The organism is Curtobacterium sp. 320, from assembly GCF_031455235.1.
Taxonomy (GTDB): Bacteria; Actinomycetota; Actinomycetes; order Actinomycetales; family Microbacteriaceae; genus Curtobacterium.
The window spans coordinates 57275-113315 of the sequence record NZ_JAVDSI010000005.1 but is presented as its reverse complement, the minus strand read 5'-3'; the positions used below and the strand labels follow the sequence as shown (position 1 = coordinate 113315).

The window sequence follows — 56041 nt, the reverse complement described above, 5'->3', positions numbered from 1 at the left end:
TGCCATCGGCGCGAACCCCGTGCACGGCTACTGGACCGGCGACCAGCGGTTCGTCTCCGCCGTGCGCGTCAGCGTCGAGCACTCCGCGGTGGAACCGATCGCCGTCGTGCCCGCCGGTGCCCGCGAGGTCGTCTTCACCGGACTCCTGCGCGGCCTCGACGGTACCGGGGCCGATCCGGACGTCCGCCTCGACCGTCGTCGGACGGTGCGCATCGACGGGGTGGCGGAACGCCTGCGCGTCACGGATCGGCTCGAGGGGCCCGGCGCGACCACCGCGGAGCTCGTCGTGACCGTCAGGGTGACCCCGGACGCCGCCGGGATGGACGCGGTGAAGGCCGGTCACGGCCCCCAGCCGGTCCCCGCCGACGCCTCGGAGCAGACCGCATCGTGGACCTCGGGCTCCGTACGGGTCCGGCTCGACGCCCCCGGAGCATCCGTCCGCGTCGAGGACGGTGACGTCGTGCTGCGCTGGCGGACGGAGCGCGCGCACGAGGTCGACCTCGCGTGGGACTGCGCCGTGGAGACGCCCGACGCCGTCGTCACCGGCGTGACGACCCCGCGCCCGTTCGACGTCCCGGCCGGCGTGCAGGACGACCGGCTCCGGCGCTGGCTGGAGCGTGCCACCGACGATCTCGACGCACTCCGGCTGGCGCGGCCCGAGGGCGAGTTCATCGCGGCCGGCGCCCCTTGGTTCTTCACCCTGTTCGGCCGCGACGCGATCTGGGCCGCCCGCTTCCTGCTGCCTGTCGACACCAGCACCGCCGGGGGCACCCTCCGGGTCCTCGCCGCGCTGCAGGGCACCGCGGACGACCCCGCGACCGCCGAGCAGCCCGGCAAGATCATGCACGAGCTGCGCCAGGCGTCCCTGCCGGTCGACAACGACGAGATCTCCCTGCCACCGCTCTACTACGGGACCGTCGACGCGACGGCGCTCTGGGTGTGCCTGCTCCACGACGCCTGGCGTGCGGGGCTCCCCGACGCCGAGGTCGAGGCGCTCCTGCCGACGCTCGAACGCGCCCTGGCGTGGATGCGCGACGACGGCGACGCCGACGGCGACGGGCTGCTCGAGTACGTCGACGAGTCCGGCCGGGGGCTGGCGAACCAGGGCTGGAAGGACTCCGGGGACAGCGTGCAGTGGCGGGACGGCACCCTCGCCGACGGCCCGATCGCGCTGTGCGAAGTGCAGGGCTACGCGCACGAGGCCGCGGTGCACGGTGCCGACCTGCTGGATGCGTTCGGCCGTCCCGGCGGCGACGCGTGGCGTGCCTGGGCCGCGCGCCTGGCAGATCGCTTCCGCGACGCCTTCTGGGTGGCCGACGACATCGGTCGGTACCCGGCGATCGCCCTCGACGCCCGCAAGCGCCCCGTCGACTCCGCCACGAGCAACATCGGCCACCTGCTCGGCACCGGCCTGCTCACCCCGGACGAGGAAGCCGTCGTCGCAGCACGCGTCGTGAGCCCGGACCTGGCGAGCGGCTTCGGCCTCCGGACCCTCTCCACGACCGCCGCCGGGTACTGGCCGCTCAGTTACCACGGGGGCACCGTCTGGGCGCACGACACCGCCGTGGTGATCACGGGCCTCACCCGGTCCGGACACCACGACGAGGCCCGGGTCCTGTCCGAGCAGCTGCTCGCCGCGGCGGTGGCGTTCGACTTCCGGATGCCCGAGCTGCACGCCGGCGACGACGCGTCCGCCGTCACGCGTCCGGCCCCGTACCCGGCCGCCTGCCGCCCGCAGGCCTGGAGTGCCGCCGCCGCCTTCCCCGTCTGGGTGGCGCTCCGGTAGGCCGCCGTCGCAGGGATCCGGCGGTACGGTCGAGGGCATGACGACGACCCCGGACGACCTCGCCGAGGAGCTCCGCGAGTCGATCGGCCGGATCGTGCGGGCCACCCGGGCACTCACCGACGAGCTGCCGCAGGCGCAGAGCGCGAGCCTGGGCCTGCTCGACCGGCAGGGGCCGCAGACCATCGCCGAGCTCGCGCGGGCCCGCGGCGTGAAGCACCAGGGACAGTCGCGGACCGTCGCGGAACTCGAGGAGCGCGGCTTCGTGGAGCGAGGCGTCTCCGACGGGGACCGGCGGGTCTCGGTGATCCGGCTGACGGACTCGGGCCGCACGGTCATGCTCCGGGAACGGAGCGCCCGAGCCGGGGCGTTCGCGTCGGTGATCGGTTCCGAGCTGTCCGAGGCTGAGCGTGCGGCACTCGCCAGGGTGCCGGAACTGTTCGACCGCATCGCGGCGAGACTCGAACGGTGAACGCCCTCTCATCCGGATCGACCACGTCGATGTACAACACTGTTGTAGACTCGTCGACATGGAGCTGACGAAGTACAACCACGCCACCGTCGTCCTCGAGCAGGACGGCGCCACCCTCGTCATCGACCCGGGCACGTTCACGCCGGAGGGCGCCGACCTCGCGACGGCCGCCGTCGCCGTCCTCGTCACCCACGAGCACTTCGACCACTTCGACGTCGACGCCGTCCGTGCCGCCCTCGCCGCGAACGACGCCCTCGTGGTCCGTGGGCCCGCCGCGATCGTCGACCAGCTCGGCGCGCACGACGGCCGCGTCGCCGCGGTCTCGGCCGGTGACGCGTTCGAGGTCGGCCCGTTCTCGGTGCAGGTCTTCGGCGAGGAGCACGCCGTCATCCACGGCGACATCCCGACGATCGCGAACGTCGGCTACCTCGTGGACGGCGCCGTGTTCCACCCCGGCGACGCCTACCTCGTGCCCGGCGTCCCGGTGCAGACCCTGCTGCTGCCGACCAGCGGCCCGTGGACGAGCACCGCCGAGGCCGTCGACTACGTCCGCGCGGTCTCACCGGAGCACGCCGTGCAGATCCACGAGGCGATGCTCAGCGAACTCGGGCAGCAGTCCGCCGCGCGGTTCCTCGGCCCGGACGGTCTCGGACCGGTGCCGGTGCAGATCCTGCCCGCCGGCGAGTCGATCACCGTCTGACGGACGTGACGCGCCCCTGAGAGGTGATCCGCGCCTCCAGGGCAAGGTGGAGGGATGCCCGACGCACCCTCCACCGCCGTCCTCTTCGACATCGACGGGACCCTCGTCGACTCGAACTACCCGCACATCGACGCCTGGTGGCGGGCGTGCACGGCAGCGGGCGAGTCCGTCGACGCCTGGCGGATCCACCGCGCGATCGGCATGGACTCGGCGAAGCTGCTCGAGGAGCTGCTGCCGGACGCCACCGATGAGCAGCGCGACACCGTCAAGCAGTTCCACACCGCGTACTACGCCGAGCAGATGCCGCGGTTGCGGCTCCTCCCGGGTGCCCGTGAGTTGCTCCGGTCCGTCGCCGACGCCGGTCACGCCGTCGTGCTGGCCACGAGCGCGCCCGAGGACGAACTCGTGCGACTGCGCGAACTGCTCGACGCCGAGGCGTGGATCACCGCCGTCACGAGCTCGGAGGACGTCGAACAGGCCAAGCCGAACCCGGGGATCATCGAGGTCGCACTCCGGAAGGTCGGCGTGTCCGCCGATGCTGCGGTGATGGTCGGCGACGCGATGTGGGACGTCGAGTCCGCCGGACGGGTCGGTGTGCCCTGCGTTGCCGTGATGACGGGCGGGATCGGCGGCGACGAGCTGCGCCGGGCCGGGGCGGCGGAGGTGTACGACGACGCGGCAGCGGTCCTCGCCGACCTGCGGGCCGGCCGGGGCCCCATCGCGGACCTGGCGAGCCGCGCCGGGGGAGCCGCCGGCAGCGGGGCGGGCGCGTGAGCGTCCGCGGCGTCGACCACATCGGACTGACCGTCCCCGACGTCGACGCGGCCAGCGCGTTCCTGGTCGACGCGTTCGGTGCCGAGGTGCTCTACGACACGCTCCCGGCCGACCAGCCTCCGAAGGGCGGTGCGGCGACGACGTCGCGCCTCGGTGTCCCCGGAGACGCCCGTGAGGTGCGGATCCGGATGCTCGCGCTGCCCGACGGCCCCGGCATCGAGCTGTTCGCCTTCGACCACGTCGCGCAGGACACCTCGGCGGTGCCGTCCGACCTCGGGTGGCAGCACCTCGCGCTGTACGTCGACGATCTCGACGCCACGCTCGACCGGGTCGTCGCCGCCGGGGCGACTGCGCTCGGCGCACCCCGCCCGCTGCCCGGGCCCGAAGCCGGCGACCGGAACCGGTTCGTGTACGTCCGGACGCCGTGGGGCAGCACCGTCGAGCTCCTGACCTACCCCGATCCCCAGCCCTACGAGGACCACACGTCGCGCCGACGCTGGCATCCGTGACAGGATCGTCGGTCGTGATCACGATCGAACGCGTTCGGTGGGACGACCCCCGTGGTGTGGTGCTCCGCGCCCGCATGGACGAGGAGATGCACGAGCGCTACGGCGCCGCGAACGGCGACGAGGACCCGGCGGTGACGGCCGAGCGTGACCGGGCGCTCGCCGTGGACCCGGCGACGATCATCACCTCGATCCTCGCGATCGACGAGGGCGGCGAGGCCCTCGGGCACATCGCCGTCCGGCGCCTCGGTGACGAGGTCGAACTGAAGCGCCTCATCGTCCTCGCCGCCGCCCGCGGGAAGGGTGCGGCCACCGCGCTGCTCACCGAGGGGGAGCACGTCGGGCGTGATGAGGGCGCCGCGCGGCTCATCCTGCAGACCGGCGACAAGCAGCCCGAGGCCGTGGCGCTCTACGAGAAGACCGGTTGGAGCCCGATCCCGGTGTACGAGCCGTACGCCGCGACGATGCCGTGGTCGTTCTGCTTCGAGAAGGCGCTCTAGCGGTACCCCACTTCTACATTGCACTCTCAGTCCGATAGTGCAATTCTTGTCCGGTGAGCACCACCGAACGCACCCGCGCGCTGCGCCGACGCATGATCGTCGAGGCACGTCGGGCGACCATCGAGCACGGGCTGCACGGCTTCACGATCGAGCAGCTCTGCGAGACGGTCGGGGTGTCCCGGCGGACGTTCTTCAACCACTTCGCGTCGAAGGACGACGCCGTGCTCGGCATCGAGATCAACGCGGACGTCGAAGCCATCGACGCGTACGCCGCCGGCGGTGTCGTCGCGGCCGACCTCGAGCCGCTGGACTCCATCGTCGCGCTGGCGATCGACCAGTTCCACCGGGCCGGCATCGACCGCGCCGACGAGGTCCTCGTCCGCGGGGTCTTCGAACGGGAGCCGGCGCTCGTCGCCCGGTTCCTCTCGGCCACCGACGTGCAGCTCGGCCGCATCACCGACGCCGTACGAGCGCGGTTCGGTTGGGGCGACGCCACCGACCGCCGTGCGCGGCTCGTCACCGAGGCCGCCGCAGGGCTGCTCAAGGTGACGGCGGAGACCTACTTCGACGACGCGTTCGACGAAGCCACGGGCCCCGCGTTCGACGAGCTGCTCACCCAGAACCTCCGCCTGATGAGGGCGGCCATCACGACCGGACAGGACACCACTGAATGAGCGCCACCGCGCCGGGCACGACCAAGCGTGCCCGCCCAGGCTCCGACGGACCGCTGCTCCTCACGCAGCGTCGGATCTGGATCATCTTCTCCGCGCTCATCGCGGGGATGCTGCTCTCCAGCCTCGACCAGACCATCGTCTCAACGGCGATGCCCACCATCGTCGGCGAGCTCGGCGGCGTCGCGCACCAGGCGTGGCTGACGACCGGGTACCTGCTCGCCTCGACCATCGTGATGCCCGTCTACGGCAAGTTCGGTGACGTCCTCGGTCGCCGCAACCTGTTCCTCATCGCGATCGCACTGTTCACCATCGCGTCGGCCGGTTGTGCCTTCGCCGGCGACTTCACCCAGCTCGTGGTCTTCCGTGCCATGCAGGGCCTCGGCGGCGGCGGCCTGATGATCCTGTCGCAGGCGATCATCGCGGACATCGTGCCGGCCTCCCAGCGCGGCAAGTACCTCGGCCCGCTCGGTGCGATCTTCGGCCTCTCGGCGATCGGAGGCCCGCTGCTCGGCGGGTTCTTCGTCGACCACCTCACCTGGAACTGGGCGTTCTACATCAACATCCCGGTCGGCATCGCCGCGTTCTTCGTGGCCTGGTTCGCGCTGACCCTGCCGAGCAAGAAGGCGACGAAGCGCATCGACGTCCTCGGCGTGCTCTTCATGTCCGCGGCGACGACGTGCCTGGTGTTCTTCTCGGAGTTCGGCGGCAGCAAGGACCACGGTTGGGACGCCCCGGAGACGTGGGCCTGGTTCGCCGGGCTCGCCGTGTCGGCAGCGCTCCTCGTGCTCGTCGAGTCGCGTGCGCAGGACCCGGTCCTCCCGCTGTCGTTCTTCAAGAACCGCACCTTCCTGCTCGCGACCGGCATCGGCCTCGTGCTCGGCATCGGCATGTTCGCGGCGATCGGCTTCGTCCCGACGTTCCTGCAGATGGCGTCCGGCACCTCGGCGGCGGTCTCGGGTCTCCTGATGCTGCCGATGATGGTCGGCCTGATCGGGACCTCGATCGCGTCCGGCAACCTGATCACCAAGACCGGTCGCTACCGGATGTTCCCGATCATCGGGACGATCCTGGTCGCCCTGGCGATGCTCGCGATGACCCAGCTCGCGGCGGACACCCCGATCTGGCTCATCTGCGCGTACCTGTTCGTCTTCGGCGCGGGCCTCGGCCTCATCATGCAGGTGGTCGTCCTCGTGGCCCAGAACGCGGTGCCCGCCGAGCAGGTCGGTACCGCCACGTCGACGAACAACTACTTCCGTGAGGTCGGCGCCTCCCTCGGCACCGCCGTCTTCGGTGCGCTCTTCACGGCGCGGCTCACGACGTCGCTCACCGACGTGTTCCGTGGCGCCGGCGGATCGGCGACCGACGCTGCGTCGTCGGCGGGCAGCATCGACCCAGCGACCGTGGCGAAGCTGCCGGAGGCGGTGCAGGACGGCATCGTGAACGCGTACGCCGACTCCCTGGCGCCCGTGTTCTGGTACCTGCTGCCGTTCATCGCGGTGGCGTTCCTGCTCGCGCTGTTCCTCCCGCAGATCAAGCTCTCCGACACGGCCGGCATGGTCGCCCGCGGCGAGGCGGTCGGCGGAGCCGAGGCCGACGAGCTCGAGCGCGCGCAGCGCGCGGGGCACACGGCCGGCGCCGCCGAGCCGGAGCCGGCCGATGCCGGTCCGGACCGTTCGGAGCGCTGACCGCCAGCACACGAGGACGGGAGGCGCGGTGCCAGCTCGCACCGCGCCTCCCGTCCGCTCTGTGGTGACGACTTCACGCGCGCACCGACACCTCACGCCACGAGCGGCGCGTGAGGTGTCGGTGAGCGCGTGAGATCGTTTCCGCGCGCGGCGCCCGCGCGCAGCCGCGGCGCGCGCTACGCGCCCGTGCTCGCGCGGCGCACCAGGCGCGTGGGGAGCGCCGCGGCCTCCGGCGCGGTGCCGTCGAGCGTCGCGAGCAACCGCAGCGCCGCGGCCCGGCCGAGGTCCGCGCCGGGCAGTGCGACGCTCGTCAGGGCCGGCGCCGTGACCGAGGACGACGGCAGGTCGTCGAACCCCGCGACGGCGAGTTCGCCGGGGACCGCGATGCCGAGCTGCCCGGCGACCCGGAGCACCCCGTACGCGAGGGTGTCGGCAGCCGCGACGACCGCCGTGACGTCGTCGTCCTGCCAGGCCTCGAGGACGTGCTCGGTCGCCGAAGCCGCTGCGTCCACCGTGAGGTCGGCGCGGGCGGTGACCTCGGAGACCTCGATGCCGGCGGCCGCGCACTCCCGTTCGAAGAGCTCCCGACGGACGCCGAACGTCGCAGCCCGCGAGGTCCCGTCGAGGTACCCCACCCGCCGGTGCCCGCGCTCGTGCAGGTGGGCGACGAGCTCGTGGACACCGGGGGAGAGGTCGTAGTTCACGGCCTCGGGTCCGCCGGGAGCGTCGAGCAGCACCACGGGGACGGTGGCGGTCATCGTCTCGTCGGCGGCGGGCGCATCCACCAGGATCCCGGCCGGGCGGAGCCGCTCGAACCGTCGGACGTCGGCGGCCACGGGCTGGGCCCCGCGCTCCGTGACGGAGAGCACGAGCTGGAAGCGGTCGCCGACAGTGTCGCGCACGCCGCGTATCACCTCGGCGAAGAAGGGGTTCGACAGGTCGGGGGCGATCAGGACGACGAGGTCGCCACTGCCCCGCGCGAGGGAACTGGCAGCGTGGTCGACGACGTAGCCGAGTTCGTCGACGGCGTCGCGCACCCTCGTGGCGATCGGCACGGAGACCCGGCCGCGGTCCTTGCCGTTCACGACGAGCGACACCGTGGCGATGCTCGTCCCCGCGCGCTCGGCCACCATCGCAGCGGTCACACGACGGCCGGGGGCGGCGGAGGATGGCACGCGTCGATGCTACCGAGCGCGGACCGCGCAGTTCGGGTCCGCCGCCGATGACTTGACGTCAAACGCTTGACGTGTTTCCATGTCAAACGCTTGACGTGCCGCGGGAGCTGATCCTCGCCGCGGATCCCCACCTCGTCGAGCCTCGACCTCCTGATCCCCGAAGAAGTGGAGCGCCCCGCGTGCCCGAGAAGATCATCCTCGACTGCGACCCCGGCCACGACGACGCCGTCGCGATCCTGCTGGCCCACGGCAACCCGGACATCGAGCTCCTCGCCGTGACGACCGTCGTCGGCAACCAGACGCTCCCGAAGGTCACCCGCAACGCCCTCGCCGTCGCCCGCATCGCCGGGATCACCGGGGTCCCGTTCGCCGCCGGTGCCGACCGTCCGCTGCTCCGCGAGATCGAGGTCGCCGGCGACATCCACGGCGAGAGCGGTCTCGACGGGCCGATGCTCCCCTCGCCGTCGTTCGAGCTGGACGAGCGGCACGCGGTCGACCTCATCATCGAGACCGTCATGGCGCACGAGCCCGGCACGGTCACCCTGGTGCCGACCGGCGGCCTGACGAACATCGCCCTCGCGGCCCGCAAGGAGCCCCGCATCGTCGAGCGTGTCAAGCAGGTCGTCCTGATGGGCGGCGGGGTGCACGTCGGCAACTGGAGCCCGGTCGCCGAGTTCAACATCGTCATCGACCCCGAGGCCGCCTCGATCGTCTTCGACGCGGGCTGGGACGTCGTCATGGTCGGCCTCGACCTGACGCACCAGGCGCTCGCGACGCCCGAGGTCGCCGAGCGCATCGCCGCCGTCGGCACCGCCCCCGCCGCGTTCGTCGGCGAGCTGCTCGACTTCTTCGGCCAGACGTACAAGGACGCCCAGGGCTTCGACGCGCCGCCCGTGCACGACCCCTGCGCCGTCGCGTACGTCATCGACCCGACCGTCGTCCGTGCGGTGAAGGTCCCGATCCACGTCGAGACGCAGGGCACCCTGACCCTCGGCATGACCGTCGCCGACTTCCGCGCGCCCGCGCCGGAGGACTGCCGCACGAGCGCCGCGATGGAGCTCGACCACGGACGGTTCTGGGACCTCGTCGTCGATGCCCTCGAGCGCATCGGCGAGACCCCGGACACCGGCTGGACGCCCCGGACCGCAGCCACCACGACCACCACGGAGCACTGACCCCCATGACCACCACATCGACGAAGAAGTCGATCGGCGCCCTCACCGCCGCGCTCCTCGCAGCCTGCATCGCGTTCCAGCTGAACGCGAGCATGCTCAGCCCCGCCCTGGTCACGATGGCCCGCGAGCTGCACACCGACGACGCCACGATCGGCCTGTCGCAGACGCTGTTCTTCACCCTGGCGGCGCTGTTCTCGCTGTTCCTGCCGCGCCTGTCCGACATCGTCGGCCGCAAGCGCGTCCTGCTCGGCATGCTCGCGGTGATGCTCGTCGGCAGCATCGTGGCGGCGCTCGCGGTCAACGTCCCGATGCTGTTCGTCGGTCGCATGATCCAGGGCGTCACCGGCCCGGTCGTCCCGATCGGCCTGCTCATCCTCCGCAACGAGATCGCCGACCCGAAGCGCTACGGCGCCGCCCTCGGCCTGCTCACCGCTGTGAACGGCGGCATCGCGGGCGTCGACGCGCTCGCCGGTGGGTGGATCGCGACGCACTTCGGGTTCCGCGGGATCTTCTGGGTCATCGCGATCGTCACCGTCGTCGCGGCGCTGATGGTCGCTGCGTGGGGCGTCGAGTCGAAGCCGTCGGCCGGCACCCGCATGGACTGGTGGGGTGTCCTGCCGCTCGTCGTCAGCGTCGGCGCACTGCTCACCGCGTTCAACGAGGCGGGCAAGCTCGCAGCCGCCGACTGGGGGCTCGTGGTCGGTGGCATCGTCCTCGCCCTCGTGGCCTTCGGCGTCTTCTGGGCGGTCGAGTCGCGGGTGCGCGAGCCCCTCGTCGAGACACGGTTCCTCAAGCGCCGTGCGACCTGGGCGCTGCTCGTCACGACCCTGCTCACCATGACGGGCGTGTTCGCGGTCGTGAACGGCCTCGTCACGAGCCTCGCGCAGAACCCGGACGCGGGCTTCGGCATGGAGGCCGACCTCGCCTCGCTCGCGTTCCTCACCCCGTACGCGCTGGTCGGCTGGATCGTCGGACCCTTCGCCGGCCGGCTCGCGCCGACCCTCGGCTACCGCGCCGTGCTGCGCGTCGGCCTGGTCGGGAGCATCGTCGCGACGCTCGTCATGGCGTTCGTCGGCGTGCACTCGCTGCCGGTGCTCATCGCCGCGACCGTGCTGATCGGCATCACGTACGCCGGCATCGCGAACATCATCCTGAACGGGCTCGGCATCGTGCTCTCGCCGGAGTCCAACCCCGGCTTCCTGCCCGGCCTCAACGCCGGTGCGTTCAACCTCGGTGCCGGCATCAGCTTCGCCGTCCTGCCCGCCCTGCAGATCGCGCTCGGGACCGGCGGGTCCGCGGGTACCGCCGGGTACTCCGGTGGCATGCTGCTCGGTGCCGTGATCACCTGCGCGGCACTCGCCACGTCCTTCCTCATCCCGCGCCCGGCCTCGGCCGAGACAGGAGCCGCCGCATGACCGGCATCGTCGTCGTGGGGAGCCTCAACGCGGACCTGGTGGTCCGCACGGAGCGCTTCCCGAAGCCCGGTGAGACCCTCCAGGGGTCCGACCTCGCGATCCTGCCGGGCGGCAAGTCCGCCAACCAGGCGGTGGCTGCCGGGAGGCTCGGGGGCACCGTGCGCATGATCGGCGCGGTCGGCGACGACGGGAACGGTCGACTGCTGCGCGACTCCGTCGCGGCGGCGGGTGTCGACACGACGCCCGTCGCCGTCCGGGAGGGCGTGGCCACCGGCACCGCCGTCATCACCGTCGACCGCGCGGGGGAGAACACCATCGTGATCTCCGCCGGCGCCAACGGCACGCTGACCCCGGACGACGTCCCCGCTGATGCCCTCGACGGTGCCGGCGTGCTCGGTCTCTGCCTCGAGGTCTCGATCGACGTCGTCCTGGCCGCCGCCCGCGCAGCGCACGCCGCGGGCGTCACGGTGCTCACGAACCTGTCCCCGTTCGGTGCTGTCCCGGCGGAGCTGCTCGAGCTGACCGACGTCCTGCTCGTCAACGAGCACGAGGCCGCCGAGCTCGGGGAGCACGGTGTCCGACGGTCGATCGTGACCCGGGGCGGTTCGGGCTGCGTCGTGCACGACGGGGACGCCGAGCCGGTGTCGATCGACGCCGTCCGGGTCGACCCGGTGGACACCACGGGCTGCGGCGACGCGTTCATGGGTGCGGTGGCGCTGCGCCTCGCCGCCGGGGACCCGCTGGTCGAGGCCGCGCGGTTCGCGGTCGGTGTCGGGGCGTACGCCGCGACGAAGGCGGGCGCGCAGGCGTCGTACCCGACCACCGCGGAACTGGAGTCGTTCCTGCGGGGCTGAACCGCGCCTCCTGGGCCGTGCCCGTCCGACGGGGCCACTAGCGTTGTGGCATGCGCGTGGGAGTCCTCGACATCGGGTCCAACACCGGCCACCTGCTCGTGGTGGACGCCCACGGCGGTGCCGCCCCGCTGCCGGCGTCGTCGTTCAAGCAACCGCTGCGCCTCGCCGAGCACCTCGACGACGCCGGCGCGGTGACGGAGGCGGGCGTCGACGCCCTGACCTCGTTCGTCGCCGACGCCGTCCGCGTCGCCGAGGACCGCGGGTGCGAGGACATGCTCGCGTTCGCGACCTCGGCCGTCCGCGACGCCGTGAACTCCGACGCGGTGCTCGCCCACGTCGAACGGGCGACCGGGGTCGAGCTCGCCGTGCTGTCCGGCGGGGACGAGGCGCGCTTGACGTTCCTCGCCGTGCGGCGGTGGTTCGGGTGGTCCGCTGGTCGCCTGGCCGTGTTCGACATCGGCGGTGGGTCGCTCGAGATCGCCGGCGGAGCGGACGAAGCGCCGGACGTCGCGTGGTCGATGCCGATCGGCGCCGCCCGGCTCGCCCGGTCGTACTTCGCGGCTGGGACCCCGACCGAGGACGACGTGCGCCGGATCCGCCACGAGATCCGAGTGGAGATCGCCCGCGACGCCGGGCTGCTGCTGCGCGCCGGGCGGCCGGACCGTGCCGTGGCGACCTCGAAGACGTTCCGGTCGATCGCACGGATCTGCGGCGCAGCGCCCTCGGGTGCGGGGCCGCTCGTGCCGCGCGCGCTCGACGGCGACGTGCTCCGCGCGAAGCTGCCGGCGCTCCTGACGATGTCGGTCGCCGAGCTGGCCGAGCTCCCCGGGGTGTCGCCGAGCCGGGCGCACCAGGTGGTGCCGGGAGCACTGGTCGCCGAGGCCTGCCTGGACATCTTCGACCTGCCGGCGCTCGAGATCTGCCCGTGGGCGCTCCGCGAGGGCGTGATCCTCGAGCGGCTCGACCAGCTGTCGGTGCTCGGCTAGCCGTTCCTCGGCGGCGCGAGGAGCCACGGGCGGATCATCCGGGTGACGAACGGCAGCACCCAGAACGTCATGATCGGCGTGAGCACGAGCGTTGTGACGAGCACGCGCGGCAGCACGGGGAGTGCGCCGAACGCGGGGACCAGCCAGCCGACGAGGTACGTGAACGCCAGGTTGACCGGGAAGAACCCGAGCCAGATGCTCACGGCCTGCTTCCACCGCGGCGGTGCGCTCGACGCCGGGGCATCGGCCGGTGCGTCGAACCACCCCTCGATCCCGGTGCGCTTCTCGACGCGGGACTCCACCACGAGGTCACGGCCGAGGTCGAGCCACCGCAGCCGGTCGTCGGAGTTCTCCCACGTGGCGAGGGAGTCGTGGTCGGCGAACCGGTAGAGCATGTGCCACTCACGGCTCGTCGCGTGCGAGCGGACCCAGCCCGAGCCGAGGAATCCCGGGTAGCGGTTGGCGAGGTTCACGCCGGATTGCACCCAGCGGGTGACGTCGGGGATCCGCTCGGGTTCGACGAGGCGGGTGATGGAGACGGTGACGGGCGGGCCATCGGTCGCGGGTGGCGACGACAAGGCCCCAGGCTCTTCTGGAGTCATGCGACAAGTCTGGCCGACGTGTGTTTCCTGCTCGTGTCGCGGACCGTTGCCCCCCCCCGCCACTCCGGCGTGGGCGAGGCTAGGTTCGTGGTGTGAGCGAGACCGAGCGTGGTCGGCACGAGACGTCGACGGAACGGTGGGACCGGAACTGGAACGACATCGAGCAGGAGCTGCGCATCGTGCAGACCGGCACTCAGATCCTCGCCGGGTTCCTGCTCACCCTGCCCTTCCAACAACGGTTCACGGCGTTGAGCGATGGCCAGGAGACGATCTACCTCGTCCTCGTCGTGCTGGCCGTGCTGGTCACGGTGGTCGCCCTCTCGGCGGTGGCGTCGCACCGGCTCGTCTTCCGGCAGCGTCAGAAGCACGACCTCGTCCGGGTCGGGAACGTCGTCCTCATCGCGGCGCTGGCAGCCAGCGCCCTGCTCTTCTCGGGCACGGTGCTGTTCGTGTTCGACGTGGTGGTCGGTGACGTCGGCGGGCTCGTCGGCGGGATCGTCGTGTTCCTCGGGACCGCCCTGCTCTGGGTCTCGATCCCGCTCGGGCTCCGGCGGACCCGCAAGGACGGCTAGCTGGCCTGCTTCTTGGCGGCCGGCTTCTTGGCGGGTGCCTTCTTCGCCGGGGCCTTCTTCGCGGGTGCCTTCTTCGCGGGTGTCTTCTCGGCCGGGGCCTTCTTCGGCGACTCGTCTGCCGTGGAGTCCTGCTTCGTGGAACCGGACCCGCTCCGCGAACGCGACCCCGTGCCTCCCGACCCGGACCGCTTCTTGTCCACCGACGCGCGCAGGGCGGCCATCAGGTCGATGACGTCGCCACCCTCGTCATCGTCGTCGTCCTCAGAGCGCTCACCGAAGGTCTTCTCGGTGTCGATGTCGTCGCCGGACTCCAGCTTCGCGTCGATGAGCTGCTGCAGCTCCACCTGGTAGGCGTCGGTGTAGCGGTCGGGGTCGAAGTCCGTGGACATGCTGTCGACGAGCGACGACGACATCTTCAGCTCGTTCGCGCTGACCTTCACCGCTGCGTCGAGCCCCTTGAAGTCGGCGGCACGGACCTCGTCGCCCCAGAGCAGCCCCTGCAGCAGGATCACGTCGTCGTTCACCCGCAGGACGCCGAGCCGGGTCTTCTGCCGGAGCGTGAACTGCACGATCGCCAGTCGGTCGGTCTTCGCGAGGGTCTCGCGCAGGAGCACGTAGGCCTTGGGGGAGCGGGAGTCGGGCTCGAGGTAGTAGGACTTCTCGAACATCATCGGGTCGACCTGATCGACGGGGACGAACTCGAGGACCTCGATCTCGTGCGACTGCTCCTCGGGGAGCTGCTTGAAGTCGTCGGCGGTGAGCACCACCGTCTTGTCGCCGTCGTCGTAGGCGCGCTGGATGTCGGCGTACTCGACCTCGTGGCCGAACTCGCAGACGCGCTTGTACCGGATGCGGCCCTTGTCCTCGTCGTGGACCTGGTGCAGCGACACGTCGTGCGTCTCGGTCGCCGCGTAGACCTTGATCGGCACGTTGACGAGCCCGAACGCGATGGAGCCCTTCCAGATCGACCTCATGGGCACATGATGCCCGTCTCTCCACGGGAGCGCCCGCAGCGGACGGGTTCTCCACGGATCCCGCTTCGCTGAACCGCCGTGGCCGCGGCGCGAGCACCATGGGCCCATGAGCCAGCTCGACAAGCAGGACCCGCGCGACCAGTTCCCCCGTCCGCCCTTCCCGGCCCAGACGCAGCAGGGATCCGGACTGGCGAGCGCGATGGACCCGGCACCGGACCACGGCGAGACGAGCTACCTCGGCACGGGCCGCATGCCCGGCTACCGCGTGCTCGTCACCGGGGCCGACTCGGGCATCGGGCGGGCAGCGGCGATCGCGATGGCGAAGGAGGGCGCGGACGTCGCCCTGAACGCCCTGCCCGAGGAACGCGACGACCTCGAAGCCGTGCGGGACATCGTGGGCGACCTCGGGCGGAAGGCCGTGCTGCTCCCCGGTGACCTGACCGACGAGGGGTTCTGCGACACACTCGTGCGGGACGCGGTCAGCGAGCTCGGCGGACTCGACGCCCTGGTCCTCGTCGCCGGCCACCAGAAGGTGCACGACGACGTGACGGCGCAGTCGACCGAGGACTTCGACCGCACGATGAAGGTCAACCTGTACTCGCTGTTCTGGCTGGTGCGTGCGGCCGTTCCGCACATGGCGCCCGGCAGTGCGATCGTCACGACGAGCTCGGTGTCCGCGTACCAACCGCAGGACCGGATGATCGACTACGCGGCGACGAAGGCCGCCATCATCACGTACACGAACGGGCTGGCGCGACAGCTCGCGGCGAAGGGGATCCGGGCGAACACCGTCGTCCCGGGCCCGGTGTGGACGCCGCTGCAGCCGATCAGCTACCCGGGCGACGAGATCGCCGCCTACGGGCAGGACACGCCCTTCGGTCGACCTGCACAGCCGGTCGAGCTCGGCAGCGCGTACGTGTACCTGGCCGGCCCCGAGTCGTCGTACACGTCGGGGACGACCCTCACGGTGGCGGGGGCGACCGGGGTGGCGCTGTGAGTCCGACCGCGCGCAAGACCGTGGTCCTGGTGGGGGACCGCCGCATCGCCCTGACGAACACCGACAAGGTGCTCTACCCGGAGACCGGCACCACCAAGGGGCGCGTGATCGAGTACTACGAGCGGGTCGCGCCGTGGATGATCCCGCACGTGAAGGACCGCCCCGTGACCCGGAAGCGGTGGGCGAACGGCGTCGACGGCAAGGTGTTCTTCGAGAAGAACCTGCCGGACTCCGCGCCCGACTGGGTCCGGCACCACACCATCCACCACGCCGAGCACGACAACGAGTACCCGATCGTCGACGACCTGCCGACCCTCGTGTGGATGGCGCAGCAGGCCGCGCTGGAGCTGCACGTGCCGCAGTGGCGGTTCGGCCCCCGCGGCGGGCAGCAGAACCCGGACCGGCTCGTCCTCGACCTCGACCCCGGCGACGGCGTCGGGCTGCCCGAGTGCGTCGAGGTCGCCCTCGCAGCGCGCGAGATCCTGCACGGCATGGGGCTCGACCCGTACCCGGTCACGTCCGGGTCGAAGGGCATCCACCTCTACGCCGCGCTCGACGGCACGGCCTCCACCTCACACGTCTCCGAGGTGGCGCACGAACTCGCGAAGGCGCTCGAGCAGGATCTGCCGGACCTCGTGCTCTCGTCGATGAGCCGGGCGGAGCGGACGGGCAAGGTGTTCGTCGACTGGTCGCAGAACAACGGCAACAAGACGACGATCGCGCCGTACTCTCTTCGCGGCCGTGACCGGCCGACGGTCGCCGCGCCCCGCACCTGGAAGGAACTCACCGAACGCGGGCTCGCGCAGCTCACCCTGGACGAGGTCCTCGAACGCCTGGAGGAACGGGGCGACCACCTGCACCCGGTCGCCTCCGCCTCGTTGGCGGTCGGACGGGACGACCACGGTCACTGGGACAGCGACCGGACCCAGCAGACGAACGACGCGGAGCAGCCCGCGCGCGACCGGCTCGCCGCGTACCGCGCCAAGCGCGACGCGTCGAAGACCCCTGAACCCGTGCCCGAGGACGCGCCGACGGTGCGGAAGGACGGCACCCCGACGTTCGTCATCCAGGAACACCACGCCACACGCGACCACTACGACTTCCGGCTCGAGCACGACGGGGTCCTGGTCAGCTGGGCGCTGCCGAAGGGTGAACCCACTGACCCGGGGAAGAACCACCTGGCAGTGCAGACCGAGGACCACCCGCTCGAGTACGGCGCGTTCGAGGGCACGATCCCGAAGGACGAGTACGGCGGCGGGACGGTCACGATCTGGGACGACGGCACGTACGAGCTCGAGAAGTGGCGCGAGGGCGAAGAGGTCATCGTCACCCTGCACGGCCGGACCGGGGGCGCTCGCCGACTGGCGCTGCTGCACACCCGCGGGCGGGGTCGTGGGCGCGACGGCGACGAGAAGAACTGGCTCATCCACCGCACGAAGGACCAGCCGGACCGCCTGGCGGACGGCGGGGACGGGGCGGGGACGGGCCGCGCCTCCCGACCCGCACCCGCCGGCGGCGACCCGACCGCGCGCATCGACCGGACGGCCGCGTCGGACACCGCTCCGGCTGATCGCCGCACGATGCAGGCGACCCTCGCGAAGGGCGAGCCGACGCTGGACGCGTCCGACTGGGCGTTCGAGATGAAGTGGGACGGCATCCGCGCGCTCGCGACCGTCAGCAACGGTTCGGTGACGCTCCGCAGCCGCAACGACAACGACCTGACGGTGCAGTACCCCGAGCTCCAGGAGCTCGGCGACCGCGCCGGGGTGGACGGCGTGTTCGACGGCGAGATCGTGGCCCTCGACGATCGGGGGCGGCCCTCGTTCCAGCTGCTGCAGAACCGGATGGGACTGACGAAGTCGCGCGAGGTCGAGGCGGCGCGACGTGAGACGCCGGTCCGGCTGCTGCTCTTCGACGTCCTCGAGGCGGACGGGCACGAGCTCACCCGCCTCGGGTACGACGCGCGTCGCCAGGCGCTCGAGACGGTGGTCGAACCGGGCGGCGCGATCGACGTCCCGCCCGCGTACCAGGGCGACCTCGCCCGAGCGATGGCGGACTCGGCGGAGCAGGGACTCGAAGGGGTCGTCGCGAAGAAGCGGACGTCGAAGTACGCCGAGGGTCGGCGATCCGAGGCGTGGCTCAAGCTGAAGCACCACGCCACGCAGGAGGTCGTGGTCGGCGGGTGGAAACCGGGGAGTGGTCGGCGTGCGGGTGGGGTCGGCTCGCTGCTCCTCGGCGTCCCCGGGCCGGACGGGCTCGAGTACATCGGGAAGGTCGGCACCGGCTTCCGCGATCGCGACCTCGACGAGATCGGTGCGACACTCGGCGCTCTCGAGCGGAAGACCTCGCCGTTCGTCGACGTCCCTCGGCCCGATGCCCGCGACGCGCACTGGGTGACGCCGAAGCGCGTTGGGGAGGTCGAGTTCGCCGAGTGGACGTCGGACGGCCGGTTGCGACAGCCCTCGTGGCGCGGGTGGCGGGTGGACAAGGACCCCGCGGACGTCGTCCGGGAATCGTGAGCATGCATCCGCATGGGGTCAGCCCGGGGCGAACTTCCGTCCCCCGTTCCACCCTCGACCGGGGGACGAATCGGGGGCGATCCCCCGGGATTCCGGTACGGGCTGTTACGTTCGCCGGGACGAAAGGGCGCGAGCATGAGCGCGAGCAAGTACCTGCCCCCGTTCACCGCGGAGGAACGAGTCACGATCGCAGGGGACCGATCGGCGCGCACACCCGTGGACCCGGGGGTCGCGGTGACGGAGTCCGAGGTGACCTACGCGGACTTCCTCGGTGACGAGGTCGACGAGTAGCACCCGGAGAACGACGACACCCCGGGGCATCGACGGGTGAAGACGGCCCGTGCGCCGGATCAGGGGACGCACGGGCCGCCGTCGGGGCGCCGTGACCGGTCGTTCAGGGATGACCGGTCACGACGCGCTTCGCACCAGGCACGCACCGCGCTCCTGGTAGACCCGTACGTAAGACGTGACGACGACCGCGATCGTCACGCGAGAACCGAAGAAAATCGACGAGGAGCCGACCCTGAGCGACGCTGACGCCCTGGCGTCCCTGTCGGACGCCTCCCTCGTCGCGCGCAGCGCCGACGGCGACACGGTCGCGTTCGGGGTGCTGATCCGCCGCTACGGCCCGCACATGCGCGCCTACGCCGCTCGGATCCTCGGACACGGCGACGGCGAGGCCGAGGACGCCGTGCAGGAGGCGGCGCTCCAGGCCTGGCAGCGCATCGACCGGGTGGACGACCCCGACCGTGTGCGGAACTGGCTGTTCCGGATCGCGGCGAACAAGGCGCTCGACCGCCTCCGTCGTCGGCATCCACACCTGGACCTCGAAGCGGTGGTCGACTCGGCCGACGACCGCCCCGTCGACGAGGTCGTCAGCACGCGGCTGCAGGTCCAGGAACTCGCGCGTATCGTGCAGGCACTCCCGGACGCGCACCGTGCCGTCTGGGTGATGCGGGAGATCGGTGAGGCGTCGTACGCCGAGATCGCCGAGGCGACGGGGATGCCGCAGGCGACGGTGCGCGGGGTGCTGGCGCGGGCACGACGTCGTGTCCTCGAGCAGATGGAGGGGTGGCGATGACCGACGACGAACGGTTCGGCGCGTTCACCCTCGAGGAGCTCTCCGACTACCTGGACACCGACCGCACCCCGGCGCGGCCGGAGATCGACGGCGACCCCGAGGCGGCCGCTGCGTTGGTGCGGCTCGAGTCGCTGCGCACGGCCTCGCGGGACCTGCTCGACGCCGAGGCCGCGGAGGCCGCCGGGGCCGACGTCGGCTGGATCGCCAGCGTGCTCGCGTCGGTGCGGACGACGGCACACGCGGGGCGGGACATTCCCGTCCCGGACGACGACCCCGCGTCGACGCTCGTCGTGACCGAAGGCGCACTCCGCGGACTCGTGCGGGCGCTCGGCGACGAGGTACCCGGCGTGGTCGTCCGACGGACCCGGTTCACGGGCGACGTCGGCACGGCCGGCGGATCGGTCGACGTCGAGGTGTCGATCGCCGCGAGCGCCGACGGGCCGGTGCACCTCCGCGCCGAGGCACTCCGGTCGATCATCGAGGACGCGCTCGCGGCGCACGCACCCTTCGTGGTGCGGTCGCTCGTGGTGCGGGTGGCGGACCTCATCGAGGGAGGACGACCGTGACCGACGACGTGCGCAGTGTCTCGCGCGGACTGACCGCGGTCGTGCTCGGGGTCCCCGGGGTCCGCTCGGTGCTGCCGCCGGGGCCGAACCTCGCCACGCTCGTCCGCGACGTCCGTTCGGTGCTCGACCTGCCCCGAGACGGTGGCGCGGTCCTCGTGCAGGATCGACGCGAGGGCGCCCGGATCCGCGTGGTCGTGACGACCGACCGGCGGGTCCCGACGCTCGGGCTCGTCCGGAGCGTCCGCGACGCGGTGGTCGCCGAGGGGACGGCGTTGCTGGGACGTCGACCGTCGGACGTCACCGTGCGGGTCGTCGAGATCGACTGAGCGCCAGAGACCACCGGCCGGGGGAACTCAGGGAGCGGGCGCGGGACCGTCGGCGGGCTCGGCGTCGTCGGCGACCGGGAGGTCCTCGTCGATGAGGTCGTCCTCCTCCGGTTCGACCACCTCGGCCGCAGCCGCCTTCGCCTCGTCGATGGACTCCTGGGAGCGGCGGAGCAGGTCGTCGTCGTGTGCGGGCTGGTCGGTCATGCCGATGACGCTACGCCGGAGCTCCTGAGTCGGCATCGCGGCGACGGTCGCTCGACGGGGGAGCAGCCGGCGGCTCGAAGTCCACCGCCGAGGTCGGCGCCGGGGTCGTCGGCATCGCGGGGACGGCGGGCGTCCCGAAGGCGTCGGCGGCGTCGAGCACCGCCCGTGTCGCCGCGGCAGCGGTCCGGAGGGCGTCTCCGATCGGCATCGCCCGGTGTGCTGCCGTCCGGACCTCGACACCCCACGGCTCGTCGAACCCGAGGTCGCGCACGGTGCGGACGAACCCCGGGACGTCCCAGGCACCGGCTCCGGGCAGGTGGCGAGCTTCGCGGGCCTCCTCGGCGAGCGTCATGCCCGCCGGCGTGTGGAGCAGACCGTCGCTCAGCTCGACCGCGGCGAGCGACGCCGGCGCGACGCCCTCGCGGATGGAGGCGAGCGTGGACCCGCCGCGCAGTGCGTGCATCACGTCGACCAGGAGCCCGCCGTTCGGGTGACCGGCGGCGGTGACGAACCGGGACGCGCGCTCCACCGTCGGCAGGTTCGACCACGGCTCGGGCTCGAGGACGAGCTGCGCACCGACCTTCGCGGCCTGCCCGGCCAGTTCGTTCCAGTCGTCGACCATGGCGGACGGCGAGACGCCGGGCAGCGTGACGTCCGCACGCGCGACGACCTGCCAGGCGCTCAGGGTCGCGGCGGCCTCGAGCACCACACCGCGGTCGGCGTCCTGGTCGGTGGTGTGGCTCGAGCAGGTCCACCAGTGTTCGAGCGGCCCCAGCTGGACCCAGACGATCCCCGCACCGTCGAGCATGCGGCGGAGGGCGGCGAACCCGATCGTCGCCCGCACCTCGTGCAGGTCACCGAGCGACAGCGAGAGTCCGGCGAAGCCGGCAGCACCGACGGCGTCGATGCGCTCGCCGATCGGTTCGGTCCCGGCCCATGTCCAGGACGTCGCGAGCAGGTCGTGTTCCTGCACGGCGGCACCTCCGTTCTCCGAACACGCCGCCCCGCCCCGTCGCGGTCGGGTGTCCCCAGTGTGGCGACACCGCGCACCCCGCAGCGGCATCGAGATATTGCTACTCGGTGGTGCTGCGAGCCCTCCCAGGCCGCCGACACACGGGAGAAACGCGTGGGATCACACGATCACGGTCCGGACCGAGCCCACGCCGGCGATCGTGCCCTCGACGAGGTCCCCCCGGGCGAGGACTCCGACACCGTCCGGGGTGCCGGTGAACAGGAGGTCGCCCGGCGCGAGGGACACGAACCGCGAGAGCTCCGCGATGGTCTCGGCGACGGACCAGATCTGGTCGGCGAGGTCCCCGGACTGTCGGAGCTCGCCACCCACCCGCAGTTCGATCGTGCCCGAGGTCGGGTCGACGTCGGCTGCGGGGACGATCGCGCCGACCGGGGCCGAGGCGTCGAAGCCCTTGGCGGTGTCCCAGGGGCGGCCGAGCCGCTTCGCCTCGGCCTGCAGGTCGCGCCGCGTGAGGTCGATCCCGACGGCGTAGCCCCAGACGTGGTCGAGGGCCGTGTCGACCGGGATGTCCGTTCCGCCGCGACCGATCGCCACGACGAGCTCGACCTCGTGCTCGAGGCGCTCGGTGACGGACGGGTACGGGGTGTCCGCGTCGTCGGTCACCACCGCGCCCGCCGGCTTCGTGAAGAAGAACGGCGGCTCGCGGTCCGGGTCGTGGCCCATCTCGCGTGCGTGCGCGGCGTAATTGCGGCCCACGCAGAACACCCGCCGGACGGGGAAGCGTCCGCCGGTCGTGGTGGGGACGGTCGGGAGGGTCGGGGCCGGGATGACGAGGTCGCTCACCCGTCCAGCGTGCCACCGGCGGCGCGGTGCACGGTCAGCCCTCGCTGATCGAGGCCTCCCACCGGAGCTTCCGTGCTCGTGCCCGTTCTTGCCGTTCGCGCCACTCGACCCGCATCTCCTCGAGTCGTTCGAGGTCACCGGCCGCACGGACGAGCGGCCCGTAGTGCGGGTGCGCGAGCAGGCTGGGGGTCCGGCGTTCCATCCGGTCGAGTCGGGCCTTGAAGGACGCGTCGTCCTCATCCGAGATCATCGTCGGGTCGTTCCTCTCTGCCGCGGAGCCGTCGCGCGGCGGTCGTCTCGTGGTCGTCGAGCGCGCGCTCGACCCACTTGTCGTCGTCGGTGACCCAGGTCCGGGTCATCAGGGCATCGGTCATCAGAGCGGCCGCGTCACGGCGCCGCTCGTCGGCCGACAACGCCCGCTCGACCACCCACGACCAACGCTGCCACCAGTGGTCCCGATGCCCCAAGAACTCTGTATTCCGCACCCTGACGCGAGAGGACCGGCCACGCGCCGAGCGTGACCGGTCCTGTGGAACGTGATCCGCGCCTCCTGGATGTGGAGGAGCCCGCGGACGCGCGTCAGTTGCCGGGCGCGGCCCCCTCGGTCTCTCCCTCGCCCGGGTCGCCACCCGTGCCCTCCGATGCCGCCTCGTCCTGCGGCCACCCCGAGAACCGCCACGCACCGACGCTCGGGTGGTCCTCGCCCTTCGTGTACGCGTACTCGCGGGCCGCCGTACGGGCCTCGGACAGCCGCGTGCGCAACGCGTCGTGCGCCGCCGCGTCCACCCGGGTCAGGGCGTCGTGCGCGAGCGCGAACCGGTCCATCTCGTTGCGCATGAGCATGTCGAACGGGGTCGTCGTCGTGCCCCGCTCGAGGAACCCGTGCACGTGCAGGTCGTCGTGCCCGTTCCGGCGGTAGGTGAGCTGGTGCACGAGGGACGGGTACCCGTGGAACGCGAAGACGGTCGGGGTACCGGGGAGGAAGAGTTCGTCGTAGCGCTCGTCGGAGACCGGGTGCTCGTGCTTCCGGGGGTCGCCGATGGACAGCAGGTCGACGACGTTCACGACACGGACGCCGACCTCGGGAGCGTGCTGGCGGATGATGTCCGCGGCGGCCACGGCCTCGACGGTGGGGACGTCCCCGGCGCAGGCGAGCACGACGTCGACGCGGCCGACGGACTCCTCGGTGCCGGCCCAGTTCCAGACGCCGAGTCCAGCGGCGACGTGCTCGACCGCGTCGGGCAGCGACAGGAAGACCGGCTCGGGGTGCTTGCCGGCGACGATCACCTCGATGCGGTCGGTCGTCTCCAGTGCGTGCGCGGCGACGGCCAGCAGGGTGTTCGCGTCGGCCGGCAGCTTGATGCGGACGAGGTCCTGCTGCTTCGACGCGACGACGTCGAGGAAGCCCGGGTCCTGGTGCGAGAAGCCGTTGTGGTCCTGGCGCCAGACGTGCGACGACAGCAGGATCGACAGGTTCGAGACGGGTGCCCGCCAGTCGATGTCCGTCGAGGACTCGAGCCACTTCGCGTACTGGCCGACCATCGAGTCGATGATGTGCGCGAACGCCTCGTAGGTGTTGAGGACGCCGTGGCGGCCGCTCAGCACGTAGCCCTCGAGCATCCCCTCGAGCAGGTGCTCGGACAGCACTTCGGTGACCCGACCGTGTGCGCCGAGGTGCTCGTCCCCGACGCCACGCTGGGCACGCCAGACGCGCGACGTCACGTCGAAGACCGCGTCGAGCTTGTTCGACACCGTCTCGTCCGGGCCGAAGAGCCGGAAGGACGAGGGGTTCCGCTGGATGAGTGCGGCGAGCCAGGGGCCGAGCGTGCCGGTGGCGCTCGCGTCCTCGCCGACGGGGACGCCGAACTCCTCGAGCCCGGGGCGGTCGAGGGCGGTGCGGAGCCGACCGCCGTTCGCGTGCGGGGTCGCACTCATCCGCAGGTCGCCGGTGGGCCGGATGGTGGTGAGGATCCCGATCGGCTGGCCGTCGTCGTCGAACAGCTCCTCGGGGCGGTAGGACCGCATCCACTCCTCGAGCTGCCGGCGGTGGTCGTCGTCCTCGCGGACGGCGGGCAGGGGGACCTGGTGGGCGCGGAAGGTCCCCTCGACCTGCTGGCCGTCGACGACCTTCGGGCCGGTCCAGCCCTTGGGCGTGCGGAGGATGATCATCGGCCAGCGTGGTCGGAGGTCCGCAGCACCGGCCGGCTGCCCGGCGGCCGCTCGCTGCGCCTGGGCGCGGGCCGCGGCCTGGATGTCGTCGATCGTCGCGAGTGCACGCCGGAGCGCACCGTCGAACAGGGCGTGCACGGCGAACGGGTCGTCGTCGACGCGGGCGGAGTCGACGACGATCGGCTCGTACCCGAGCCCGCGGAAGTAGGCGTGCAGGTCGTCGTGCGGGATACGTGCGAGGACCGTCGGGTTCGCGATCTTCCACCCGTTCAGGTTGAGGATCGGCAGCACGGCGCCGTCCGACACCGGGTCGAGGAACGTGTGCGCCTGCCAGGACCCGGCGAGCGGCCCGGTCTCGGCCTCGCCGTCGCCGACGACGCACGCGACGACGAGGTCCGGGTTGTCGAGTGCCGCTCCGTACGCGTGGGCGAGGGAGTAGCCGAGCTCGCCGCCCTCGTTGATCGACCCCGGGGTCTCGGGCGCCGCGTGCGAGGGGATCCCACCGGGGAAGGAGAACTGCCGGAAGAACTGTCGCAGCCCGTCCGGGTCCGGCGTGATGTCCGGGTAGAGCTCGCCCCACGTGCCGTCGAGCAGCGCGTTCGCGTTCATCGCGGGACCGCCGTGACCGGGCCCGCAGATGTACAGGAGCTGCCGGTCCGTCTCGGCGATGAGCGCGTTGCAGTGTGCGTAGACGAGGTTGAGCGCCGGCGAGGTGCCCCAGTGTCCGAGCAGCCGGGGCTTCACGTCGTCCGGCGTGATCGAGCGGTCGAGCAGCGGGTTGTCGAGCAGGTAGATCTGCCCGACGGTGAGGTAGTTCGCGGCGCGCCACCAGGCGTCGATCGCGCGGATCCGGTCGGTGCTCGAGGGGGATGCGGGGGCCATGCCCCCACGGTACGGAGGTGGTCGCGGGGGAATCCCAGAAAAACTTCCAAACCGTTCGGCAGGGGGTGCCGAATGCATGTCACAAGGGCAAACGCCCAGGGCGCTCTCCGGTCACGAACGGCCGGGCCACAGCAAGCACACAGCACGGCGCGTGCACAGGAGCACGTCGCCACCGGCCGGAGCCCCCGAGACAGCAAAGGACCCAACCCATGCGCAAGTCCCTGAAGACCTCCATCACGCTCGCCACGACGGGTGCGCTCGTGCTGGGTGGTGCCGCGTTCGGCATCACCTCGGCGCAGGCCTCGACCCCGTCGGTGCACACCGTGTCGTCGTCCTCGTCGAAGATCCCCGGCCCCGTCGCATCGGTGCCCGAGGTCCTCGGTGGCGACACCGCCGTGAAGCTCGACTCCGGCTTCACCGACGCCCTCACCGCGCTGAAGCTGACCCCGGGTGTCTCCGGTGACGCCAAGCTCGCCGACGGGTCCGTGTCGTTCCCGATCACGTCCGGTTCGGTGACGTACTGGTCGCCGGACGGTGACTACCGTCCGTACGTGCAGGGTCTGCTGAACCACGACGACTCGGGCCTGACCCTCACCGCCGGTTCGACGACGGTCACGCTGGAGAACTTCGTCGTGAACCCGGGCTCGTCCAAGCTCTACGGTGACGTGCTGGTCAACGGCAAGGTCGCGGTGAACAACGCGTACCTGTTCTCGCTGCACGGTGGCACGCTCAAGCCCCTCCAGCTCGAGGGTGACAACGCGATCCTGACCGGCACCACGGTGCACGTCTCGGGTGACGCCGCGAAGCTGCTCAACAGCACCTTCAAGACCGACGCCGTGAAGTCCGGCCTCCTCGTCGGCACCGCCACCATCACCGCCAAGATCAAGTAACACCCCCCCGCCAGGGACGACCGCAGCACCGCGCCACGAGCGCGGTGCTGCGGTCGTTCCCGTGTCCGGGCGGCGGTCCAGGAGGCGCGGGTCACCTCACCGACGTCGGCGCCACCACCGCCGGGGTCGGTCCGCCTCGGCAGCGGCCCGGTCCGCGGCCGCCTGCGCCTCGGTCGCCAGTCGCTCCTGCCGACGCGCTCGCCAGCCGGCGACCTCGGTCTCGACGTCTCGGAGCGGGGTCACCACCGGCGGCCCACCGAGGAGCTGCCGGCGGGCCTCCTTCACGCGGGCGTTGAAGTCGTCGAGCACGTCACGGACGTCGGCCTCGGCGGAGAGGGCGTCGAGGTGCTCGTCGAGCTCGGCGTCCTCCTTCCGCAGCGCCAGGGCGGGCGGGGCGATGCCGGTGATCTCCTCGCGCTCGATCTTCGCCTTGATCCACCAGTCGGGGTCGTGGCGTCCGTCGTTCCCCGGGAGCCGCTTGCCGTGGTACGGGTTGCCCTCGAAGACACCCCGCCGCTCGGCCTCCTCGATCTGGGCCCGAGCGTGCGCCGCGACGTCGGCGGCCTTCAGGAGCCGACGCTCCTCACGCACCTCGTCGGGGTCGAGGGAGCCGCGTTCGATCTCGCTGTCCACGAGCTGCTGGTACCGGTAGCGGGCGGCCCGTCGCAACCGGTCCATGCGTGCATCGACGTCGTTCATGACCCCTCCATGATCACTCCCCGGAGCGCTCCTCGCCAGCGACCTCCTCGATCGTGAGCGCTGCCTGGATGAGCGCCAGGTGCGACAGCCCCTGCGGGATGTTGCCCATGAACGTGCCGTCCTCGCTGATCATCTCGCTGAACATGCCGACGTCGTTCGCCTGCTCCACCATCTCGTCCATGAGGTCGCGGGCGTCGTCGACCCGTCCGACGCAGGCCATCGCGGCCGCGAGCCAGAACGAGCACGCCACGAACGGCGACTCCTCGGACTCCATGCCCGAGTACCGGTACACGAGCGGGCCGTGCTGCAGCTGTTCCTCGATCGCCCGGATGGTCGACTCCATGCGGGGACCCCGGTCGAAGGCGCTCATCGCGTGCAGCAGGATCGACGTGTCGAGCTTGTCGGAGCCCGGGTACATCACGTAGTACCCGCGTTCCTCGTCCCACCCGTGCTCGGCGACCCACTGCTCGATGAGCTCGCGGTTCTCGATCCACTTGTCGCGCGGCCCGTCGATCATCCCGGCTTCGTGCAGCTCGGCCGCGGCGTCGAGCGCCTGCCAGCAGCCGATCTTGCTCGAGACGTAGTGCTGCGTGTCCTGGAGCTCCCACATGCCCGAGTCCGGCTCCTCCCACCGGTGGCAGGCGTCGTCGGCGAGCTCCTGCAGGACGGCCGCGGTCTTCCGGTCGAGGACGTTGCCGGCGCGGACGTACTGGCGCAGGATCTCGAAGACGTCGCCCCACACCCCGAGCTGCAGCTGGTCGCCGGCGCGGTTCCCGATGGTGACGGGGCCGATGCCGTTCCAGCCCGGGACGTCGCGCTCCTCGACGCCGTCGCTCTTCGAGCCGTCGAGCTCGTAGAAGATCGGCATGTCCTCGTCGTGCTCGGCGATCGTGCGCATCACCCAGGACACCGCGGCGTGGGTCTCCTCGCGCAGCCCGAAGCGGGTCAGCGCGTGCACCGTGTACGACAGGTCGCGCACCCAGGCGAACCGGTAGTCCCAGTTCTTGCCGCCGGTGCGGTCCTCGGGCAGGCTCGTCGTCGGAGCCGCTGCGATCGCGCCGGTCGGCGAGAAGATGAGCAGCTTGAGGGCGAGGGCGCTCCGCTGCACCGGCTCGGCCCACGGCCCGTCGTACGAGAACTCCTCCGACCAGGTCGCCCAGTTGTCGATCGTCCGGTCCATCGCCTGGAGCGCGCTCTCCGGCCGGGGCATGAAGATCGGCTCGTCGTGGGTCCCGACGATGGTCAGGATGTGCTTCGAGCCCTCGGCCGTGGTGAAGCGGCCGGAGAACCGGGGCCCGTCGTCGTGCACGGGCTCGAAGCCCTGCTCGACGATGGCGATCGTGATGCCGTCGATGCCGATCACGGCGCCGTTCGCGGTGTCGAGGCGTCTCGGTTCGGCCGTGTTGAGCAGGGTCCCCGGCACCACCGCCCACTCCAGCTCGACCGTGCCGTCGACGCCCTGCACGCACCGGGCGACCTCGGCCCAGGGCAGGCGTCCCGCGACGCCGGTCACCATCGCGTCGGTCACGGTCACGGAGCCCGACCGCGTGGTCCAGGTGGTGACGAGCACGTTCGTGCCCGGCAGGTACTCGCGCGAGACCCCGGCGTCGGCGTCGACCGGCCGGAGGGCGATGTGTCCGCCGTGCTCGGCGTCGAGGATGCTCGCGAAGACCGGTGGCGAGTCCATCGAGGGGATGGGCAGCCAGTCGATCCGGCCGTCCCGTGCGACGAGCGCCACCGTCCGACCGTCGCCGATCGCGCCGTAGGACCGGAGCGGTGCGTAGCCGTCGGTGCGCTCCTCGTGGTCGATCACGTCAGGGGTGTCTCGGGTCCGCTCGGTCATGGTCCCAGCCTGCCCGCGCCCTGGGCCCGACCATCAGGCGGGCGTACCCCGCTGTGGATGACGACCGCCGTTCCTCCAGGCTGTGGAGGAGCCGTCAGCGGGCGCCGCCCGTCGAGGCGACCAGGTGGTCGAGCAACGTCCGTCGCCACGGGACGGACGACCAGCCGTGGTCGGCGCCCTCCACCGCAGTGAACGTCGCCCCGGGGAGCACCTCGCCGTAGCGCTGCCCGTACCGGACGGGGACGATCTGGTCCGCGGTGCCGTGCAGGACCTCGGCGGGACCGGTGTAGCGGTCGATCGTCGCGTACACGTCGAGGCCGGCCGTCACCTCGTCGATGAACGCCGTGCCGAGGGCCATGCCGCCGAAGTCGAACCAGCCCTGTTCCCGTGCCCGGGCGAGCGGCTGGCCCTGGATCCGGTCGTGCCGTGCGATGTCGTCCACGACGACACCGGCCGGTGACCACAGGGTCAGCGTCGCGACGAGTTCCGGCACGCGTGCGGCCGCCATGGCGGACTCCACCGCCCCGAGGCTGTGCGCCACGACGTGCACGGGCCCGGCCGCGTCCGCCGCGAGCGTGCGGATCATCGCGACGACCTGGTCGACCTCGTCGCCGATGGTGATGTCGGCGAAGTCGCCGTCGCTCGTCCCGTGCCCGAGCCGGCTGTACGACCGGACCGTGGAGCCGTGCTCGGCCAGGGTGCGCGCGGTCTGCACGAACAGCTGCTGTCCGCCGGTGTCCGTGCTGCCGAAGCCGTGCACGAGCAGGGCCGCGGAGCCGTTCCGCGCGACGGTGCCGAGCTGCCAGCCGCGGAGGGTGCGACCGCCGTGCCCGAGCGTCACCGGGGCGAACGCGCGCATCAGTTGGACCGGTCGGCGAAGCCTGCGGGCAGGTCGCCGGGCGCGGTGTCGACGACGGTCTCGTCGTCCTCGCCGACGTGCTCGAACAGGGTGATGTGCGCGAACTCGGGCACGACGTAGATCGGGTAGGTGGGCCCCTGGTCGCGGTACTCGCGCATGCGGTCGAGGTGGTCGTTCTGGAACAGCACCGTCTTGCTGCCGTCCTCCTCGACCCAGTGCGGGAAGAAGATCGTGCCGTGCAGGACCCGCTCACCGGGGACGACCGTGACGACGACGCTGGTGCCGGTCGGTTCGTTCCAGGACACCTTGTAGACGCCCGCGGTGAGTGCGACGAGGTCGACCTGCTGGTCCTTCACCCATCGTCCGCCGACCATGCCGGAGTGGATGCGGTAGTCGATCGTCGTCGCGTTCTTGACGTACATCTCGTACTGCCACCCGTTGGCGTACGTGTAGATGAAACGGTGCCCGACGATGCCGGAGAGGTCCTGTTCGGGGACGGGGTGTTCGACGCTGGTGGTGATGTCCATGGTTCGAGTTTGCTCCCGAACAGCGTTTGTTGCAAGCGCATTTCCGATGACTACCCTGGGAGTGTGGACGAGCAACCGGACGACCCCGACCTGCCCCGGGTGGCGCGGCGGTTGAGCGCGGAGATCGGCCCGTTCCGTCGGACACTGCTCGCCACGGCCCGCCGCTCGGTGGCCCTGCCCGACATCCCCGACGCGCAGATCGAGGTGCTCCGGCGTCTGGGGGAGGACGGGTGGTCGAGTCCCACCGCGCTCGGCCGGTCGCTCGGGCTCGCGCGCTCGACGGTGAGCAACCTCGTCCAGGCGATGGAGCGGGACGGTCTGGTCGAGCGTCGTCTCGCGCGTGGTGACGGGCGGAGTACCGAGGTCGGGTTGACCGGCCTCGCCGAACGCCGCCTCGCGGACTACGACGCATCCGCCGAGCGGGTCCTCGTCGACGCGATGGACGCGCTCTCCGAGGGCGACCGGCGAGCGCTCGTGGCGGCCGTGCCGGCACTCGAGCGCCTGCGAGCACGACTCGACGAGCGCGGGGGCGCCTGACCCCCCCCCGACCACCGGGTCCAGCGCATCCCGGGCGTGTCGCGCTTGTGCACCCCGGGCGTGTCGCACTACTGTCGTCCTCCTGCCCATCGGCAGGACCGCCCGTCCCGGGCACCACCGGAAGGACCGCGCGTGCGCACCGTGCAGCACCACGAACAGCGAGTCGAGCTCCAGCTCGACACGCTCGCCGTGCTGCCCGAACAGCGCAACCAGCAGCAGTCCGACCGCTATCCCGCGTAGGCACGCGACGTCACCCGACGCCCCGTGCCCACCCGGCCCGGGGCGTCCTCTCCACGACGCTGCCCTCCGAACGCCACGCCTCGTGGTGCCGGACGGCAGCAGGACCCCGCTCCGGACCGTCACCGAAGACCGTCACGAAAGCGAGACGAAGCAATGGAGAAGATCACCGACCGGCTGCTGAGCTGGGCCTCGATGCTCGAGGAGAACACCGAGCAGCAGGCCCGCACGACCGCTCGCATGCCGTTCGTGTTCCCGCACCTGGCCCTCATGCCGGACGCCCACCTGGGCCTCGGCGCCACCGTCGGGTCGGTCATCCCGACCCTCGGCGCGGTCATGCCGGCAGCCGTCGGCGTGGACATCGGCTGCGGCATGATCGCGGTCCGGACCCAGTTCACCGAGGCCGACCTGCCCGACGACCTGCAGGAGCTGCGCGAGCAGATCGAGCGGGCGATCCCGCTGTCGGCCGGTGCGTCGAACCGGAAGATCGTCGCCACGGCCGAGCCCCGGATCGCGGAGCTCGAGACCATGGCCGAGGCAGCCGGGTTCGACCCCGCGGGAGCGCACGGCGGCTGGCGCAACCAGCTCGGCACGCTCGGGTCCGGCAACCACTTCATCGAGGTGTCCCTCGACGAGGCGGACCGCGTCTGGCTGTTCCTGCACTCCGGGTCGCGGGGTGTCGGCAACAAGATCGCCCAGCGACACATCGCGGTCGCCAAGAAGGCCATGCAGCGCTGGTGGATCGAGCTGCCCGACCCCGACCTGGCGTACCTGGTCGAGGGGACCCCGGAGTTCGACCGGTACATCGCCGAGCTGCGGTGGGCCCAGCACTTCGCGCTCCTCAACCGCGAGGAGATGATGGACCGCGTCGTGCGGCAGCTGTCCGAGGCCGTCGGCACGCCCGTCGACGAGCAGGAGCGGATCAACTGCCACCACAACTTCACGCAGCGCGAGACGCACTGGGGGAAGTCGGTGTGGGTCTCCCGCAAGGGCGCGATCCAGGCGCGGGCCGGGCAGCCCGGGCTCATCCCCGGGTCGATGGGCACCGCGTCGTACGTCGTCGAGGGGCTCGGCAACAAGCCGTCGCTCGAGTCGTCGCCGCACGGTGCCGGTCGGCTGTTCTCGCGGAGCGCCGCCCGGCGGACGTTCACGCACGACCAGCTGCGCGAGGCGATGGTCGGCATCGAGTACCGCGACACGGACGCGTTCCTCGACGAGATCCCGGCGGCGTACAAGCCGATCGACCAGGTCATGGCCGACGCCTCGGAGCTCGTGTCGATCCGGCACACGCTGCGGCAGGTCGTCAACGTGAAGGGCGACTGACGTCGCCGCCACGCAGGGTCGGGGGGGGGGGGGGGGGGGCCCCCCCCCCCCCCCCCCGCGCGGGGGGGGGGGGGGGCCCCCCCCCCCCCCCCCGCCTCCAGTCCCCGAGCGGGTCGCGCGCGCGCGCTCAGCTGCGGAAGAAGTCCTGGTACGACGGGTCGCCCACCGGGGCCGAGTGGCCGGGTTCGGCGAGGCGTTCCTCGATCATCGACTGGATGACGTCCGGCGGGGTGAGCCCACGGCGACGCCACTCCATCGGGTTGGCCCGGAGCTGCTTCAGGGTGGTCTGCGTCTGCATGCTGCAACCCTCCCACCGGATAACTAGTTTGTCTAACTACATGTCCTCTTGACGCACTGCGGGCCCCGCCGCTGGGGTGCGACGGGGCCCGAGTGGTGGTGTCGGTGCCTAGCGGCGAGCGACCTTGGCGGTCGACTTCGAGGTCGACGTGCCGTCCTGGTAGCCCTTCGCCGTCGCGACGACCTTCACCGAGAAGGTGTGGCCGGCGTCGGACGTGCCGAGCTTGTAGGACGAGCTCGTCGCGCTCTTCACCGCCTTGCCGTCACGGAGCCACTGGTACGAGTACGTGACGCCCGAGCCGTTCCACGTGCCGTGGTTCGCCTTGAGCTTCGTGCCGACCGTCGGCTTGCCGCTGATGGAGACCGCACTGCCCTTGACGAGCGTCAGTGCCGGGGCCACCCAGGTCGCCGCGGCGCTCTGGGCCTGGCTGCCGACCGCGTTGCCGAGGTGCAGCAGCAGGATCCGGGCGCTGGCCACACCGGCGCCGCGGGTGACCTGGAGCGTGCCCTTGTCGGCGAACAGCGTGCCACCCTGACCGCCCTGGGCGAACGTGAGCGTCGGCTTGGCGAGGTTGAACTTCGCCGTCGAGGTCACGTCGACCACCGAGGACCCGCTGGTGGCCGCACCCGGCGCGTACGCCGACTCGGTCTCCACCCGGTACGAGATGGTCTTGCCCGCGGCGCCGATCGCCGAGGCCGTCACCGGCAGCACCTTGACGGCGCTGTCGAACGTGTTGACGTCCTGGCCGGGGGCACCGCCGTTGAGCGGGAAGGCGTCGACCACGGCGTCGTCGTCGGACGTCGCGTTGAGGTCGATCGTCGTGACGAGCGTCGCGTCGACCACGGACGACTTCGCGTCGTACACGAGGTAGTCGTCCTTGCCGTCGCCGTTCGTGTCGATGAACACCTCGACGTTGGTCACGGCGCCCGGGTTGGCGTCGGGACCGGCCGTCTGCACACCGAACGCGAGGGTGTCCGACGCCTTGTCGTAGCTGACGCCGTAGGCACGGACGTCAGCGGCCTTGAGCGACTGCGACGCCGAACCCGTCGGGAACGACTCCACGCCGTCCGTCCCGCCGAGCACGAACGGTGCGACCGCGGCGTGGTAGCCCGAGGTCAGGCCGCCCTGGTCGACCGTGCGGCCGCTCAGCGCGAGGTTCGCGGTCTTCTGGGACCCGGTGAACGACACACCCGAACCGCGCACGGCGCTGACCGGCTTCGGCGCGACGTACGTGCCGAGGCGCAGCGGGTCGAGCGTCTTGTCGGTCGGGGTGAAGGTCACGAGACCGGTCGCGGCGGTGACGAACTCCCGCTGGTAGCCCTGCTGCACCGACTCCTGGGTGGGGTCGATGACGCGGCGGAGCTGCGTCGGGTCGGCGACCGTGAACGTCAGGTCCACGACGGCACCGCGACCGGGGCCGACGGTGACGCGCTTCGTGCTGAGCGAGAACGCGACACCCGGCTGGGACACCTGCGGCTGGTAGGCCACGTCGTAGGTGTGGGCCGTGGAGTCGGTGTTCTCGATGAGGAGCGACCGGGTCTCGCTGGTCTTGCCCGAGACCTCGACGACACCGAACGAGGCGGTCACGAGCTGACCGTTCTCCACGCTCTTCACAGTGGTGTCGGCGGTGACGGCCTGCAGGGCGTCGACGCGGCCGGTGCCCTGGCGCAGCAGGGTCGCCGTGCCGGAGCCGTCCTTGACGTCGTGCGTGGCCGTGTTCATGAGCGCGGCCTTGACGTCCGGAGCCGACCAGGTCGGGTGCGACTCGAACGTCAGCGCGGCGATGCCCGCCACGTCCGGCGTCGCCATCGACGTGCCGCTCATCGACATGCGGTCGTCACCGGTGCCGTTGGCCGCGGAGATCACGTTGACCCCGGGGCCGGCGATGTCCGGCTTGACGATGTCACCGAACGAACCGTGGACACCGCGGCTGGTGAACGACGCGAGCGTGTTCACGGCCTCGGGGTCGGTGGCGAGTTCGAAGCCCTTGAGCTCGTCGGCGAACTTCACGTGCAGGGTCCCGGCCTTGGCAGAGGCCAGGAGGCTCGTCACGCTGTCCTTGGTCAGCTCGGCACCCGGGATGGTCGCGTTCCCCGCGATGCCCGAGCTGAAGGTGTTGATCGTGCCCGCGAGGAGCACGCCGACGCCGCCGGCGGCCTGGACATTGTTGAACCGGACCCCGGACCCGCACTCGAGCGCGGCGTCGGTCCACTTGAGCCAGACGACCTTGCCTGCGACGGCCGCGGCGTCCGCACCCGTGAAGGGCGTGCAGCCGTCGACGTTCGTGGTCGGGACGACGACGTCGCCCTCGACCGGCAGCGTGCCCTGGAAGTTCTGGGAGTACTGCGCGCGGTAGGTCTTCGCGACGGCGGACGGGGCGGTCACCTGGACACCGTCGTAGAGCGACTGGCCGGTGGCGCTGGCGGCGACCGTCAGGGCACCCTCGGCGTTCCCGGGCGAGCCACCGATGTCGGTGAAGTCGTCGGCGTTGCCCGAGGCGATCACGGGCAGGACACCGCGGGCGGTGAGCGCGTCGATCTTCGCGTTGTCGGGGTCGTCCGGTGCGCCGTAGTCGGAACCGAGCGACAGGTTGAGGACGTTGATGTCCTTGCCCTCGGTCAGCGACTGGCCGACCCAGTCGAGCGCGGCACCGGTGAGGTCGGTCGAGCCGCCGCCGTCGCCGAACACCTTGAGGGCGTAGAGGCCGGCCTCGGGCGCGGTGCCCGGACCGATCCACATGTCCTGCACCTGCTGCGTGGTGAGCTTGGTGTAGTCGCCGTCGAAGGTCTGCTTGTCGGCGTCGAGGCCGTAGCCGGCGATCGTGCCGGACACGTGCGTGCCGTGGTCGCCGCCCTTGCCGTCGATCGGGTTGTCGTCCGGCGCGGGCACCGGCTGGTAGGTGTCGGGGTCGGTCGGGTCCGCGTTGTAGGTCGGCCCGGCGAAGTCGTACCCGCCGAGGAACTTCTGCGGGTCGTACGAGCCCTCGGCAGGTGCACTCGTCGAGGCGAGGGCAGCGTCGTAGGCGGCCGTGGTGCCGGGGCCGCCGAAGTCCGCCTGGGTGTAGTCGAGGCCGGTGTCCAGCACGGCGACGTTGACGCCCTTGCCGGTGTGGCCGGTCTGCTGCCACGCGTTGAGTGCCCGCGTGTACACGTCGCTCGCCGCGTTCTTCGGGCTGACGCCGTCCGCGCCCGGCTTCGCGAGGCTCGGGTCGACGCCGGACGGGGCCGCCGAGGCATCCTCGTTGACCGTCGGCTCGACGACCTTCTTCGGCGTGAGCGGGATGATGCTCGCGACGTCGGAGCGCGCCGCGACCTTCCGGAGCGCCTCGACGTCGGCGACGACGGCGATGCCCGGGACGGTGTACTCGGTCGAGTAGAGCTCGGTGGCGTCCGCGTCGGACTGCTTGACGGCAGCGCGGACCGCGTCGACGGTCGAGCCGATCGCCTTGACGCGCTGCTTCGCGGCCGAGGACTGCGTCTTCGACTTCGTCAGGTCGCCGCCCTTGGCCTTCGCGTCGACCTCGAGGGCACCCTGGCCGGTCGTGCGCACGAACGCCGCGATCGTCTTCTGGGGCTTCGCGTCACGCAGCGGCTGCGCGATCTTCAGGTCGGCGGGCGAGAGGCCGGACGGGGCCGCGGAGGCCGCCCCACCGACGGCGAGCCCACCGCACGCGAGGGCCGCGGCGGCGATGCCGGCGGTCAGCACGCGTGCGATGCGATGGGGGTTCGGGTTCGGGTTGTCGTTCGGTGTTGCACGGTTCAAAAGGCGCACTCCTGGCTCCGTCCGTGTTCTTCATGGAATTGCTGTGAAGTTATGCGCTCGCTCTCAGGGAGCGCAGTCGGCACTTTGGGGGACCACCCCCGGTCGGGGGTGCCGGAACTGATAACTTGCACACGTGTGTGCACGTTATTACGATGGGGTGCGTGACCACTCCTGACCAGCCCGCACGCGCTCCCCGCCGGGACGCGACGGAGAACCGGGCTGCCCTGATCGAGGCGGCGAAGACCGCGCTCCAGGCGGACCCGGACGTCTCGCTCGAGACGATCGCGTCCGCCGCGGGACTCTCCCGGCGTGCGGTCTACGGACACTTCCCCTCCCGTGACGACCTCGTGCGCGAGGTCGTCACCGCCGGGGCCGCCCGTGTCGCCGGTGCGATGCCGACCGCGGCGGACCTCGGCGCACTCCCACCGGCCGCTCGGCTCGCCGCCATCGCGGTGACGCTGTGGTCCGAGGTGTCCCACGTCCGGTCGATGGCCCGGGTCGCGATCCGCAGCCCGTTCAGCGAGTCCGTGGCCGCGGTGTTCGCACCCCTGCGCGCCCAGGTCCGCGACGCGTGCGCCCTCGGGATCGCCGACGGCACCATGCGCGACGACGTCGACCCCGCGACGCTCGGCCGGCTCGTCGAGGGCGCCTGCATCGCCGTGCTCGACGAGGCCACGCGCTCCGGCACCTCGGACGACGACGGACGCCGCATGGTCGTCCTCTCGGCGCTCGGGATGGCCGGCATCGACTGGCGCACCGCTTCGCTCTCCGAGCCGGCCGCCTCCACCACCACGAAGGTCTCCACAGAGAAGGACCGTGCATGACGCTCGAACTCGACCACGTCGGCATCGGCGACGAGCCCGGTGCCGCGCTGCCCGTCGTCTCCGCCGTCGCCGCCCCCGGCCGCCCCGGTGTCGTCGCCGTCGAGACGGAGCAGGCACCCGTGCTCGCCTCGCTCGTCGCCGGCGGGCGCATGCGGCCCGAGACCGGTCGCGTGCTGCTCGACGGGCACGACGACGCCGCGGCGGTCCGGAGGACGTTCGCCCTCGTGGACACGCCGGGCATCGCCGAGCCCTTCCCCGTGATGAGCCTCAAGCGCATCGTGCGCGAGGAGCTCGCCTTCGCCGGACAGCGGCCCTCCCGCGAGCACGTCGACACCGTGCTCGACGAGCTCGGGCTGCGGGACTACGCCGACACGCACGTGCAGCGGGTCCCGACCGACGTGCGGGTCCGGCTCCTCGTCGAACTCGCCCTGCTGCGGGACGGGGTGACCGGGCTCGTCATCACCTCGCCCGAACGGCACGGCGGCGCCGTGGAGGGGTGGTTCGCGGTCGTCCGCGACGTCGCCCGCCGCGGCGTGACCGTCGTGCTCGTGACCTCCAAGGCCGCAGCCGCGACCGTCGAACACCTGCTCGACACCATCCAGACCGAGGACCCCGAGGACGTGGCCCGACCTGACGGAGACGACCCGCGCCTCCAGTCCGACACCGACCACCTGCCCACGGAGGCGACCGCGTGACCACCACCTCGCTCGTCCGCGCCGAACTGGCGCGACTCACCGCGACCCCGCTCGCACGACTCGCGTTCATCGCGCTCATGGTCGTGCCGCTGCTGTACGGCGGCGCCTACCTCTGGGCGAACCGCGACCCGTACGCGAAGCTCGACCAGGTCCCCGCCGCCATCGTCGACCAGGACGCCGGGGCGACGCTCGACGGCGACCACGTCGACTACGGCAAGGACGTCACGAAGGAGGCCATCGACGGCGCCGACTTCAAGTGGACGAAGACGACCGCGGCCGACGCGCGCTCCGGCGTCCGGAACGGCACGTACGACTTCGTCGTGACGATCCCGCACGACTTCTCGGAGTCCCTCGTCTCCGCACAGTCCGACGACCCGAAGCGTGCCGAGCTCGTGATGACGACGGCGGACACGAACTCCTACCTCGCCTCGACCATCGCGGAGCAGGCGGGCAAGACGATGCGCACCGCAGTCGCCGAGCGGGTCGGCAAGCAGGCGGCGAAGACCCTGCTCGTGGGCCTCGCCGACGTGCGCGACAGCCTGGGCGACGCGGTCGACGGCGCGGGGCAGCTCGCCTCCGGTGCGAAGTCCGCTGCGTCGGGCGCGGCCACGCTCGCGGACGGCACCGGCAAGCTCGCTTCCGGGGCGGCGACGCTCGCGGACGGGACCGCCGCGTTGCCGTCGCAGACCGCTGCACTCGACCAGGGCGCCCAGCAGGTCGCATCCGGGGCGGCGACGCTGTCCTCGGGCCTGCAGACGGCCAAGCAGCAGACCGCGTCGCTGCCCGCGCAGACCGCGCAGCTGAACGACGGCGCACAGCAGGTCGCGGCCGGCAACAAGGCACTGGCCGACCAGACCGATCCGGCGCTCGACGCACTGAACGGCCTCTCCCCCGACACCGTGACCGCGGCGATCACGAAGGCCGCCGCGGACCGTGGCGTGGAACTGACGCCGGAGGTGCAGGCGGTCATCACCTCCACCGTCGAGGCGCAGCTCGGTGACGACAAGACGAAGGCTGATCTCGCGAAGGCCAAGGCCGCGCTCGAGGGCGTCGACCAGCTGCGCGACGGGTCCGCCCAGGTCGCGGCCGGCACCTCCGCCCTGGCGACGGCGGCCCCCACCCTGGCCGGCGGGGTCTCCTCCGCCGCGGACGGTGCCGCGCAGTTGGCGTCGGGCTCGTCGCAGGTGGCCTCGGGCACCTCGCAGCTCGCGTCGGCGGCGCCCACACTGTCCTCCGGTGCGGCTTCGTTGGCGTCCGGAGCGGCCTCGGCCGACGACGGCGCGAAGTCGCTGGCGTCCGGACTGACGAAGCTGCAGAGCGGCTCGTCCGAGCTCGCCTCGAAGCTCGACGAGGGCCGCACGAAGATCCCGGCGTCGAACGCCTCGCAGCGCGAGGACCAGGCGTCGGTGATCTCGGACCCGGTCAAGGTCGGGGACGACAACGTCGCGGCGGCGGACAACTACGGGGCCGGACTCGCGCCGTTCTTCATCTCCCTCGCGGCCTGGATCGGCATGTACGCGCTGTTCCTCATCCTCAAGCCGATCTCGAAGCGGGCGATCACCGCGGTGCGGAAGCCCCTCGCGGTGGTGTTCGGCGGATGGCTGACGCCGGCGCTGCTCGGACTCGTGCAGATGGTGGCGCTGTTCTTCATCGTCCGGTTCGCCCTCGACCTGAACGTCGTGCACGCCGGGGCGACGATCGGGGTCATGGTGCTGGCATCGGCGACGTTCGCGGCGATCATCATGGCGCTGAACGTGTTGCTCGGCTCGGTGGGGCAGTTCCTCGGCCTGGTGCTCATGCTCGTGCAGCTCGTCACCGCCGGCGGGACGTTCCCGTGGCAGACGCTGCCGGGGCCGTTGGCGGCGCTGCACTTCGCGCTGCCGATGACGTACTCGGTCGACGCGATCCGGCAGACGATGTACGGCGGGGACCTCGGTGCGGCGTGGTCCGATGCGGGCGTGCTCGCGTGCTGGCTGCTCGGGGCGCTCCTGGTGTCGTTCGTCGTGACGGCGCGGCAGACGCGGTCGCGGACGCTGCGCGACCTGCGCCCGAGCCTGATCGGGTAGCGCGGAGGCTGCTCAGGGACGGCTCCGGCCGAGCGGCAGCTCGACCATGTCGCCGCCGAGGTAGCGGAGTTCCTCGGCAGGCAGGGCCGCACGGGCGTCAGGGTCCAGCACGCCCGAGGCGTCGTCGACCGGCACGAAGCCGATCCGCTCCCCCGCGGTGAGGTCGGCCGGGGATCCGGTGTTCCGGGACAGCGCCCACACGACGTGGTGCCCCGGGTCCCGGAGCGCGACCGTCGCCAGCACCAACCGCACCAGGTCGTCCGGCGAGCTCCACATCAGGAGCGCACGACCGGACGACGGCTGCTCGCCGAACGCCCCGATGCGTGCCGAGACGATCGACATCCCGAACCGATCGGCGAAGAGACTGCCGAGGAGTTCCATCCCGGCCTTCGTCACGCCGTAGTACGTGTCCGGACGGGGCAGCCGGTCCCCGGGCACGCTCCCCGGTTCGTCGAGCGGCTCGGGCGCTCGGCCGACGGCGTGGATCGAGCTCGCCTGGACGACCCGGAGGACCCCGGCCGCGGCCGCTCGCTCGAGCACGTTCTTCGTCCCGGTGAGGTTCGCCGCGACGAGGTCGTCCCACGCGGCCTCGGTCGGGATGCCCGCCAGGTGGACGACGGTGTCGACGCCGATCAGCGCGTCGTCGAGGGCATCGGCGTCGTGCACCGACCCGGGCACGAAGCGCTCACCGCCCGTCGGTGGGTCGTCCGGGGTGCGCTCGTCGAGCAGCACGAGGTCGTGACCGGCCGCGAGGAGTCGGGGCCGGAGTGCAGCGCCGATCCGTCCTGCGGCCCCGGTGATGAGCAGCGTCGCCATTGCCCGGACGCTACCCCCGGCGTGTGAGCACCGACCGCAGGTGTCCGATGGCCTCGGCGAGGTACCGGGTGAGGTCCGAGCGCGACCACCGGACGACGACCCAGCCGAGGCGCTCGGCCTCGCGGTAGCGCCGGAGGTCGCTGGCCCACTGCGCGGCATCCGTGCGGTGGTGGTCGCCCTCGTACTCGATGAGGACGCGGTGCCGTGGGTAGGCCATGTCGACCCGACCGACGAAGGACCCTGCCTCGTCTCGGATCTCGACCTGCAGTTCCGGTTCGGGAAGGCCCGCGCGGACGATCGCGAGCCGCGCCCGCGTCTCCTGGGGCGAGCCGGCACCGACCCGGACCAGCTCGATCGCCGTCCGCAGCTTCCGGACGCCTGCTCGGGCTCCGGCCCGGACGAGTGCGGTCCGGAGGTCGTCGATCGTCGTGCGACACCGTGGCTCGGTCACGATCGCGTCGCCGAGCACGACGAGCTCGTCGGTCGTCAGCATCGCGCCGCAGTCGACCCACAGCGCTGCGGGAGTGCTCGCGGGCATGCCCCACCGCTCGGCGACGTCCGCTCGGTCGGGCGTGATCCGGTGTCCGACCACGCCCGTGCGACGTGGTTGGGCGGTCGGAATCGGACTCGTGACGTGCACCGGCGCCTCGTCGTCGACCGGGACGGGCAGCCCCCAGAGCACGGCGGCGGAGACGTGGCTCACGAACTGTCCGGGCAGCAGGACCGGCCGGAGGGCTCGGATCCGGTGCACGGCGTCGGGTGGGCGGTCGCGGGCCCACCGGATCGAACGGGTGGGCCGGACGAGGTCGCTCCGACGGAGTCGCTGTCGGGAGACTCCTGCGCGGTCCGCGGCGTGGACGTCGAACGCGCGGTTGCGGAGCGCGGGCGGAAGCGGGCGTGGTCGCATGCGGTCACCCTCGCGCCCCGCGCTCCCGCACCGCCCGCATACCGAAGCACTCGTGCAGAACTCGCACCGCGCCTCCCGTGTGGAGGAGTGACCACGCGCAGATCGTGAGCAGACGATGTCGGGCCGGCACCACGCACCCGACCATTTCTGCTCACGAAGCGGCCGCGCGCCCCGCGCGCCACCCGCGCGCCACCCCCGCTACCATCGACGGGAGAGCCACGGAGGTCGATGCAGATCATGGGAGCCGGCAAACCCGCGACCATCTACGACGTCGCCGCGCGCGCCGGGGTCTCGAAGTCCCTCGTGTCGCTCGTCCTGCAGCGCTCCCCGCGGGTGAGCCAGCAGCGGCGTGACGCGGTGCTCAAGGCGATCCAGGAGCTCGACTACCGCCCCTCCACGGCCGCGGTGTCGCTCGCCGGTACGCGCTCCCGGACGATCGGCGTCGTCCTCGACGACTTCCGGAACCAGTGGTTCGTCGACCTGCTGACCGGCCTGCGCGAGGCGCTGCAGGACCAGGGCCACCGGCTCGTCGTCGCGGACCGCTTCCTCAACACCGGGCTCGACGCCTCGCCGGTCGAGGGCTTCCTGTCCATGCGCGTCGAGGGGATCGTCATCGCCGGCGAGCCCGACACCGACCTCGCGATCCCCGCCTCGACCCCGCTCGTCATCGCCGGCGGCCGCGTCGCGATCCCCCGCGCGGACACCGTGGCGAACGACGACCGCGCGGGCGGGGCGATGGCCGCGGAGCACCTGCTCGCCCTCGGCCACACGCGCCTCGGGTTCGTCGGCGCCTCGTCGGCCGCGTCCGACGAACGACGCACGGGGTTCAGCGCCGGTGTCGACGGCCGCGCCGAGGTCGCGACGGTCGTGCTCCCGGGCGAGCCCACCGAGGAGGCCGGGTCGCGCGCCCTGGCGCAACTCCTCGACGCGCACCCCGAGGTGACCGCCGTCTTCGCCGCGAACGACGTGATGGCGCTCGGCGCGCTGTCCGAGCTCGCCGAGCGTGGGCTGCGCGTCCCCGAGGACGTGTCGGTCATGGGCTACGACGACACCCCGCTCGCGGCGACGCGGTACGTGGGGCTCACGAGCATCGACGACCGCAGTGTCGAGATCGGGCGCGGCGCCGGCGAGCGGCTCCTCGCGCGGATCGCCGACCCGACGTCGGCGGCGACCGAGGTCCTGGTCGAGCCCCGGTTGGTCGCGCGGCGCACCACCGCGGCGCGCTGACGCCGACGCGCCGGCGGACTGGAGGCGCGGCTCACCCCCGCCCCGCCGGCTGCGGCCGACAGGTGCAGGGTTCAGAGCGCGGAGCCGTCGGCCCCGCTGGTGCGGCCGGTGTCCGCGTGCTGGACGACCCAGCTGTGCATGACGATCGCCGCGGCCGCCGAGGCGTTGATGCTCCGCGTCGACCCGAACTGCGTGATCTCGAGGTGTCCGTCCGCCCCGGCGACGGCCTCGTCGGTCAGCCCGGGGCCCTCCTGCCCGAACAGGAACACGCACCGTTCCGGGATCGGCGCCGTCTCGATGCGGGACGCCCCGGGGGTGTTGTCGATCGCGATCACCGGGCGCCCCTCGTCGCGCATGGCCTCGAGGAAGGCGGCGACGTCGGGGTGGTACCGGACGTGCTGGTACCGGTCGGTGACCATCGCGCCGCGCTTGTTCCACCGACGGCGCCCGACGATGTGCACGGTGCCGGCGAGGAACGCGTTGGCGCTCCGCACGATCGACCCGATGTTGAGGTCGTGCTGCCAGTTCTCGATCGCCACGTCGAACGCGTGGCGGTGGGTGTCGAGCTCGGCGACGATGGCGTCCATCGACCAGTAGCGGAACCGGTCGACGACGTTGCGGGTGTCCCCGGTCGCCAGGAGCTCCGGGTCGAGCCGCGGGTCGTCCGGCCAGGGCTCGGGGTGCGGCCCGACCCCGTTCGTCGTCCGCTCGTGGGACGGTTCGGGGACTGCGGTCACGCCCCCAAGCGTACGGCGGGGTCGCCGGTCACCGGATCCGGGACTCGATCCCCGCGATGAGGACGTCGAGCCCCAGCGCGAACCGGTCCTCGTACGAGTGCGAACCGAGGATCTCCGCCACGAGCTCGTGCCGCTCCGGACGACCGGCCGCGGCCGAGCCCCGGCCGACCTGCACGCCGGTGTGCCCGACCACGAAGTCGTACACGACGAAGAACGCGTACATCGCCTCGGCGTCGGGCAGGCCGGCCGACCGGAGCGCACCGACGACCTTCGCCACGACGGCGTCGGACTCCGTCGACACCAGGGCCCCGCGGCGGCTGTGCGACTCGAGCACGAGGGGGTGGGTCAGCATGAGGTCGCGGAAGGTCGTGGCGAACGTCCGGACGACCGCGTGCCACTCGTCCGGCCAGACGAACGTCGCGGTGAACTCGTCGACCGTGCGGCGGACGAGCTCGGCGTGCAGGTCGTCGAGGCCGCCGATCGTCCGGTGCACGGTCATCGGTGCGACGCCGAGCCGGACGCCGAGTGCGCGGAAGGACAGCCGGTCGAGGCCGTCCTCGTTCGCGATGGCCGTCGCGGCGTCGATCACCTGCTCGCGGCTGAGGACGTTCGGGCGGCCACGGCGTCGTCGCGGGGTCGCCTCGGCCTGCTCCGGCGCCGTGACGGGCCGGGGTGCGACGGGCGGGGTTCCGGGTTCGACGAGCACGGGCGTCCTCCTTCTTCCAGTACGTGTCCCGAAAAGCCTAGGGCAAAGCCGACCGGCGTTCGGTGTCTCGACCATCTCGGGTCCGCGACCGGCGCGCAAGAGCCGATCCGTGCCTCCCGGCCTTCTCCGAGCCGACGCCGAGCCGGGCCGTCACGGGCGCGCACTAGGGTGAGGGGCATGGCAACCCGCGACGAGGTCGAGTGCTGGCTGACCGACATGGACGGCGTGCTCGTGCACGAGAACCAGGCGCTCCCCGGGGCGCCGGAGCTGATCCAGCAGTGGCTCGACGAGGGCACGGAGTTCCTCGTCCTGACCAACAACTCGATCTTCACCCCGCGTGACCTCAGCGCCCGGCTCCGCTGGTCCGGCATCCACGTCCCCGAGGAGCGCATCTGGACGAGCGCCCTCGCCACCGCCGACTTCTGCAAGTCCCAGATGCCCGGCGGCTCCGCGTTCGTCATCGGCGAGGCCGGCATGACCACGGCCCTGCACGAGGCCGGCTTCATCATGACCGAGACCGCCCCCGACTACGTCGTCGTCGGTGAGACCCGCAACTACTCGTTCGAGGCGATCACCAAGGCCGTGCGCCTCATCCGCGACGGTGCCCGCTTCATCGTCACGAACCCCGACGCGACGGGCCCGTCGGCCGAGGGGGTCCTCCCGGCGACCGGCGCCATCGCCGCGATGATCGAGAAGGCCACCGGCAAGCAGCCGTACGTGGTCGGCAAGCCGAACCCGATGATGTTCCGCTCGGCGATGAACCGGATCGGCGCCCACTCCGAGAACACCGGCATGATCGGCGACCGGATGGACACCGACGTGCAGGCCGGCATCGAAGCAGGACTCCACACCGTCCTCGTCATGACCGGCATCAGCGACCAGGCCGAGATCGACCGCTACCCCTTCCGCCCGAGCGAGGTCATCTCCGGCGTCCACGAGCTCGTCCGCACCGAACCCTTCGAGGTGGAGCTGTAGCGATGCGCTGGGACCCGTCGCGGTACGCCGCCTTCGCGGACGACCGCGCGCGGCCCTTCCACGACCTCGTCGCGCAGATCGCCTGGCCGGCGGGTGCGGGCCAGGAGGCGCCACGTCGCGTCGTCGACCTCGGCTGCGGCCCCGGGACCCTCACCGCCACGTTGGCAGCGCGGTGGCCTTCCGCGTCGGTGGTCGGGATCGACAGCTCGGCGCAGATGCTGGCGTCGGCGCCGACCGGCCCCGGGTTGTCGTTCGAGCTGGGCTCGATCGAGGACTGGACGCCCGGCCCCACGGACGACGTCGTCGTGACGAACGCGGCGCTCCAGTGGGTGCCGTCGCACGTGTCGCTGTTGCCGCGGTGGCTCGACGCGATGCCGTCCGGGTCGTGGTTCGCGATGCAGGTGCCGGGCAACTTCGGGTCGCCGTCGCACGCGCTCATGCGGTCCGTCGCCGCCTCCGGGCCGTGGGCGCCGGCGCTGGCCGGTGTCCTGCGCGAGGACCCGGTGCTCGACCCGGCCGGCTACCTCGGCATCATGCTCGACGCCGGGTTCGAGGCCCGCGCGTGGGAGACCACCTACGCCCAGGTCCTGCCGGGCGTCGACCCGGTGCTCGACTGGGTGCGCGGGACCGGGCTCCGTCCGGCACTGCAGGCGCTCGACGCGGCGGACCCGTCCGGCGCGTCGACCGCGGCGTACGAGGCGGAGTACGCGGCGGCGCTGCGGTCGGCGTATCCGGCGGGGGCGCACGGCACGGTGTACCCGTTCCGGCGGGTCTTCGCCGTCGGCCGCAAGCCCTGATCGCCACTCCGTGGTCGCCGCTGCCCATCGGGCGCGGCAACGCGTTGCCACCTGGTTGCTCGACCGCGTCGCCGCCACCAGACTCGGAACTCCTGAAACATCAGATTGGAGTTCCACGATGAAGCGAATCCTCTCGGTCGCCGCGGTCGGCACGATGGCGCTCGGCCTCTCGGTCGCTGCACTGCCCACCGCCGCGTCCGCCTCGGTCCCCGGACCTCGGGACCCGTCAGCCCCCGGCTGTTCGACGACGACGATGGTCGCCGACCACCTGAAGGGCTGGGTCCACTGGACGATCGAGTGCACCGAGGCCCACACCGTCGTCGTCGACGCGACGGCGTTCTCGGGCACGCCCGACGACCACGTGATCGTGGACGAGCAGCAGGCCTCGCGGTTCGTCGCCGCGGGCGAGACGTGGACGGACTTCGTCAGGCTGCCGACGGCGGAGGTCGACCAGTTCCGCGCACAGGCGGTCACGTTCGTCACCGCGGATCCGTTCGAGCGTCCGGCGATCATCGGCGGCGCCACCGGCTGATCGCCGCCGCTCGGCGCCCTACTCGACCGTGACGAGGGTGCCGAGCGGCAGGGCGTCCACCGCCGCCACCGCCTCGGCGTCGAGCCGCACGCAGCCGTGCGACACCGCACCCGAGGTCGTCGCGTTCCAGTGCAGCCCGATCAGCCCGCCGTCGTGCCCGCCGTACGGCTCGTCGGCCGCGCTCGAGTGCAGCGAGGTCAGCTGGATCGGGTGGTCGCCGGTCCCCTGGGCGGGGTCGACGTACCGCTGCTCGAGGTAGCCGGTGACCCCGGTCGGCGTCGGGGTGTCCGCCGTGCCGACCCCGGCGCGGAACCGTTGCACGGCCCCGCCGTCCGACGAGACGATCGACACGGACTGGTCCGTCGTCGAGATGACGACGCGGGAGGTCGGGGTCGACACCTCCCGGAGCGACGCCACCGGTACCCACGCCGAGGTCTGCGCCGCCGCCGATCCCCCGGCGGCCGAGGGCAGCTGCTGGCGCGCCGGGGTGAGGACACGCTCCCAGTCCCCGTCGCGCTCGACCCCGACGACCGTGGTGGGCTGCCGGAGGAAGTCGGTGGCGGCGAACCGTGCGACCGGTGTGGTCCGCGCTGCGCCGAACAGGGGCGCGTCGGCCCGGAGCTGGAACACGGTGTCCGAGGTGATGGTCCGGTCGAACGGCATGAGCCCGCCGATGACCGCCGAGTACTGCGCCTCCGGCAGTGCGGCGAGCGCGGCGGCCCCGACGTTCGGCACGGCCGGGGCGACGTGGGACCGCGTCGCCGACGCCGACGGGACGGGTGCCGAGGCGACCGGGGTGGACCCGAGCAACGGGACGGCGACCGCCCCGGCGAGGACGACCGCGGCAGCGATGCCGGTCGCGGTCCAGAGGGTGCGTGTGCGCATGGGGGGGGTGCTCCAGGGGTGACGGGAACGGGAAGGCGGCCGGCGCCGCCGCACGGGACGGACGCCGGCCGGCCCGCGATCAGCCGGAGACGACCGGCAGGTGGATGCCCGTCCCCGGGTCGACGACGGTGCCGGTGCCGCCGCTCCCGGCTCCCGTGCCACCGGTGCCCGTGCCCGAACCGGCAGCGGCCGGGGTCACCGTGATCGCGAGCGGTGCGACGAGCGCCGAGGCGCCGGAGGCGTCGACCACGTCGATCGTGTGCGCTCCCGTGGCGGTGCCGGCCGGGATGGTGACGCTGCCGGACACCGTGCCGTCCGCCGCGACGGTGAGCGTGCCCACCGTGATCGGGGTGGAGTGCAGGACGACCCGGACCGAGGCCCCCGGGGTGAACCCGGTGCCGGCCAGCGCGAGCGACCCTCCGGCAGCGACCGAGGTGCCCTTCGGTGCCGTGAGGACGCCGGTCACGACGCGTGCGGTGCCGCCGGTCGAGAGGACCTTCGCGGTGCCGTCGGCCGACACCGCGACCGTGGCGCTCGTGGCGGCGGCGAGGTCGAGGCGCTCCCACGAGCCCGCGGCCGAGCCGGACTGGTCGAGCGGGTAGCCCGACGCGATCTCGGTCTGGGCGAGCACGGCGGTGCGCTGCGCGTCGGTCAGGGTCGGGAACGCGGTGAGGAGCAGGTTCGACGCACCGGTCGGCACCGAGGGGGCGAGCCCGGTGGTGCCGGTCGCCGCGAAGCCGTAGGTCATCCGCTCGCGGTAGACCGCCGCGGCCGAGGCGCGGTCGGTGACGACCTGGGCGGTGCCACCGGGGATCGCGGCCCCGCCGTAGGGGTCGTCCGAGTACGCCGTCGAGTGGGCGATGCAGTTCGCGAGCGTGTCGCCGCACTGCTGCTCGAGGTACCTGACGAGTTCCTTCCGCGCCGGCTCGAGGACCTCCGTGCGGTACTGGGTGTCCGACCAGCGGGCCGCGAGTGCCGCTTCGCCGTCGATGCGCCCGCCCATGATGTCGAGCGGGTAGTGGACGCCGAGCACGATGCGGTCGTTGCCGGCCTCGGAAGCGCGGGCGAGCAGCTCCGGCGCTAGCTCCGGCACGAGCGTGGCGAGGGTGATGCCCGCCTGGTACGCCGTGGTGGTGTGGCCGCTCGGGTACGAGCCGCCCGTGCAGATGCCGGCGGTGCCGTACCCGGGGTCGAGCACGACATCGTTCGGCGAGAACTCGTGCGACGTGTCCGTGGCGACCGGCACCCGCATGATGTCGAGCGTCCCGTCCGCCGACGCCCAGGCCTTGCCGGCACGGTTCGCGGCGAGCGACGACGCGTTCACCTTCGCCGGGGCGCAGCCGGTCTGGTCGTCGGTCGCGGGCAGCGTCGCGGTGCTGCTCGCCGGCAGGTAGGGCCGCGGGTAGCTGTAGTGCGCCTTCGCGTCACCCGTGCTGACGTACGCGCCGCTCGTGCCGTTCGAGGAGTTCACCACCGCCGAGGTGAGCGGCAGCTTCCCGGCGTTCCGACCGTCGACGTAGATCTTCTCGAGCGCCGGACCGAGCCCCTGCGACACCGTCATCGACTGGTCGTAGGCGGTGTTCGTGGCGTTCTGGTACTCGGAGTCCTGCAGCGCCTTCAGCTGCTGCGCCTTCGTGGCGTGCTGGTTGATCCACGAGGCCAGCCGGTCGTTCTCCGCCAGCGTCCCGGCATCGAGCACGGTGCCGTGCAGGTCGTTCGTCCCGCTCGACTTCCAGTACTGGTCGTACCCGCTCAGCAGGGAGACGAGATCGGGCTTGGCGGTGTCGCTCGGGTACCCCGCCGCGGTGGCGACGAGGGGCGAGCCGACGACGAGGGCGGTCGCGACGGCGGCGACGGTCGCCCCGCGGAGTGCTGATCTGTGCATGCGCCGAACGCTAAGGACGGGTGGTTGCCGAGCGGGGAACGGTGCACCAAGCCGAGGTGAACCGGACCGCAGCCTGTGCGCACTCGCAGCCCCGCGCCTCCCGTCCGTCCGTCGTCACCACACGGCGGACGGGAGGCGCGGCTCGTCGCCCAGCACCGCGTACGCCCCCATGGGCGGCACGGTCCGCCACCGGCGCCGCAGGCGGCGCGGCCGGTCGTCCCGCCACGCGATCACCCCGCCGGCGACGACCCCGAACGCGAGGACCGCGAAGGACAGCAGCCCGATCACGCCGACGACGGCGAGCTTCGACGGGTCCTGCACGTCCGTCGTCGCCGAGAGGCCGATCGACCCGAAGTCCCAGAACGCGTGCAGCAGCACCGGCAGGAGCAGGTTCCCGGTCAGCCGACGCGCGACGTAGAGCGTCGAACCGAACGACGCCGCGAACACGACCTGCACGAGCGTCACCCCGAGACCGGCCCCGGCGAGGGCGTTGAGCAGGTGCAACACCCCGAACAGCGCGCACGACGCGATCCACACGCCGAACTCGGGCAGGCGCCGCCGGAGCCCGACGAGCAGGACGCCGCGGGTCATCAGCTCCTCGAAGACCCCGACGAGCAGCACCCCCACGGCGAGCAGCAGGAAGTAGCGGACCGGCAGCGCCGACCAGTCCACGAGCGGCAGCCGCACGATGCAGACGACCGCGATGAGGATCGGCGCGACCATCGTCCACCGCAGGCGCGTGCGCGTCGGGTCGACGGTCGCGATGCGCCACCAGCCGAGCCCGGTCACGACGACGCAGAGTGCGACGGCGGCGATGCCCTCCGGGACGACGAGCGACCGGACGACGCTGTCCACCGTCTGTCCGAGGGTCGGGTAGTCGTCGCTCGGCCGGGCCCGCCAGGCGCTGACGGCCGCGAACACCACGAGCGGCGCGAGGCCGACGAGCAGCGACGGCGGAACGGGCCAGCGGCGGCGGCGGGAGGGGTCGGCGGCGGTCACCTGCCGTTTGTACCATTGGGGCATGCGCTTGCCCTCCCTGTCCACGATGGCGGAGGACTACGTGAAGCTCGTCTGGAAGGCGAGTGAGCGCGGCGGGACGGGCCTGGCCACCCGCGACATCGCCGCGGCGCTCAAGGTGTCCGCGTCGACGGTCTCGGGCAACCTCCGGAAGCTCGACCGCGACGGCCTCATCGAGCACACCCCGTACTACGGCGTCGTGCTCACCCCGCTCGGCCAGCAGGTCGCCGTGGCGATGGTCCGGCGGCACCGGCTGATCGAGACGTTCCTCGTGCAGCGGCTGGGGTACTCGTGGGATGAGGTCCACACCGAGGCCGAGGCGCTCGAGCACGCGGTGTCGGAGACCTTCCTCGACCGGGTCGACGCCGACCTCGGGCACCCGACGCACGACCCGCACGGCGACCCGATCCCCCGCGCGGACGGCACCGTGCCGGACTCCCCCGGGACCCTGCTCGGGGCCATCGAGCCCGGGGCGTGCGGCACCGTCGACCGGGTGTCCGACGACGACCCCTCGCTGCTGCGGTACTTCGACGAGCTCGGGGTCGGGCTCGGGACGCACCTGCGGGTGGAGCAGGTGCGGGACTACGCGGGCGTCATCGCGGTGTCCCGGCGGTCGTCGGACGGGTCGGAGTCCCTCGTGGACCTGCCCGCGGCGGCGGCGTCCGCGATCTGGCTCGCCCCCGACGCCGACTGACGCCCCGCGCGCCCGCCGGCCGCGCCGCGGTCGCACGACACGCCGCTCACGTCCGCCGAGCGGGCACAACGTGCCGCCCGGCGACGCCGAGCGAGACGTTTTCTGCCCACTCGGCGCGCGGCCGACGGCATGTCGCGCCCGCTCGTGGGAACGCACCCACCGGACCGACGGGAGGCGCGGTGCCAGCCCGCACCGCGCCTCCCGTCCCAGCGGGCGGAATCCACCGCCGCCCACCGGGCACGACCCGCCGCTCACGTCCGCCGAGCGGGCACCACGCGCCGCCCGGCGGTGCCGAGCGTGACACATCCCGCCCACTCGGCGCGCCCCCGCGCGGCGCCCCGCGCGCCCGCGGTTCAGCCGCGCAACACGGGGGACGACGCCCGGCGGAACGGCGCCGTCACCGTCGGCAGGATCTCCCGCCGGTTGATCCAGAACACCACGACCGCCGCCACGAGGTGCACGATGCTGAGCACCCACCGCCCGTTCGTGTCCGTCACGAAGAACTGCACTGCGAAGAGCGCCGCGAGCCCGATCGCCGACCACCGGTGGAACCGCAGCGCGATGATGATCGCCACGCCGAGCACGGTCTGCGACGCGGTCAGCATGAACTCCTCGACCTGCCGACCGTCGAGCGGCAGCCCGCCCGAGGTGCCACCGCCGAGCACGTGCGCGATCGGCAGCGACCCGACGAGCAGCGACCACTGGTTGACCTTCGACGCGATGAGCGTGCCGATCGCCGCCCCACCCATCCCCCGCAGCGCGAAGAGCGCGGCGACGATGAACTCCGGCGCCTCCGTGGCGAGCGGCGCGAGCCACTGCACGAGGAAGTAGCTGTCGATCCCGAGCGCGCTTCCGGACTGCACGAGCGCGTCCGCGAACGGCTCCGCAGAGGACAGGATCACGGCCGCGGCGACGACGAACAGCGCCACGATCGTCCAGCGACGCCCACGCTGCGGCATCGAGGCGATGTTGCCCGCCATGCCGACCATCTCCTCCTCGTCGTCGTCGCCGTCCTCGACCTTCGACGCCCGCCAGAGGTACCAGACGAACGCGGCGAGCAGCACGAACCCGAACCACATCGGGATCGAGCCCATCAGCGGGATGAGGAACGCGACGAGGGCCAGGAGCGCGAGGAACCCGATGTCGAGTCGCGAGGACCGTTCGAGCTCCAACACCCGGGTGGCCGAGGCGGGGAGCGACCCGGTCCGGACGAACCGGCGCGCCACGAGCAGCGAGATGATCACGACGAGGGGCCACCCGAACCCGAGCAGCAGCCGGTTCGAGCCGGTCATGTTGGCCGCGGCGAACTGCTCGTACGAGGGGTCGTACCCGGAGCGGAACGCGTAGTACAGGTCGACCGCGTACTCGGGCAGCACGGCGATCAGGGCGAGGATCGCGATCGCGAGGGCGCCGGCTATGTCCTTCTGCGCGGCCTCGGCGGCCCAGGCGAGCAGGAACGAGGCGGCGACGACGGCACCGCCGAAGACGAGCAGGTCGACGACGGGGTTCGGCGCGAACCCGCCGATCCGGAAGACGACGGCGGGCAGGGCGATGGCGATGCAGATCGCGATGCGGCCCCAGGCGCTGGCGCCCATCCGGGATGCCACGACGCCGGGCGTCGGAGCGGGAGACAGGGTGTCGGTCATGGTGGTCCTCGTGGTCGAGCCATGACGCTGCACACACTCGAGCGGCTTCGGCCATGGCGGAACGGCCGAAGGTCTCGCTCGCCTCGAGGGCCACGTGCACCGGGCCGATCGTCGTGATGGCCAGTGTGTCGATGCACGCGCTGGGAGCTACTCCCCTTCGCCACCACCTTGGCGCGCTCCGATCCGCGTGCGCAAGCCGATCCGGCCTGTTCGGCGTCCCGAATCCGGGTGTTCCCCGACCCGCCCCGGAACGGCCTGGAGGCGTGTGGCGGCGCCGCACCGCGCCTCCCGTCCGTCATCGGGTCGCGCCCACCGCGTTTCGTGCGCAGAAACGGTCGGGTCACCCCCGCCGACTCGACCGTTCCTGCTCACGAAACGACGCCGCGCGGGACGCGCGGCGCGGGACGCGCGCGGCGCGGCGCGCGCTACCCCTTCGCGGAGCGGGTGCGGCCGAGGGCGACCTCGCGGCGGGCGCGCTCGACGGCGAGGGCACTCGCGGCGTCCGGGTCGCGGAGCACGCGGTCGACCTCGGCCACGTGCGCACGGACGCCGTCCACACCGCGCGCCGAGGCGTCGTCGAGGACCGGTCGCACGGCGTCCTCGCCGAGGGCGACCAGGGCACGGGACAGGCTGAGCCGGGTCTCCTGGTCGCCACGGCCGAGGTGCTCCGCGAGCGTCCGGGCGAGGGCGTCCCGCTCGGCGTCCGGGACGAGTGCGGCCGCGGTGCGCCAGGCCGCTCGAAGGACCCCGACGTCGGAATCTCGCAGCAGGGGTCGCACCGACGGCCAGACCGCGGGGTCGCCGATCTTCGAGAGGGTGTGCAGCGCCTGGCTCCGGGCCTGCGGCAGCGGTCGGTCGAGCTCGGGCAGCACCCGACGGACCACCGCGTCGGCGGGGAGCCGGATGAGCGCCCACGTGAGCATGTCGCGGACGAAGAAGTCCGGCTCGACGGCGCACTGCTCCACCAGCACGTCGAGGTCCGCCGGGTCCGGGTGCGTCCCCGCTGCCATGACGGCGCGGAGGCGGACGGACGAGCGCGGGTCGGCGAGTGCGGTGGTGAGCGCGGACATGGCTCCATGCAAGCGCACCGTCCTGCGTGACGTCCGGAGACCGCCCGCCAAGGGTCGAGGCATAGCGTGGGCGGGTTCGTTCGACACGACCACGAAAGGATCCCCATGCCCCGCATCGGTACCAGTGACCTCACGGTGTTCCCCCTCGCCCTCGGCGGCAACGTCTTCGGTTGGACGGCCGACGAGCAGACCTCCCACCAGGTGCTCGACGCCTACACCGCGGCCGGCGGTGACTTCGTCGACACCGCGGACGTCTACTCCGCCTGGGCACCCGGGAACTCCGGCGGCGAGTCCGAGCAGGTCATCGGCTCGTGGTTCGCGAAGTCCGGCAAGCGCGACGACGTCGTCATCGCCACGAAGGTCTCCCAGCACCCGCAGTTCCAGGGCCTCTCCGCTGCGAACGTCGCCGCGGCCGCACGCGCGAGCCTCGAGCGGCTCGGCACCGACCGGATCGACCTGTACTACGCGCACTTCGACGACGAGTCGACCCCGCTCGAGGAGACCGTGCGCGCGTTCGACCAGCTCGTGCGCGACGGTCTCGTCCGGTACACGGCCATCTCGAACTACTCGAAGGAGCGGGCCGCGGAGTGGATCCGCATCGCGCGGGAGAACGACCTCGCCCTGCCCGTCGCGATCCAGCCGCACTACAACCTGGTCACCCGCGAGCCGTACGAGTCGGACATCGCTCCCCTGGCCGCCACCGAGCACCTCGGGGTCGTGCCGTACTTCTCCCTGGCGGCGGGCTTCCTCACCGGCAAGTACCGCACGAAGGAGGACTTCGCCGGCAAGGACCGCGAGGGCCAGGTCTCCGGCTACTTCAACGAGGCGGGGCTCGCGGTGGTCGACGCGCTCGCCACGATCGCCCAGGACCGCGGCACCGAGGTCGCGACGGTCGCCCTCGCGTGGCTGCAGGCGCAGCCGGACGTCGTCGCACCGATCGCCAGCGCACGCAACACCGAGCAGCTGCCGGCACTGCTGGCGTCGGCGGAGCTGGAGCTCAGCGCCGACGAGCTGCGGACCCTCTCCGACGTGTCGGGGAAGGTATCGGCCGCGGCCTGACACCGGCGCGGTCGCCCCGGGACGACATCATCGACGTCGTACGACATCGGTGATGTCGTTCCGAGTCCGCCCGGCCCAACCGGCTACGCGTTCGGCGCGACCGACCCCGTCATCGTGTCGCCCGACGACCGGGTGACGAAGCACGAGATGAACGTGTCCCCCTGGTCCCACGTCGCCTGGTCGGGCGCGTAGGACCCCTGCACCTGCACGTCCCCGTACGCCGCCGCGGCCGAGGCGTTCAGGGCCGCCGACGTCTGGCACTGCTCGGCCGCCTGGGCCGCGAGCGCGGCCGGCCCGGGCCACTGGTTGGCCGAGACGGGCAGCCGCGCGGTGAGCTGGGCGACGTGCGGCGTCTGGCAGTCGACGACCGTGTAGGTCTGGGCCCACGCGTTCGTGAACGGCGACAGGCACTCCCCGCCGGCGAGATCGGTCCACGCGTGCTCGCCGGGGGCCGCCGGCGTGGTGGCGAACTGCAGTGTCTCGAGCGAGGTCGATGCCGACGAGGGCTGCGACGCCGCGGCGGACGGCGTCTCCTTCGGGGTCGCCGCCGCCGAGGCCGCCGACGTAGAGGTCGGCGCCGGGGAACGCTCGTCGATCCGGTTGCCCAGGATCCACTGCGTCAGGGCGAACACCGCCACGATGAGCACCACGATCAGCACGATCGAGCCCCAGACGAGCAAGAGCTTGCCCCGTCGTCCCTCGTTCCGGAGCTTGGCGAAGCCCTCGTTGATGAAGTTGTCGCGGTCGCCCCCGCCCGCGGATGCCGACGGCACCGGCGCCACGGGTGGCACGGGCGTGCGCTCGGGCGCGGGTGCGTGCGCCGGGGTGGCACCGACGGCCGGCATCATGCGCGTTCCGGTGTCGTGCGGGTCGTACCCGGTCCCACCGAGCTGCCCGACCGCCTCGGTCCCGAAGAGGTCCTTGATCGCACTCGTGTCGCTGGTCTCGCGACCGTCCCACTCGGACTGGTCGAGGTCGTCCGGGGCGGCGGCCGGGAGCGGTGCCGGCTCGTCGCGCTGCGGCGCCGGCTCGTGACCGCGGATGCCCATCACGGCGTCGAGGTCCTGCCCGACCGCCGGAGGCAGGTGCGCGGGGTACGCGCTCGGCTCCGCCTCGGACGC

At 72.2% G+C, this 56041-nt stretch carries 56 protein-coding genes (2 of these 56 cut by a window edge); 31 read left to right on the top strand and 25 right to left on the bottom strand.

The window, feature by feature from the left end; genetic code table 11:
* The 8 genes in view from J2X60_RS08630 to J2X60_RS08595 are tightly spaced (at most 58 nt apart) and all read left to right on the top strand, a layout consistent with a single transcriptional unit that may run on beyond the window.
* Nucleotides 1-1786, top strand: partial view of an MGH1-like glycoside hydrolase domain-containing protein gene (locus J2X60_RS08630; RefSeq protein WP_309780401.1) — the 3' portion only. 122 nt of this gene lie to the left of the window's left edge; the window shows 1786 of its 1908 coding nt (coding positions 123-1908); its start codon lies off the left edge, out of view; the stop codon is at nt 1784-1786.
* A 37-nt stretch (nt 1787-1823) separates the two neighbouring features.
* The gene (locus J2X60_RS08625) at nt 1824-2255 is read left to right on the top strand and encodes a MarR family winged helix-turn-helix transcriptional regulator (RefSeq protein WP_071296579.1); all 432 of its coding nucleotides are present in this window, start codon (nt 1824-1826) and stop codon (nt 2253-2255) included.
* Nucleotides 2256-2313: 58 nt separating this feature from the next.
* On the top strand, nt 2314-2955 hold the full coding sequence (locus tag J2X60_RS08620; protein ID WP_309887097.1) for an MBL fold metallo-hydrolase: 642 nt from the start codon (nt 2314-2316) through the stop codon (nt 2953-2955).
* A 54-nt stretch (nt 2956-3009) separates the two neighbouring features.
* The gene (locus J2X60_RS08615) at nt 3010-3729 is read left to right on the top strand and encodes an HAD family hydrolase (protein ID WP_309778093.1); all 720 of its coding nucleotides are present in this window, start codon (nt 3010-3012) and stop codon (nt 3727-3729) included.
* A complete protein-coding gene (locus J2X60_RS08610; RefSeq protein WP_309887096.1) occupies nt 3726-4238 on the top strand; it encodes a VOC family protein in 513 nt (170 codons plus the stop codon). Before J2X60_RS08615 ends, J2X60_RS08610 begins: the two co-directional genes overlap by 4 nt.
* Nucleotides 4239-4252: 14 nt before the next feature.
* Nucleotides 4253-4735, top strand: coding sequence for a GNAT family N-acetyltransferase (locus J2X60_RS08605; RefSeq protein ID WP_309887095.1), 483 nt, complete (start codon nt 4253-4255; stop codon nt 4733-4735).
* Nucleotides 4736-4788: 53 nt separating this feature from the next.
* Nucleotides 4789-5409, top strand: coding sequence for a TetR/AcrR family transcriptional regulator (locus J2X60_RS08600; protein WP_070417197.1), 621 nt, complete (start codon nt 4789-4791; stop codon nt 5407-5409).
* Complete coding sequence (locus J2X60_RS08595) at nt 5406-7094, top strand: MDR family MFS transporter (protein WP_309887094.1); 1689 nt, start codon at nt 5406-5408, stop codon at nt 7092-7094. The genes J2X60_RS08600 and J2X60_RS08595 overlap by 4 nt, the downstream gene beginning before the upstream one ends.
* A 176-nt stretch (nt 7095-7270) precedes the next feature.
* On the opposite strand, the gene J2X60_RS08590 is transcribed toward J2X60_RS08595, so the two are convergent.
* Nucleotides 7271-8269: a LacI family DNA-binding transcriptional regulator gene (locus tag J2X60_RS08590; protein ID WP_309887093.1), complete on the bottom strand. Its 999-nt coding sequence runs from the start codon at nt 8267-8269 to the stop codon at nt 7271-7273.
* 179 nt (nt 8270-8448) lie between these two features.
* On the opposite strand from J2X60_RS08590, the gene J2X60_RS08585 reads away from it, so the two are divergent.
* From J2X60_RS08585 to J2X60_RS08570, 4 genes are read left to right on the top strand one after another with little or no spacing between them, the layout of a single operon-like run.
* A complete protein-coding gene (locus J2X60_RS08585; protein ID WP_070417195.1) occupies nt 8449-9444 on the top strand; it encodes a nucleoside hydrolase in 996 nt (331 codons plus the stop codon).
* 5 nt (nt 9445-9449) lie between these two features.
* On the top strand, nt 9450-10859 hold the full coding sequence (locus J2X60_RS08580) for an MFS transporter (protein ID WP_071303358.1): 1410 nt from the start codon (nt 9450-9452) through the stop codon (nt 10857-10859).
* On the top strand, nt 10856-11713 hold the full coding sequence (locus tag J2X60_RS08575) for a ribokinase (RefSeq protein WP_309887092.1): 858 nt from the start codon (nt 10856-10858) through the stop codon (nt 11711-11713). Before J2X60_RS08580 ends, J2X60_RS08575 begins: the two co-directional genes overlap by 4 nt.
* A 50-nt stretch (nt 11714-11763) precedes the next feature.
* Nucleotides 11764-12699, top strand: a complete 936-nt coding sequence (locus J2X60_RS08570) for a Ppx/GppA phosphatase family protein (RefSeq protein WP_071296586.1) — start codon at nt 11764-11766, stop codon at nt 12697-12699.
* Here J2X60_RS08570 and J2X60_RS08565 read toward each other — a convergent pair.
* A complete protein-coding gene (locus tag J2X60_RS08565) occupies nt 12696-13301 on the bottom strand; it encodes an antibiotic biosynthesis monooxygenase (protein ID WP_071296587.1) in 606 nt (201 codons plus the stop codon). The genes J2X60_RS08570 and J2X60_RS08565 overlap by 4 nt on opposite strands.
* Before the next feature lie 92 nt (nt 13302-13393).
* On the opposite strand from J2X60_RS08565, the gene J2X60_RS08560 reads away from it, so the two are divergent.
* Entirely contained in the window at nt 13394-13873 is a 480-nt protein-coding gene (locus J2X60_RS08560; RefSeq protein WP_309778105.1) for a DUF6328 family protein, read from the top strand.
* Here the strand turns inward: J2X60_RS08560 and J2X60_RS08555 are convergent.
* Entirely contained in the window at nt 13870-14847 is a 978-nt protein-coding gene (locus J2X60_RS08555; RefSeq protein WP_309887091.1) for a Ku protein, read from the bottom strand. The genes J2X60_RS08560 and J2X60_RS08555 overlap by 4 nt on opposite strands.
* 106 nt (nt 14848-14953) lie before the next feature.
* Here J2X60_RS08555 and J2X60_RS08550 point away from each other — a divergent pair, with 106 nt between their 5' ends.
* From J2X60_RS08550 to J2X60_RS08525, 6 genes are all read left to right on the top strand, one after another.
* A complete protein-coding gene (locus tag J2X60_RS08550) occupies nt 14954-15844 on the top strand; it encodes an SDR family oxidoreductase (RefSeq protein WP_309887090.1) in 891 nt (296 codons plus the stop codon).
* Nucleotides 15841-18363: an ATP-dependent DNA ligase gene (locus J2X60_RS08545; protein ID WP_309887089.1), complete on the top strand. Its 2523-nt coding sequence runs from the start codon at nt 15841-15843 to the stop codon at nt 18361-18363. Before J2X60_RS08550 ends, J2X60_RS08545 begins: the two co-directional genes overlap by 4 nt.
* A gap of 135 nt (nt 18364-18498) precedes the next feature.
* Nucleotides 18499-18654 carry a hypothetical protein gene (locus J2X60_RS08540; protein WP_175473746.1) on the top strand — a complete coding sequence of 52 codons (156 nt, stop codon included), beginning with the start codon at nt 18499-18501 and terminating at the stop codon, nt 18652-18654.
* A 175-nt stretch (nt 18655-18829) separates the two neighbouring features.
* Entirely contained in the window at nt 18830-19444 is a 615-nt protein-coding gene (locus J2X60_RS08535; RefSeq protein WP_309778113.1) for a sigma-70 family RNA polymerase sigma factor, read from the top strand.
* Nucleotides 19441-20010, top strand: a complete 570-nt coding sequence (locus tag J2X60_RS08530; protein WP_309778114.1) for a hypothetical protein — start codon at nt 19441-19443, stop codon at nt 20008-20010. The genes J2X60_RS08535 and J2X60_RS08530 overlap by 4 nt, the downstream gene beginning before the upstream one ends.
* Nucleotides 20007-20336, top strand: coding sequence for a hypothetical protein (locus J2X60_RS08525; protein ID WP_070417187.1), 330 nt, complete (start codon nt 20007-20009; stop codon nt 20334-20336). The genes J2X60_RS08530 and J2X60_RS08525 overlap by 4 nt, the downstream gene beginning before the upstream one ends.
* Nucleotides 20337-20363: 27 nt before the next feature.
* Here the strand turns inward: J2X60_RS08525 and J2X60_RS08520 are convergent, their stop codons facing one another.
* The 6 genes from J2X60_RS08520 to J2X60_RS08495 all read right to left on the bottom strand — a co-directional run bounded on the left by J2X60_RS08520 (nt 20364) and on the right by J2X60_RS08495 (nt 25407).
* Nucleotides 20364-20540, bottom strand: coding sequence for a hypothetical protein (locus J2X60_RS08520; protein WP_309887088.1), 177 nt, complete (start codon nt 20538-20540; stop codon nt 20364-20366).
* A gap of 10 nt (nt 20541-20550) precedes the next feature.
* Complete coding sequence (locus tag J2X60_RS08515; RefSeq protein ID WP_309778116.1) at nt 20551-21513, bottom strand: TIM barrel protein; 963 nt, start codon at nt 21511-21513, stop codon at nt 20551-20553.
* Nucleotides 21514-21672: 159 nt separating this feature from the next.
* Nucleotides 21673-22356, bottom strand: coding sequence for a fumarylacetoacetate hydrolase family protein (locus J2X60_RS08510; protein ID WP_309778117.1), 684 nt, complete (start codon nt 22354-22356; stop codon nt 21673-21675).
* A 34-nt stretch (nt 22357-22390) separates the two neighbouring features.
* Complete coding sequence (locus J2X60_RS08505) at nt 22391-22606, bottom strand: hypothetical protein (protein WP_309887087.1); 216 nt, start codon at nt 22604-22606, stop codon at nt 22391-22393.
* Entirely contained in the window at nt 22593-22784 is a 192-nt protein-coding gene (locus J2X60_RS08500; RefSeq protein WP_309778121.1) for a hypothetical protein, read from the bottom strand. The genes J2X60_RS08505 and J2X60_RS08500 overlap by 14 nt, the downstream gene beginning before the upstream one ends.
* 151 nt (nt 22785-22935) lie before the next feature.
* On the bottom strand, nt 22936-25407 hold the full coding sequence (locus J2X60_RS08495) for a phosphoketolase family protein (protein ID WP_309887086.1): 2472 nt from the start codon (nt 25405-25407) through the stop codon (nt 22936-22938).
* Between the two features lie 209 nt (nt 25408-25616).
* Here J2X60_RS08495 and J2X60_RS08490 point away from each other — a divergent pair, with 209 nt between their 5' ends.
* The gene (locus tag J2X60_RS08490; protein ID WP_309777829.1) at nt 25617-26297 is read left to right on the top strand and encodes a hypothetical protein; all 681 of its coding nucleotides are present in this window, start codon (nt 25617-25619) and stop codon (nt 26295-26297) included.
* A 96-nt stretch (nt 26298-26393) separates the two neighbouring features.
* On the opposite strand, the gene J2X60_RS08485 is transcribed toward J2X60_RS08490, so the two are convergent.
* The 4 genes from J2X60_RS08485 to J2X60_RS08470 form a co-directional block, all read right to left on the bottom strand.
* Nucleotides 26394-26996 (bottom strand): DUF1992 domain-containing protein, encoded by a 603-nt coding sequence (locus J2X60_RS08485; protein ID WP_309887085.1) that lies wholly within the window; start codon nt 26994-26996, stop codon nt 26394-26396.
* A gap of 13 nt (nt 26997-27009) precedes the next feature.
* Nucleotides 27010-28839 (bottom strand): glycoside hydrolase family 15 protein, encoded by a 1830-nt coding sequence (locus J2X60_RS08480; RefSeq protein ID WP_309887084.1) that lies wholly within the window; start codon nt 28837-28839, stop codon nt 27010-27012.
* 94 nt (nt 28840-28933) lie between these two features.
* Nucleotides 28934-29698, bottom strand: a complete 765-nt coding sequence (locus J2X60_RS08475; protein WP_309887083.1) for an alpha/beta fold hydrolase — start codon at nt 29696-29698, stop codon at nt 28934-28936.
* On the bottom strand, nt 29698-30225 hold the full coding sequence (locus J2X60_RS08470) for a phenolic acid decarboxylase (RefSeq protein WP_309778131.1): 528 nt from the start codon (nt 30223-30225) through the stop codon (nt 29698-29700). Before J2X60_RS08470 ends, J2X60_RS08475 begins: the two co-directional genes overlap by 1 nt.
* A 63-nt stretch (nt 30226-30288) precedes the next feature.
* Here J2X60_RS08470 and J2X60_RS08465 point away from each other — a divergent pair, with 63 nt between their 5' ends.
* Together J2X60_RS08465 and J2X60_RS08460 are read left to right on the top strand one after the other, a co-directional pair.
* On the top strand, nt 30289-30762 hold the full coding sequence (locus J2X60_RS08465) for a MarR family winged helix-turn-helix transcriptional regulator (protein ID WP_309778132.1): 474 nt from the start codon (nt 30289-30291) through the stop codon (nt 30760-30762).
* Nucleotides 30763-31155: 393 nt separating this feature from the next.
* Nucleotides 31156-32322, top strand: coding sequence for an RtcB family protein (locus J2X60_RS08460; RefSeq protein ID WP_309778133.1), 1167 nt, complete (start codon nt 31156-31158; stop codon nt 32320-32322).
* A 127-nt stretch (nt 32323-32449) separates the two neighbouring features.
* Here J2X60_RS08460 and J2X60_RS08455 read toward each other — a convergent pair whose 3' ends face one another.
* Entirely contained in the window at nt 32450-32620 is a 171-nt protein-coding gene (locus J2X60_RS08455; protein ID WP_156794772.1) for a hypothetical protein, read from the bottom strand.
* A gap of 108 nt (nt 32621-32728) precedes the next feature.
* Nucleotides 32729-36382 carry a S8 family serine peptidase gene (locus J2X60_RS08450; RefSeq protein WP_309887082.1) on the bottom strand — a complete coding sequence of 1218 codons (3654 nt, stop codon included), beginning with the start codon at nt 36380-36382 and terminating at the stop codon, nt 32729-32731.
* A gap of 161 nt (nt 36383-36543) precedes the next feature.
* On the opposite strand from J2X60_RS08450, the gene J2X60_RS08445 reads away from it, so the two are divergent.
* The 3 genes from J2X60_RS08445 to J2X60_RS08435 are packed head-to-tail and all read left to right on the top strand — an operon-like array spanning nt 36544 to nt 39967.
* Nucleotides 36544-37206: a TetR/AcrR family transcriptional regulator gene (locus tag J2X60_RS08445; RefSeq protein ID WP_083403140.1), complete on the top strand. Its 663-nt coding sequence runs from the start codon at nt 36544-36546 to the stop codon at nt 37204-37206.
* Nucleotides 37203-37901, top strand: a complete 699-nt coding sequence (locus tag J2X60_RS08440) for a hypothetical protein (RefSeq protein WP_070417037.1) — start codon at nt 37203-37205, stop codon at nt 37899-37901. The genes J2X60_RS08445 and J2X60_RS08440 overlap by 4 nt, the downstream gene beginning before the upstream one ends.
* On the top strand, nt 37898-39967 hold the full coding sequence (locus J2X60_RS08435) for a YhgE/Pip domain-containing protein (protein ID WP_309887081.1): 2070 nt from the start codon (nt 37898-37900) through the stop codon (nt 39965-39967). Before J2X60_RS08440 ends, J2X60_RS08435 begins: the two co-directional genes overlap by 4 nt.
* A gap of 12 nt (nt 39968-39979) precedes the next feature.
* On the opposite strand, the gene J2X60_RS08430 is transcribed toward J2X60_RS08435, so the two are convergent.
* Together J2X60_RS08430 and J2X60_RS08425 are read right to left on the bottom strand one after the other, a co-directional pair.
* Nucleotides 39980-40783 (bottom strand): NAD(P)-dependent oxidoreductase, encoded by an 804-nt coding sequence (locus tag J2X60_RS08430; protein WP_309887080.1) that lies wholly within the window; start codon nt 40781-40783, stop codon nt 39980-39982.
* Nucleotides 40784-40793: 10 nt separating this feature from the next.
* Nucleotides 40794-41690, bottom strand: coding sequence for a hypothetical protein (locus J2X60_RS08425; RefSeq protein WP_175495978.1), 897 nt, complete (start codon nt 41688-41690; stop codon nt 40794-40796).
* A gap of 237 nt (nt 41691-41927) precedes the next feature.
* Here J2X60_RS08425 and J2X60_RS08420 point away from each other — a divergent pair, with 237 nt between their 5' ends.
* The gene (locus J2X60_RS08420) at nt 41928-42917 is read left to right on the top strand and encodes a LacI family DNA-binding transcriptional regulator (RefSeq protein WP_309887079.1); all 990 of its coding nucleotides are present in this window, start codon (nt 41928-41930) and stop codon (nt 42915-42917) included.
* A 71-nt stretch (nt 42918-42988) separates the two neighbouring features.
* On the opposite strand, the gene J2X60_RS08415 is transcribed toward J2X60_RS08420, so the two are convergent.
* Together J2X60_RS08415 and J2X60_RS08410 are read right to left on the bottom strand one after the other, a co-directional pair.
* Nucleotides 42989-43654 (bottom strand): TrmH family RNA methyltransferase, encoded by a 666-nt coding sequence (locus tag J2X60_RS08415; RefSeq protein WP_309887078.1) that lies wholly within the window; start codon nt 43652-43654, stop codon nt 42989-42991.
* Nucleotides 43655-43682: 28 nt separating this feature from the next.
* Nucleotides 43683-44360: a TetR/AcrR family transcriptional regulator C-terminal domain-containing protein gene (locus J2X60_RS08410; RefSeq protein ID WP_070417041.1), complete on the bottom strand. Its 678-nt coding sequence runs from the start codon at nt 44358-44360 to the stop codon at nt 43683-43685.
* 177 nt (nt 44361-44537) lie between these two features.
* Between J2X60_RS08410 and J2X60_RS08405 the strand changes: the two genes are divergently transcribed.
* The 3 genes from J2X60_RS08405 (at nt 44538) to J2X60_RS08395 (ending at nt 46664) form a co-directional block, all read left to right on the top strand.
* Complete coding sequence (locus J2X60_RS08405; protein WP_070417042.1) at nt 44538-45335, top strand: HAD-IIA family hydrolase; 798 nt, start codon at nt 44538-44540, stop codon at nt 45333-45335.
* 2 nt (nt 45336-45337) lie between these two features.
* On the top strand, nt 45338-46132 hold the full coding sequence (locus J2X60_RS08400) for a methyltransferase domain-containing protein (RefSeq protein ID WP_309887077.1): 795 nt from the start codon (nt 45338-45340) through the stop codon (nt 46130-46132).
* A 118-nt stretch (nt 46133-46250) separates the two neighbouring features.
* The gene (locus tag J2X60_RS08395; protein WP_309887076.1) at nt 46251-46664 is read left to right on the top strand and encodes a hypothetical protein; all 414 of its coding nucleotides are present in this window, start codon (nt 46251-46253) and stop codon (nt 46662-46664) included.
* Nucleotides 46665-46682: 18 nt separating this feature from the next.
* On the opposite strand, the gene J2X60_RS08390 is transcribed toward J2X60_RS08395, so the two are convergent.
* The 3 genes from J2X60_RS08390 to J2X60_RS08380 form a co-directional block, all read right to left on the bottom strand.
* Nucleotides 46683-47549 (bottom strand): L,D-transpeptidase, encoded by an 867-nt coding sequence (locus tag J2X60_RS08390; protein ID WP_309887075.1) that lies wholly within the window; start codon nt 47547-47549, stop codon nt 46683-46685.
* Nucleotides 47550-47628: 79 nt separating this feature from the next.
* On the bottom strand, nt 47629-49434 hold the full coding sequence (locus tag J2X60_RS08385) for a phosphatase PAP2 family protein (RefSeq protein ID WP_309887074.1): 1806 nt from the start codon (nt 49432-49434) through the stop codon (nt 47629-47631).
* Nucleotides 49435-49548: 114 nt separating this feature from the next.
* Nucleotides 49549-50433 carry a CPBP family intramembrane glutamic endopeptidase gene (locus J2X60_RS08380; protein ID WP_309887073.1) on the bottom strand — a complete coding sequence of 295 codons (885 nt, stop codon included), beginning with the start codon at nt 50431-50433 and terminating at the stop codon, nt 49549-49551.
* A gap of 22 nt (nt 50434-50455) precedes the next feature.
* Between J2X60_RS08380 and J2X60_RS08375 the strand changes: the two genes are divergently transcribed.
* Entirely contained in the window at nt 50456-51145 is a 690-nt protein-coding gene (locus tag J2X60_RS08375; protein ID WP_071294437.1) for a metal-dependent transcriptional regulator, read from the top strand.
* A gap of 353 nt (nt 51146-51498) precedes the next feature.
* On the opposite strand, the gene J2X60_RS08370 is transcribed toward J2X60_RS08375, so the two are convergent.
* A complete protein-coding gene (locus tag J2X60_RS08370; protein ID WP_254791855.1) occupies nt 51499-52791 on the bottom strand; it encodes a sodium:proton exchanger in 1293 nt (430 codons plus the stop codon).
* A gap of 425 nt (nt 52792-53216) precedes the next feature.
* On the bottom strand, nt 53217-53861 hold the full coding sequence (locus J2X60_RS08365) for a HEAT repeat domain-containing protein (RefSeq protein WP_309887072.1): 645 nt from the start codon (nt 53859-53861) through the stop codon (nt 53217-53219).
* A 105-nt stretch (nt 53862-53966) separates the two neighbouring features.
* On the opposite strand from J2X60_RS08365, the gene J2X60_RS08360 reads away from it, so the two are divergent.
* On the top strand, nt 53967-54920 hold the full coding sequence (locus J2X60_RS08360) for an aldo/keto reductase (protein ID WP_309887071.1): 954 nt from the start codon (nt 53967-53969) through the stop codon (nt 54918-54920).
* Nucleotides 54921-55003: 83 nt separating this feature from the next.
* On the opposite strand, the gene J2X60_RS08355 is transcribed toward J2X60_RS08360, so the two are convergent.
* Nucleotides 55004-56041, bottom strand: the final stretch of a protein-coding gene (locus J2X60_RS08355; protein ID WP_309887070.1) for a septum formation family protein. The gene runs 1128 nt beyond the window's last position; only the last 1038 of its 2166 coding nucleotides appear in the window; the start codon falls outside the window, past its right edge; its stop codon occupies nt 55004-55006.

Bases quoted from the DNA above. Each gene is read 5' to 3' on its own strand.
- J2X60_RS08595 (WP_309887094.1), top strand. From the start codon at position 5,406: ATGAGCGCCACCGCGCCGGGCACGACCAAGCGTGCCCGCCCAGGCTCC.
- J2X60_RS08620 (WP_309887097.1), top strand. From the start codon at position 2,314: ATGGAGCTGACGAAGTACAACCACGCCACCGTCGTCCTCGAGCAGGAC.
- J2X60_RS08420 (WP_309887079.1), top strand. From the start codon at position 41,928: ATGGGAGCCGGCAAACCCGCGACCATCTACGACGTCGCCGCGCGCGCC.
- J2X60_RS08550 (WP_309887090.1), top strand. From the start codon at position 14,954: ATGAGCCAGCTCGACAAGCAGGACCCGCGCGACCAGTTCCCCCGTCCG.
- J2X60_RS08365 (WP_309887072.1), bottom strand. From the start codon at position 53,861: ATGTCCGCGCTCACCACCGCACTCGCCGACCCGCGCTCGTCCGTCCGC.
- J2X60_RS08570 (WP_071296586.1), top strand. From the start codon at position 11,764: ATGCGCGTGGGAGTCCTCGACATCGGGTCCAACACCGGCCACCTGCTC.
- J2X60_RS08460 (WP_309778133.1), top strand. From the start codon at position 31,156: ATGGAGAAGATCACCGACCGGCTGCTGAGCTGGGCCTCGATGCTCGAG.
- J2X60_RS08495 (WP_309887086.1), bottom strand. From the start codon at position 25,407: ATGGCCCCCGCATCCCCCTCGAGCACCGACCGGATCCGCGCGATCGAC.
- J2X60_RS08485 (WP_309887085.1), bottom strand. From the start codon at position 26,996: ATGAACGACGTCGATGCACGCATGGACCGGTTGCGACGGGCCGCCCGC.
- J2X60_RS08540 (WP_175473746.1), top strand. From the start codon at position 18,499: ATGAGCGCGAGCAAGTACCTGCCCCCGTTCACCGCGGAGGAACGAGTC.
- J2X60_RS08490 (WP_309777829.1), top strand. From the start codon at position 25,617: ATGCGCAAGTCCCTGAAGACCTCCATCACGCTCGCCACGACGGGTGCG.
- J2X60_RS08625 (WP_071296579.1), top strand. From the start codon at position 1,824: ATGACGACGACCCCGGACGACCTCGCCGAGGAGCTCCGCGAGTCGATC.
- J2X60_RS08395 (WP_309887076.1), top strand. From the start codon at position 46,251: ATGAAGCGAATCCTCTCGGTCGCCGCGGTCGGCACGATGGCGCTCGGC.
- J2X60_RS08425 (WP_175495978.1), bottom strand. From the start codon at position 41,690: ATGCGACCACGCCCGCTTCCGCCCGCGCTCCGCAACCGCGCGTTCGAC.
- J2X60_RS08555 (WP_309887091.1), bottom strand. From the start codon at position 14,847: ATGAGGTCGATCTGGAAGGGCTCCATCGCGTTCGGGCTCGTCAACGTG.
- J2X60_RS08475 (WP_309887083.1), bottom strand. From the start codon at position 29,698: ATGCGCGCGTTCGCCCCGGTGACGCTCGGGCACGGCGGTCGCACCCTC.
- J2X60_RS08360 (WP_309887071.1), top strand. From the start codon at position 53,967: ATGCCCCGCATCGGTACCAGTGACCTCACGGTGTTCCCCCTCGCCCTC.
- J2X60_RS08480 (WP_309887084.1), bottom strand. From the start codon at position 28,839: ATGACCGAGCGGACCCGAGACACCCCTGACGTGATCGACCACGAGGAG.
- J2X60_RS08520 (WP_309887088.1), bottom strand. From the start codon at position 20,540: ATGACCGACCAGCCCGCACACGACGACGACCTGCTCCGCCGCTCCCAG.
- J2X60_RS08405 (WP_070417042.1), top strand. From the start codon at position 44,538: ATGGCAACCCGCGACGAGGTCGAGTGCTGGCTGACCGACATGGACGGC.
- J2X60_RS08530 (WP_309778114.1), top strand. From the start codon at position 19,441: ATGACCGACGACGAACGGTTCGGCGCGTTCACCCTCGAGGAGCTCTCC.
- J2X60_RS08375 (WP_071294437.1), top strand. From the start codon at position 50,456: ATGCGCTTGCCCTCCCTGTCCACGATGGCGGAGGACTACGTGAAGCTC.
- J2X60_RS08400 (WP_309887077.1), top strand. From the start codon at position 45,338: ATGCGCTGGGACCCGTCGCGGTACGCCGCCTTCGCGGACGACCGCGCG.
- J2X60_RS08370 (WP_254791855.1), bottom strand. From the start codon at position 52,791: ATGACCGACACCCTGTCTCCCGCTCCGACGCCCGGCGTCGTGGCATCC.
- J2X60_RS08455 (WP_156794772.1), bottom strand. From the start codon at position 32,620: ATGCAGACGCAGACCACCCTGAAGCAGCTCCGGGCCAACCCGATGGAG.
- J2X60_RS08430 (WP_309887080.1), bottom strand. From the start codon at position 40,783: ATGGCGACGCTGCTCATCACCGGGGCCGCAGGACGGATCGGCGCTGCA.
- J2X60_RS08385 (WP_309887074.1), bottom strand. From the start codon at position 49,434: ATGCACAGATCAGCACTCCGCGGGGCGACCGTCGCCGCCGTCGCGACC.
- J2X60_RS08470 (WP_309778131.1), bottom strand. From the start codon at position 30,225: ATGGACATCACCACCAGCGTCGAACACCCCGTCCCCGAACAGGACCTC.
- J2X60_RS08390 (WP_309887075.1), bottom strand. From the start codon at position 47,549: ATGCGCACACGCACCCTCTGGACCGCGACCGGCATCGCTGCCGCGGTC.
- J2X60_RS08505 (WP_309887087.1), bottom strand. From the start codon at position 22,606: ATGATCTCGGATGAGGACGACGCGTCCTTCAAGGCCCGACTCGACCGG.
- J2X60_RS08565 (WP_071296587.1), bottom strand. From the start codon at position 13,301: ATGACTCCAGAAGAGCCTGGGGCCTTGTCGTCGCCACCCGCGACCGAT.
- J2X60_RS08440 (WP_070417037.1), top strand. From the start codon at position 37,203: ATGACGCTCGAACTCGACCACGTCGGCATCGGCGACGAGCCCGGTGCC.
- J2X60_RS08580 (WP_071303358.1), top strand. From the start codon at position 9,450: ATGACCACCACATCGACGAAGAAGTCGATCGGCGCCCTCACCGCCGCG.
- J2X60_RS08575 (WP_309887092.1), top strand. From the start codon at position 10,856: ATGACCGGCATCGTCGTCGTGGGGAGCCTCAACGCGGACCTGGTGGTC.
- J2X60_RS08615 (WP_309778093.1), top strand. From the start codon at position 3,010: ATGCCCGACGCACCCTCCACCGCCGTCCTCTTCGACATCGACGGGACC.